The sequence below is a fragment of the Kitasatospora purpeofusca genome, from assembly GCF_042691725.1.
GTDB lineage: Bacteria > Actinomycetota > Actinomycetes > Streptomycetales > Streptomycetaceae > Kitasatospora > Kitasatospora purpeofusca_B.
Map to the genome: position 1 here is coordinate 5998231 of NZ_CP170483.1, position 57671 is coordinate 6055901.

At 72.4% G+C, this 57671-nt stretch carries 49 protein-coding genes and 3 rRNA genes (2 of these 52 only partly in view); 41 read left to right on the forward strand and 11 right to left on the reverse strand.

The window, feature by feature from the left end:
• From ACFCLZ_RS25850 to ACFCLZ_RS25890, 9 genes are all read left to right on the forward strand, one after another.
• Positions 1-270: the 3' portion of an SRPBCC family protein gene (locus ACFCLZ_RS25850; RefSeq protein WP_380279702.1), read on the forward strand. The gene continues 252 nt to the left of window position 1, outside the view; only the last 270 of its 522 coding nucleotides appear in the window; the start codon falls outside the window, past its left edge; its stop codon occupies positions 268-270.
• A 5-nt stretch (positions 271-275) separates the two neighbouring features.
• On the forward strand, positions 276-704 hold the full coding sequence (locus ACFCLZ_RS25855; RefSeq protein WP_380279704.1) for a cupin domain-containing protein: 429 nt from the start codon (positions 276-278) through the stop codon (positions 702-704).
• On the forward strand, positions 701-1987 hold the full coding sequence (locus ACFCLZ_RS25860; RefSeq protein ID WP_380279706.1) for a beta-ketoacyl-[acyl-carrier-protein] synthase family protein: 1287 nt from the start codon (positions 701-703) through the stop codon (positions 1985-1987). Before ACFCLZ_RS25855 ends, ACFCLZ_RS25860 begins: the two co-directional genes overlap by 4 nt.
• On the forward strand, positions 1984-3219 hold the full coding sequence (locus tag ACFCLZ_RS25865; RefSeq protein WP_380279708.1) for a beta-ketoacyl synthase N-terminal-like domain-containing protein: 1236 nt from the start codon (positions 1984-1986) through the stop codon (positions 3217-3219). Before ACFCLZ_RS25860 ends, ACFCLZ_RS25865 begins: the two co-directional genes overlap by 4 nt.
• Before the next feature lie 34 nt (positions 3220-3253).
• Positions 3254-3619, forward strand: coding sequence for an antibiotic biosynthesis monooxygenase family protein (locus tag ACFCLZ_RS25870; protein WP_380279709.1), 366 nt, complete (start codon positions 3254-3256; stop codon positions 3617-3619).
• 4 nt (positions 3620-3623) lie between these two features.
• Positions 3624-5051: an FAD-dependent oxidoreductase gene (locus ACFCLZ_RS25875; protein ID WP_380279711.1), complete on the forward strand. Its 1428-nt coding sequence runs from the start codon at positions 3624-3626 to the stop codon at positions 5049-5051.
• 60 nt (positions 5052-5111) lie between these two features.
• The gene (locus ACFCLZ_RS25880; RefSeq protein WP_380279713.1) at positions 5112-5510 is read left to right on the forward strand and encodes a nuclear transport factor 2 family protein; all 399 of its coding nucleotides are present in this window, start codon (positions 5112-5114) and stop codon (positions 5508-5510) included.
• A gap of 32 nt (positions 5511-5542) precedes the next feature.
• On the forward strand, positions 5543-6721 hold the full coding sequence (locus tag ACFCLZ_RS25885) for an RCC1 domain-containing protein (RefSeq protein ID WP_380279715.1): 1179 nt from the start codon (positions 5543-5545) through the stop codon (positions 6719-6721).
• A gap of 151 nt (positions 6722-6872) precedes the next feature.
• Positions 6873-7922, forward strand: a complete 1050-nt coding sequence (locus tag ACFCLZ_RS25890; protein WP_380279717.1) for an ArsR family transcriptional regulator — start codon at positions 6873-6875, stop codon at positions 7920-7922.
• A gap of 131 nt (positions 7923-8053) precedes the next feature.
• On the opposite strand, the gene ACFCLZ_RS25895 is transcribed toward ACFCLZ_RS25890, so the two are convergent.
• Both ACFCLZ_RS25895 and ACFCLZ_RS25900 read right to left on the reverse strand, forming a co-directional pair.
• A complete protein-coding gene (locus ACFCLZ_RS25895; RefSeq protein ID WP_380279719.1) occupies positions 8054-8746 on the reverse strand; it encodes a GNAT family N-acetyltransferase in 693 nt (230 codons plus the stop codon).
• Between the two features lie 230 nt (positions 8747-8976).
• Positions 8977-9789: an SDR family NAD(P)-dependent oxidoreductase gene (locus ACFCLZ_RS25900; RefSeq protein WP_380279721.1), complete on the reverse strand. Its 813-nt coding sequence runs from the start codon at positions 9787-9789 to the stop codon at positions 8977-8979.
• A gap of 219 nt (positions 9790-10008) precedes the next feature.
• Between ACFCLZ_RS25900 and ACFCLZ_RS25905 the strand changes: the two genes are divergently transcribed.
• The 11 genes from ACFCLZ_RS25905 (at position 10009) to ACFCLZ_RS25955 (ending at position 22802) form a co-directional block, all read left to right on the forward strand.
• The gene (locus ACFCLZ_RS25905) at positions 10009-11637 is read left to right on the forward strand and encodes an MDR family MFS transporter (protein WP_380279723.1); all 1629 of its coding nucleotides are present in this window, start codon (positions 10009-10011) and stop codon (positions 11635-11637) included.
• A gap of 307 nt (positions 11638-11944) precedes the next feature.
• Positions 11945-12919 carry an NAD(P)-dependent oxidoreductase gene (locus tag ACFCLZ_RS25910; protein WP_380279725.1) on the forward strand — a complete coding sequence of 325 codons (975 nt, stop codon included), beginning with the start codon at positions 11945-11947 and terminating at the stop codon, positions 12917-12919.
• 31 nt (positions 12920-12950) lie between these two features.
• Positions 12951-14582, forward strand: a complete 1632-nt coding sequence (locus ACFCLZ_RS25915; RefSeq protein WP_380279727.1) for a PQQ-binding-like beta-propeller repeat protein — start codon at positions 12951-12953, stop codon at positions 14580-14582.
• A 77-nt stretch (positions 14583-14659) separates the two neighbouring features.
• Complete coding sequence (locus ACFCLZ_RS25920) at positions 14660-15289, forward strand: NAD(P)-dependent oxidoreductase (RefSeq protein WP_380279729.1); 630 nt, start codon at positions 14660-14662, stop codon at positions 15287-15289.
• 111 nt (positions 15290-15400) lie between these two features.
• A complete protein-coding gene (locus ACFCLZ_RS25925; protein ID WP_380279731.1) occupies positions 15401-16039 on the forward strand; it encodes an NAD(P)-dependent oxidoreductase in 639 nt (212 codons plus the stop codon).
• A gap of 247 nt (positions 16040-16286) precedes the next feature.
• Entirely contained in the window at positions 16287-16958 is a 672-nt protein-coding gene (locus ACFCLZ_RS25930; RefSeq protein WP_380279733.1) for a DUF2269 domain-containing protein, read from the forward strand.
• A 13-nt stretch (positions 16959-16971) separates the two neighbouring features.
• Positions 16972-18180, forward strand: coding sequence for a sensor histidine kinase (locus tag ACFCLZ_RS25935; protein ID WP_380279735.1), 1209 nt, complete (start codon positions 16972-16974; stop codon positions 18178-18180).
• Positions 18177-18842: a response regulator gene (locus ACFCLZ_RS25940; protein ID WP_380279737.1), complete on the forward strand. Its 666-nt coding sequence runs from the start codon at positions 18177-18179 to the stop codon at positions 18840-18842. Before ACFCLZ_RS25935 ends, ACFCLZ_RS25940 begins: the two co-directional genes overlap by 4 nt.
• A gap of 221 nt (positions 18843-19063) precedes the next feature.
• Complete coding sequence (locus ACFCLZ_RS25945) at positions 19064-19453, forward strand: SHOCT domain-containing protein (protein WP_380279739.1); 390 nt, start codon at positions 19064-19066, stop codon at positions 19451-19453.
• 38 nt (positions 19454-19491) lie between these two features.
• A complete protein-coding gene (locus ACFCLZ_RS25950) occupies positions 19492-20244 on the forward strand; it encodes an ABC transporter ATP-binding protein (protein WP_380286287.1) in 753 nt (250 codons plus the stop codon).
• Positions 20241-22802, forward strand: coding sequence for an ABC transporter permease (locus tag ACFCLZ_RS25955; protein WP_380279741.1), 2562 nt, complete (start codon positions 20241-20243; stop codon positions 22800-22802). The genes ACFCLZ_RS25950 and ACFCLZ_RS25955 overlap by 4 nt, the downstream gene beginning before the upstream one ends.
• A 73-nt stretch (positions 22803-22875) precedes the next feature.
• Here ACFCLZ_RS25955 and ACFCLZ_RS25960 read toward each other — a convergent pair whose 3' ends face one another.
• Positions 22876-23157 carry an HPr family phosphocarrier protein gene (locus ACFCLZ_RS25960; protein WP_380279743.1) on the reverse strand — a complete coding sequence of 94 codons (282 nt, stop codon included), beginning with the start codon at positions 23155-23157 and terminating at the stop codon, positions 22876-22878.
• A gap of 248 nt (positions 23158-23405) precedes the next feature.
• Here ACFCLZ_RS25960 and ACFCLZ_RS25965 point away from each other — a divergent pair, with 248 nt between their 5' ends.
• The 4 genes from ACFCLZ_RS25965 (at position 23406) to ACFCLZ_RS25980 (ending at position 28950) form a co-directional block, all read left to right on the forward strand.
• Entirely contained in the window at positions 23406-26201 is a 2796-nt protein-coding gene (locus ACFCLZ_RS25965) for a GNAT family N-acetyltransferase (protein ID WP_380279744.1), read from the forward strand.
• Positions 26202-26294: 93 nt separating this feature from the next.
• Positions 26295-26894, forward strand: coding sequence for a DUF5998 family protein (locus ACFCLZ_RS25970; RefSeq protein WP_380279746.1), 600 nt, complete (start codon positions 26295-26297; stop codon positions 26892-26894).
• Positions 26895-27075: 181 nt separating this feature from the next.
• Positions 27076-28260 (forward strand): alkaline phosphatase family protein, encoded by a 1185-nt coding sequence (locus tag ACFCLZ_RS25975; RefSeq protein WP_380279748.1) that lies wholly within the window; start codon positions 27076-27078, stop codon positions 28258-28260.
• Between the two features lie 33 nt (positions 28261-28293).
• Positions 28294-28950, forward strand: coding sequence for a thymidine kinase (locus tag ACFCLZ_RS25980; protein ID WP_380279750.1), 657 nt, complete (start codon positions 28294-28296; stop codon positions 28948-28950).
• A 13-nt stretch (positions 28951-28963) separates the two neighbouring features.
• Here ACFCLZ_RS25980 and ACFCLZ_RS25985 read toward each other — a convergent pair whose 3' ends face one another.
• Positions 28964-29713: a VOC family protein gene (locus tag ACFCLZ_RS25985; protein WP_380279752.1), complete on the reverse strand. Its 750-nt coding sequence runs from the start codon at positions 29711-29713 to the stop codon at positions 28964-28966.
• 155 nt (positions 29714-29868) lie between these two features.
• Between ACFCLZ_RS25985 and ACFCLZ_RS25990 the strand changes: the two genes are divergently transcribed.
• Complete coding sequence (locus tag ACFCLZ_RS25990; RefSeq protein ID WP_380279754.1) at positions 29869-30729, forward strand: sulfurtransferase; 861 nt, start codon at positions 29869-29871, stop codon at positions 30727-30729.
• A 60-nt stretch (positions 30730-30789) separates the two neighbouring features.
• Here the strand turns inward: ACFCLZ_RS25990 and sepH are convergent, their stop codons facing one another.
• Positions 30790-31866, reverse strand: coding sequence for a septation protein SepH (sepH, locus tag ACFCLZ_RS25995; RefSeq protein WP_380279756.1), 1077 nt, complete (start codon positions 31864-31866; stop codon positions 30790-30792).
• Between the two features lie 580 nt (positions 31867-32446).
• Here sepH and ACFCLZ_RS26000 point away from each other — a divergent pair.
• The gene (locus tag ACFCLZ_RS26000) at positions 32447-33289 is read left to right on the forward strand and encodes a hypothetical protein (protein WP_380279758.1); all 843 of its coding nucleotides are present in this window, start codon (positions 32447-32449) and stop codon (positions 33287-33289) included.
• Positions 33290-33294: 5 nt separating this feature from the next.
• Here ACFCLZ_RS26000 and ACFCLZ_RS26005 read toward each other — a convergent pair whose 3' ends face one another.
• Together ACFCLZ_RS26005 and ACFCLZ_RS26010 are read right to left on the reverse strand one after the other, a co-directional pair.
• Positions 33295-34617 carry a D-arabinono-1,4-lactone oxidase gene (locus ACFCLZ_RS26005; RefSeq protein WP_380279760.1) on the reverse strand — a complete coding sequence of 441 codons (1323 nt, stop codon included), beginning with the start codon at positions 34615-34617 and terminating at the stop codon, positions 33295-33297.
• A 92-nt stretch (positions 34618-34709) separates the two neighbouring features.
• Positions 34710-35966: an MFS transporter gene (locus ACFCLZ_RS26010; RefSeq protein ID WP_380279762.1), complete on the reverse strand. Its 1257-nt coding sequence runs from the start codon at positions 35964-35966 to the stop codon at positions 34710-34712.
• 130 nt (positions 35967-36096) lie between these two features.
• Between ACFCLZ_RS26010 and ACFCLZ_RS26015 the strand changes: the two genes are divergently transcribed.
• A complete protein-coding gene (locus ACFCLZ_RS26015; RefSeq protein ID WP_380279764.1) occupies positions 36097-37239 on the forward strand; it encodes a ferrochelatase in 1143 nt (380 codons plus the stop codon).
• 42 nt (positions 37240-37281) lie between these two features.
• Entirely contained in the window at positions 37282-38085 is an 804-nt protein-coding gene (locus tag ACFCLZ_RS26020; RefSeq protein WP_380286288.1) for an inositol monophosphatase family protein, read from the forward strand.
• A 207-nt stretch (positions 38086-38292) separates the two neighbouring features.
• Here ACFCLZ_RS26020 and ACFCLZ_RS26025 read toward each other — a convergent pair whose 3' ends face one another.
• Positions 38293-38481: a hypothetical protein gene (locus ACFCLZ_RS26025; RefSeq protein WP_380279765.1), complete on the reverse strand. Its 189-nt coding sequence runs from the start codon at positions 38479-38481 to the stop codon at positions 38293-38295.
• Positions 38482-38935: 454 nt separating this feature from the next.
• Between ACFCLZ_RS26025 and ACFCLZ_RS26030 the strand changes: the two genes are divergently transcribed.
• The 4 genes from ACFCLZ_RS26030 (at position 38936) to ACFCLZ_RS26045 (ending at position 43050) form a co-directional block, all read left to right on the forward strand.
• Positions 38936-39589, forward strand: coding sequence for a response regulator transcription factor (locus tag ACFCLZ_RS26030; RefSeq protein ID WP_148642660.1), 654 nt, complete (start codon positions 38936-38938; stop codon positions 39587-39589).
• Between the two features lie 94 nt (positions 39590-39683).
• Entirely contained in the window at positions 39684-40994 is a 1311-nt protein-coding gene (locus ACFCLZ_RS26035; RefSeq protein WP_380279767.1) for a sensor histidine kinase, read from the forward strand.
• 321 nt (positions 40995-41315) lie between these two features.
• On the forward strand, positions 41316-42296 hold the full coding sequence (locus tag ACFCLZ_RS26040) for an acyl-ACP desaturase (protein WP_380279769.1): 981 nt from the start codon (positions 41316-41318) through the stop codon (positions 42294-42296).
• 454 nt (positions 42297-42750) lie between these two features.
• Positions 42751-43050: a DUF4193 domain-containing protein gene (locus ACFCLZ_RS26045; protein ID WP_327681335.1), complete on the forward strand. Its 300-nt coding sequence runs from the start codon at positions 42751-42753 to the stop codon at positions 43048-43050.
• A gap of 238 nt (positions 43051-43288) precedes the next feature.
• On the opposite strand, the gene ACFCLZ_RS26050 is transcribed toward ACFCLZ_RS26045, so the two are convergent.
• Positions 43289-43738, reverse strand: coding sequence for a DUF3093 domain-containing protein (locus ACFCLZ_RS26050; RefSeq protein ID WP_380279771.1), 450 nt, complete (start codon positions 43736-43738; stop codon positions 43289-43291).
• A gap of 85 nt (positions 43739-43823) precedes the next feature.
• Here ACFCLZ_RS26050 and ACFCLZ_RS26055 point away from each other — a divergent pair, with 85 nt between their 5' ends.
• The 6 genes from ACFCLZ_RS26055 to rrf all read left to right on the forward strand — a co-directional run bounded on the left by ACFCLZ_RS26055 (position 43824) and on the right by rrf (position 51321).
• Positions 43824-44435, forward strand: a complete 612-nt coding sequence (locus tag ACFCLZ_RS26055; protein ID WP_380279772.1) for a PaaI family thioesterase — start codon at positions 43824-43826, stop codon at positions 44433-44435.
• A complete protein-coding gene (gene dut / locus ACFCLZ_RS26060; protein WP_380279774.1) occupies positions 44432-44899 on the forward strand; it encodes a dUTP diphosphatase in 468 nt (155 codons plus the stop codon). Before ACFCLZ_RS26055 ends, dut begins: the two co-directional genes overlap by 4 nt.
• A 69-nt stretch (positions 44900-44968) precedes the next feature.
• Complete coding sequence (locus ACFCLZ_RS26065; RefSeq protein ID WP_380279776.1) at positions 44969-45772, forward strand: DUF3710 domain-containing protein; 804 nt, start codon at positions 44969-44971, stop codon at positions 45770-45772.
• Positions 45773-46220: 448 nt separating this feature from the next.
• A 16S ribosomal RNA gene (locus tag ACFCLZ_RS26070) occupies positions 46221-47743 on the forward strand.
• Positions 47744-47998: 255 nt separating this feature from the next.
• Positions 47999-51117: ribosomal RNA gene (locus ACFCLZ_RS26075) — 23S ribosomal RNA — on the forward strand.
• Between the two features lie 87 nt (positions 51118-51204).
• A 5S ribosomal RNA gene (rrf, locus tag ACFCLZ_RS26080) occupies positions 51205-51321 on the forward strand.
• The 16S, 23S and 5S rRNA genes sit together here, the layout of an rRNA operon.
• 61 nt (positions 51322-51382) lie before the next feature.
• Here the strand turns inward: rrf and ACFCLZ_RS26085 are convergent.
• Positions 51383-51835, reverse strand: coding sequence for a GNAT family N-acetyltransferase (locus tag ACFCLZ_RS26085; protein ID WP_380279777.1), 453 nt, complete (start codon positions 51833-51835; stop codon positions 51383-51385).
• 48 nt (positions 51836-51883) lie between these two features.
• Entirely contained in the window at positions 51884-52675 is a 792-nt protein-coding gene (locus tag ACFCLZ_RS26090; protein WP_380279778.1) for a VOC family protein, read from the reverse strand.
• A 142-nt stretch (positions 52676-52817) separates the two neighbouring features.
• Here ACFCLZ_RS26090 and ACFCLZ_RS26095 point away from each other — a divergent pair, with 142 nt between their 5' ends.
• The 3 genes from ACFCLZ_RS26095 to ACFCLZ_RS26105 form a co-directional block, all read left to right on the forward strand.
• Positions 52818-55076, forward strand: a complete 2259-nt coding sequence (locus tag ACFCLZ_RS26095) for an ATP-dependent RecD-like DNA helicase (RefSeq protein ID WP_380279780.1) — start codon at positions 52818-52820, stop codon at positions 55074-55076.
• Between the two features lie 224 nt (positions 55077-55300).
• Positions 55301-56590 (forward strand): citrate synthase, encoded by a 1290-nt coding sequence (locus tag ACFCLZ_RS26100; RefSeq protein ID WP_380279782.1) that lies wholly within the window; start codon positions 55301-55303, stop codon positions 56588-56590.
• 541 nt (positions 56591-57131) lie between these two features.
• Positions 57132-57671: the 5' portion of an SDR family NAD(P)-dependent oxidoreductase gene (locus tag ACFCLZ_RS26105; protein ID WP_380279784.1), read on the forward strand. The gene runs 180 nt beyond the window's last position; the window shows 540 of its 720 coding nt (coding positions 1-540); it begins with the start codon at positions 57132-57134; its stop codon lies beyond the right edge, outside the window.

The window sequence follows — 57671 nt, forward strand, 5'->3', positions numbered from 1 at the left end:
ACCGGCCCGTTCGCCTACATGCAGATCCACTGGCGCTACGAGGAGCTGCCCGGGGGCGGCACCCGGATGACCTGGATCCAGGACTTCGCGATGAAGCCCACCGCCCCGGTCGACGACCGGGGCATGACCGACCGGCTGAACACCAACTCGCCCGTGCAGCTGGAGGTCATCAAGGCCAAGGTCGAGGCCCTCGCCGCCGGCCCCGACACCGCCGGGCCCGACACGGTCGACCGCAGCACCGTCGACCGCAGCACCGCCGAGAAGGAGTGAGCGCCGTGGCCGCCAGGAACATCCGCATCATCGCCGTCGACGACGTCCCCGCCAACCGCAAGCGCGGCGGCGAGACCCGCGCGGTGCTCTCGCCCGGCACCGTCGGCTCGACCTCCGGCTTCATGGGGATCGCCCGGCTCCAGCCGGGCGAGCGGATCAGCGAGCACTACCACCCGTACAGCGAGGAGTTCCTGCTGCTCATCCGCGGCGAGCTGACCCTCGACCTCGACGACAAGCCCTTCGAGCTGTTCGCCGGCCAGGGCCTGGTCATCCCCAAGGAGATCCGGCACCGGCTGCGCAACACCGGCTCCGAGGAGGCCTTCGCGGTCTTCCACCTCGGCCCGCTGGCGCCGTCCCCCGAGCTCGGCCACGTCGACACCGAGGACGGCCCGGGGACCACGGCGGACGCCCACATCGTGCTGGGGGAGCGATGACCGCGTTCCCCGCCACGGGCGGCCGTCGGGTGGTGGTCACCGGGATCGGCGTGGTGGCGCCCGGCGGCACCACCCGGGAGACCTTCTGGGACCTCATCACCTCGGGCCGCACCGCGACCCGCCGGATCTCCGCCTTCGACGCCTCGGCGTTCCGCTCGCAGATCGCCGCCGAGGCCGACTTCGACGGCGCCGCCGCCGGGCTCACCCCGCTGGAGCTGCGCCGCGCCGACCGCTACGTGCAGTTCGCGCTCGCCGCCTCCCAGGAGGCGGTGCTGGACGCCGGCCTGGAGCTCGACGAGCGCACCCGGGAGGCCACCGGCGTGGTGCTCGGCTCGGCGGTCGGCGGCACCATCGTCCTGGAGGACGAGTTCGTCGTCGCCAGCGACTGCGGCCGCAACTGGCTGGTCGACCCGGACGTCACCGGCCCGTTCCTCTACCAGGGCCTGATCCCCAGCAGCCTGGCCGCCGACGTGGCGGTGCGGCACGGGGCGCACGGCCCGGCGGTGGTCGTCTCCACCGGCTGCACCTCCGGCATCGACGCCATCGGCCACGCCTACCAGCTGCTGGTGGACGGCGAGGCCGAGGTGATGATCACCGGGGCCTCGGACTCGCCGATCTCCCCGGTCACCGTCGCCTCCTTCGACGCCATCAAGGCCACCACCCCGGACAACGACGACCCGGAGCACGCCTCCCGGCCGTTCGACCGGGACCGGCACGGCTTCGTGCTCGGCGAGGGCTGCGCGGTGCTCGTCCTGGAGGAGCTGGCGCACGCCCGCCGACGCGGCGCCCGGATCTACTGCGAGGTGGTCGGCTACGCCAACCGCGGCAACGCCTTCCACATGACGGGTCTGCGCCCGGACGGCCTGGAGATGTCCGAGGCGATCACCGAGACCCTGCGGCAGTCCCGGCTCAACCCCGAGGACATCGGCTACATCAGCGCCCACGGCTCGGGGACCCGGCAGAACGACCGACACGAGACCGGCGCCTTCAAGCGCTCGCTCGGCCACGCCGCCTACGGGGTGCCGATCAGCTCGATCAAGTCGATGGTCGGCCACTCGCTGGGCGCGATCGGCGCGATCGAGATGGCCGCCTGCGCGCTGGCCGTCGAGCGCGGGGTCGTCCCGCCGACCGCCAACTGGCAGAACCGCGACCCGGAGTGCGACCTCGACTACACGCCCAACACCGCGCGCGAGGTGTCGGTGGGGGCGGCGCTCTCGGTCGGCAGCGGCTTCGGCGGCTTCCAGTCCGCGATGCTCTTCGCCAAGCTGGGGAGGGGCCGATGAGCGCACGACGCGCCGTCGTCACCGGCATCGGCGTGGTCGCGCCGAGCGGCATCGGCAGCGAGGCGCACTGGAAGACGGTCTGCGGCGGCGAGAGCCGGATCGGCCCGGTCACGCTCTTCGACGCGAGCCCGTACGAGACCACGCTGGCCGGGGAGGTCCCCGACTTCGACGTCAACCGGTACGTCGAGCGCCGGCTCCAGGTGCAGACCGACCGGTGGACCCACCTCGCCTACGCGGCGGCCGAACTGGCCCTCGGCGAGGCCGAGCTGGACCCGTCCACGGTCGAGCCGTACAAGCTCTCGGTGGCCCTGGCCAGCTCCTCCGGCGGCAACCAGTTCGGCCAGCGCGAGCTCCAGCGGCTCTGGCAGCCGGACACCTCGCGCACCGTCGGCGCCTACCAGTCGATCGCCTGGTTCTACGCCGCGACGGTCGGGCAGCTGGCCATCCGGCACCAGGCCAAGGGCCCGTCCAGCGTCCTCGTCTCGGAGGGCGCCGGCGGCCTGGACTCGCTGGCGCACGCCGCCCGGCTGGTCCGCCGGGGCGCCGACGTGGTGCTCGCCGGCGGCACCGAGGCGCCGCTCGGCCCGTACGCGCTCGCCTGCCAGCAGCGCAGCGGCCGGCTGTACACCGGCACCGACCCGGCCGCCGCCTACCTGCCGTTCGACCAGCGGGCCGGCGGCTACGTGCCCGGCGAGGGCGGCGCGGTGTTCGTCGTCGAGGACCTGGAGCACGCGCTGGCCCGCGGCGCCCGGATCCGCGCCGAGATCGCCGGCTGGGCCGCCACCCAGGACGCCGTCGCCGCCGGCCGGACCGCCACCGGCTCGGTGCGCCAGTACGCCCGGGCGCTCGCCGCCGCGGTCGAACGGGCCGGCCTCACCCCCGGGGACGTCGACGTGACCTTCCCCGACGCGGTGGGCGTGCCCGGCTACGACCGCACCGAGGCGCAGGCGCTGCGCGCGGTCTTCGGCGAGGGTGGCCCGGCCGCCGTCACCACCCAGAAGCCGCTCACCGGCCGCCTCTACCAGGGCGGCAGCGCCCTGGACGCGGCCACCGCGGTGCTCGCCATGGACTACGGCCTGATCCCGCCCTCGGCGGGCCCGGCCCGTCCGGCGGACGGCTGCGACCTGCCCTTCGTCCGCGAGGAGCAGGCCGCCGAGGTGCGCACCGCGCTGATCGGCGCCCGCGGCTTCGACGGCTTCAACAGCGCCGTCCTGCTGCGCGCGCACGCCTGACCCCGACCACCCACCGACCCGGAAGGAGACCGCCATGCCGGTCGACGAGGGCGCGGCACAGGGCCGCGTGCTCTTCCTGATCACCGTCGAGGAGGAGCGCCGGGAGGACTTCCTCACGGCGTACGAGCAGATCCGCCACCTGGTCGCCGGGGGCGTCCCCGGACACCTGCGCGACCAGGTCTGCCAGTCCTCCACCGACCCGGAGCAGTGGCTGATCACCAGCGAGTGGCGCTCGCTGGAGGACTTCGTCGCCTGGGAGCGGACCGAGGAGCACCGGGACCTGGTGCGCCCGATGCGCGAGTGCTTCAGCGACGCCCGGTCCATCCGCTTCCACATCAAGGCCGAGACCTCGCGGGACACCCCGCGGGCGGGCCTTTCCACTCCTACCACCGCGGGGTGAGGTCATGACACGGACAGTGATCATCGGCGGCAGCGTCGCCGGCCTGGTGGCCGCGCTGGCGTTCGCCGACCTGGGACACGACATCACGGTGCTGGAACGGGACGGCAACGAGGCGCCGGACACCGTCGACGACGCGCACGGCGACTGGCAGCGGCCGACCGTGCCGCAGCTGCACCACTCGCACGCGTTCGGCTCGCTCGGCACCAACCTGCTGCGCGACCGGCTGCCGTCCGTCCACCACGCGCTGGTCGCGGCCGGCGTCCGGGAGATCGAGCTGGGCAAGGCCATGCCGCCGACCCTGGCCGACCGGACGCCGCACCCGGCCGACGCCGAGCTGCGCATGCTCGGCAGCCGGCGGACCACCTTCGAGCTGATCCTGCGCCAGGAGGCGCTGCGCAAGCCCGGCATCTCGCTGCGCCGGGGCGAGACGGTGCGCGGCCTGACCGTGGCCGACCGCGGCCCGGCCCGGGTGACCGGCGTGGTCACCAAGGACGGCCGCACCGTCGGGGCCGACCTGGTGATCGACGCCAGTGGCCGTCGCTCGCAGGGCCACGAGTGGCTGCGCGAGCACGGCCTGGCCGAGCCCGAACCGGTCGCGCACAGCGCCGACATCACCTACTACACCCGCTACTACCGGGCGCTCGGCCCGCGTCCGGTGGGCCCGCTCAACCGCGGCTTCGGCGCCGGCGGGCTGTGGGACCACTACACCGGCGTGATGTTCCTCGGCGACAACAACACCTTCGCCATCTCCTTCGGCATCCTGCCGGACGACGCCGAGCTGAAGCGGATGCGCGCCGAGGACGTCTTCACCGCGGTGGTCCGGGCCACCCCGCTGCTCGCCCCCTGGGAATCGCCGGAGGCCTCCGTGCCGATCTCGCCGGTGCATGCGATGGGCGGCCTGGACAACTCGCTGAAGCTGTACGGCCAGGACGCGCAGCCGGTGCCCGGCTTCCTGCCGGTCGCCGACGCGGTCTGCACCACCAACCCCGCGTTCGGCCGCGGCGTCTCGCTGGCCATCGCGCACGTGCTCGGGCTGGCCGACCTGGTGCGCGAGCACCCGGAGCCGGACGCCGAGCAGGCCGCGCTGGCGGCCGGCCTGGCCGGGCGGACCTTCCGCCCGTGGTTCGAGGACGCCGTCCGCAACGACGCGGGCCGCGCCCGGCTCTGGCGGGCCACCGTGGCCGGCCGGCAGCTGCCGCCGCTGCCGCCGGACGTGCTCACCTTCGGGACGGTCGCCGAGGCGGCCGCCACCGACGAGGTGGTCTGGCGCCGGCTGGTCCGCACCATGATGTCGCTCGACAACCCGGCCGGCCTGTACGAGGACGAGGAGATCCGGCTGCGGGTCAAGCAGGCGGTCGCGGGCTCGCCGCCGCCGTTCCCCGCCCCGGACCGGGCCACCCTGGTCGACATCGTCCGCCGCGCCGCCGTCTGACGCATCGTCATATTCCTTTCGGGCAAAGCCCCGCCCCGCACCAGCCACAGGAGGAGAGTCATGAAGGTCGTCGACCACCCGAACGCCAAGCTCATGGAAGCGGTCTACGCCGCGTTCACCGTGGGCGACGTGCAGAAGGCGGCCAGCTACTGGACCGAGGACTGCGTGCACTACTACCCGGGCACCAGCGAGCTGTCCGGGGCGCACGAGGGCATCGAGTCCGCCCTGGCCTTCGCCGGCCGGATGTTCGAGATCTGCCAGGGCCGCATCCGGATGGAGATCCACGAGATCGGCGCCAGCGACTCGTTCGCCTTCGCCACCGTGTTCACCCGCTACGAGCGTGAGGGCAGGAGCCTGGAGATGCCCTTCGTCAACGTGGCGCGCATCCAGGACGGTCTGATCGCCGAGTTCTGGACCTACCCCGAGGACCAGTACGCCGTCGACCGGTTCTGGGCCTGACCGCCCCCCGACGATCGAGAGGTCGCATCACCATGGCAGGCATCATCAGCAGTTGGGGTGACAACACCAACGGCCAGCTCGGCGACGGCGGCACCGTCAGCCGGAGCACCACCCAGGAGATCAAGGGCCTGGAGAACGTCGTCCGGGTCGCGGCCGGCAGCGGCCACGCGCTGGCCGTCACCGGCGACGGCGAGCTCTGGGGCTTCGGCCGCAACGCCTTCGGCCAGCTCGGCGACGGCTCCACCGAGAACCGGGCGGCCCCGGTGCGCACCGTCGGCCTGCCCGGCCGGGTCCGCACGGCCGGCGCCGGCGGCGGCCACAGCGCCGCCCTGCTGGAGGACGGCACCGTCTGGGCCTGGGGCGCGGGCTTCTTCTGCGCGCTCGGCGAGGCCAACTTCGGCGTGCAGCCCGTCCCGGTCCGGGTCGAGGGCCTGGAGGACGTCGTCGACCTGGCGGTCGGCGGCGCCCACAACCTGGCACTCAAGGCCGACGGCACCGTCTGGTCCTGGGGCCGCGACGACCGCGGCCAGCTCGGCGACGGCCCCGGCTCGACCCGCGAGGGCCGGATCGTCCGCTCCTACCTGACCGCCTCCTTCGACTGCCGGCCGCGCCCGGCCGTGGTCGAGGGCCTGGAGCCGGCCGTCCGGATGAGCGCCGGCGGCGGCCACAGCCTGGTCGTGCACGCCGACGGCACCGCCTCGGTCTGGGGCTTCAACGACCGCGGCCAGCTCGGCGACGGCACCACCGTCGACCGCGCCGCCCCGCAGAGGCTCGCGGGTCTGCACGCGCTCTCCCAGCTGGTCGGCGCCTACCACCACACGGTGGCGCTGCTGGCCGACGGCACCGTCTGGGCCTGGGGCCTCAACGACGGCGGCCAGCTCGGCGACGGCACCACCGTCGACCGCGCGGTGCCGGCCCCGGTGCCCGGCCTGACCGGTGTCAAGGCGATCGCGGCGGGCGGCGGCGGCACCGACGCGGCCCCCGGCAACGGCGGGCACGCGCTGGCGCTGCTGGCCGACGGCTCGGTGCAGGGCTGGGGCTGGAACAACTGGGGCCAGCTGGCCGCGGGGCAGGTCCGGATCGTCCCGACCCCGAGCCGGATCGCGCTGGCCGGTCCGGCGGTGGGCGTCGCCGCCGGCGGCGAGATCCCGCCGACCAACAAGTTCATGGCCAACCCGGGCGGCGGCTTCGGCTTCGCCCTGCTGGGCTGAGGCCCGGCCCCGTGCGAACGCCGGGCGGCCCCGGCCCGTCCAGGGCCGCCCGGCGCGGGCCCGTCCGGCCCGCCCACCCATGACCGCTGACCGCCCGGGCCCGGGGCGCCGTCCGTCCCCCGGCCCGGTCCCCGCAGGGAGGCCTCCCCCCATGACCGCCGTTCCCCAGACCGCCCCTGCCTCGGCCGGCGCGGTGTTCCTCTCCGAATTGATGTTCCCCTCCACCCCGCGCTGCCTGGCCCTGGCCGCCGAGTTCAGGATCGCCGAGCTGCTCATCGAGGGGCCGCTGCCGGCCGCCGAACTCGCCGAGCGCGCCGGGGTGGCCGCGGGACCGCTGGCCAAGGTGCTCGCGCTGCTCGCCGAGGACGGCGTCTTCGAGGAGACCGAGCCCGGCGTCTTCGCCAACACCGAGCTGTCCGAGCTGCTCCGCCCCGGCGTGCCCGGGTCGATGGACGCGATGGCCCGGATGGTCGGCGCCGAGTGGCTCTGGTCCTCCTGGGGCGCGCTGGACCACAGCCTGGAAACCGGCAGGCCCGGCTTCGAGAAGGTGCACGGCACCGCCCTGTGGCCCTGGCTGCAGCGCAACCCGGCCGCCGCCGCGACCTTCAACCAGGCGATGACCGACTTCACCGACGCGCTCGCCGACGCCCTGGTCGCCGCGTACCCCGACTTCGCCCGGGCCGGTACGGTCTGCGACCTCGGCGGCGGGCAGGGCACCTACCTGGCCGCGATCCTGAACGCCTACGAGGCCGTCGGCCGCGGCGTGCTGGCCGACCTGCCGAGCGTGATCGAGCAGGCCCGGACCCAGCCGGACGTCGCCAAGCTGGCCGAGCAGGGCCGGCTGGAGTTCCAGCCGGTCGACTTCTTCGCCGGGGTCCCGGCCGGGATCGGCGCCTACGTCACCAAGCAGGTCTGGCACTCCTGGCCGGACGAGGCGCTGGTCCGGCTGCTGCGCCGGTGCCGCGAGGCCTCGCCGGGCGCCCGCTTCGTCGCGGCCGAGCTGGTGCACCGGGCGGGCGTGCCGCGGTTCGTGAAGAACTTCGACCTGGTCATGCTGGTCACCATGAGCGGTGAGGTGCGCACCGAGGCGCAGTTCGCCGAGGTCTTCCGGCGCGGCGGCTACCGGCTGAACCGGGTGGTGCCGACCGGGACGGCCTTCTCGCTGCTGGAGGCCGTGCCGGACCCCGACCCGCTGGGCTGAGCGACGCGGGAAACCGGCCCGGCCCCCGGAATTCCCCCGGGGGCCGGGCCGGTTCTTCCACACGCCGCGGAAAAGGGCCCGGACCGCTTGCGGTCCGGGCCGGTGGGCGTTTTTCCGGGAAATCCCCGGGGTCAGTCGAAGCGGTATTCCGAAAGGCCGCCGACGCGCCGGAATCCGAGCGACTCGAAGAGTCCCCGGACGGCCGTGTTGGCCTCCCCGACCACCGCCAGGCCGATCAGCCCGTCCGCGCGCAGCTCGGCCACCGCCTCGGCGAGCAGGGCCCGGACGTAGCCGCCGCGCCGGGCCTCGGGCCGCGAGTACGCCGGGTTGTACCGCACCACCCCGGCGACGGCGGCGGTCCGGCCGACCACGGCGAGGGGCTGCCCGCCGTCCTCCCAGACCCGCAGCAGTCCGCCGGCGATCTGGCCCTGGACCGACCGTCGGGCGATCTCCCGGCTGAGCCGGGCGCCGTGCGCGGCCTCCAGGCACCAGTCGGTGAGCAGCTCCGACTCCTCGGCCCGGGCCGCCCGGGACCGCCCGGACGGGGCCGGCCGCGCGTTCGGCACGGCCGGACCGTCCAGGCGGAGCACGTGCTCGCGCCGGTCCGCCCGGGCCGGGCGGCCGGTGGCCCGGGACCAGGCCCCGGCGAACGCGGCGGACGCCGGGTCCGAGCCGATCACGCCGGGCAGCGGGTCGGGGCCGGCGCCCAGTTCGGCGCCGAGGGCGGCCGCGGCGGCCTGCGGCATGCCGCTGAGCACGACCAGGTGCGGGGGAGTGAAGGCCGCCGCGCCGACCACCGGCTCCCCGTCGGACGCGGGGTCCACGACGCGGCTCCAGTGGGTCGGCGGGGCGGTCGGCGGCCGGAATTTAGCCCCGGCCAGCATGGTCAGCAGGATGGAATTCTCGACCGGGTTGCCAGCAATCCACTCACCGGTTTCGGATATGAACTCTTCGGTGTTCCGTGTGGTTTTCACGAGCATATCGAGAAAGTACTCGGAGGGTGGATTGCTGGCAATGGGCGGTACGGCGGGGACCGCCCGTGGACGGTGTCCGGTCAGTTCGCGCCCGGGCGCCCGCCCCCCGGACCGCCCTGGCCCGGGGCGCCGCCGCCGGGCCGTCCCATCGTCCCGGCCGTGACGCCGGCCGTCATGCCGCCCTCCAGCCCGAACAGCGAGCCGGTGACGAAGCTCGCCGCGTCGCTGCCGAGGAAGACCACCGCGTTGGCGACCTCCTCCTCGGTGGCGATCCGCCCCAGCGCGGTGGCCGCCCCGGCCCGCTCCAGCGCGCCCGGCTGCCCGCCGACCCGCCGGCGGAAGTCCTCGGTGTCGACCGGCCCGGTGATCAGCGCGTTCACCCGGATCCCGGCCGGGCCGGCCTCCAGCGCGGTGGCCCGGGTCAGGCCGACCACCCCGTGCTTGGCCGCGGTGTACGCGCCCAGGCCGAAGGCGGTGCCCTGGACGCCGGCGGTGGAGGCGTTGTTGATGATGCTGCCGCCGCCGTTCGCCCGCATCACGGCGATCTCGTGCTTGAGCGAGTGGTAGGTGCCGATCAGGTTGACGGCGATCACCTGGGCGAAGGCCTCGGCCGGGACCCGGTCCAGCGGGCCGAAGGCCCCGCCGCCGCCCGCGTTGTTGAAGGCGATGTCCAGCCGGCCGTGTCGCTCGACCGTGGTACCCACCAGACGGGCGACGTCGTCCTCGACGGTGACGTCGGCGGCGACGAACTCCGCCTGCCCGCCCTTCTCGCGGATCCGTTCCACGACGGCGTTGCCCAGCTCGGCGCGGCGGCCGGAGACCACCACGTGCGCCCCGGCGGCGGCGAGCGCGGCCGCCGCGGCCGCTCCGATGCCCGAGGTGGAACCGGTCACGAGGGCAATCTTTCCCTGGAGTTGACTCATCGTCAGCTGCTCCTCCGGGTGGCCGGTGGCCACCCTTGACGTTGGCTCTTGACGGCTAATTTTGATTGTATAGTCTATACGAATTCAAGCTCGGAGCAAGGACCCCGAGCCGGCGAGCGCCTCCTCAAGGAGTACCCAATGAGCGCCCCGTACGCTGCACCAGCCCCGGAAGTGCCACGTAAAACCTTCTTGACGATCTTCGCCGCCCTGGTGCTCGCCATGTTCCTGGCGGCTCTGGACCAGACGATCGTGGCGACGGCCCTGCCGACCATCGCCGGTGACCTCGGCGGCGTGACCCACCTGTCCTGGGTCGTCACCGCCTACATGCTGGCCGCCACCGCGGCCACGCCGCTCTGGGGCAAGCTGGGCGACCTCTACGGCCGCAAGCTGATGTTCCAGTCGGCCATCACGATCTTCCTGCTCGGCTCCGCGCTGTCCGGGATCTCCGGCAACATCGGCCAGCTGATCGGCTTCCGCACCCTCCAGGGGCTCGGTGCGGGCGGTCTGATGGCGCTGGCGATGGCCCTCATCGCGGAGCTGGTGCCGCCGCGCGAGCGCGGCAAGTGGCAGGGCTACGCGCAGTCCTGCTTCGTGCTCGCCGGCGTGGTCGGCCCGCTGGTCGGCGGCGCCTTCGTGGACCACCTGTCCTGGCCGTGGATCTTCTACATCAACCTGCCGATCGGCGTGGTCGCGCTGCTGATCGTCAGCTCGGTGCTGAAGCTGCCGGTCAACAAGCAGCAGAAGAAGCTGGACTACCTGGGCTCGGCGCTGCTCAGCGGAGCCATCGTCTCGGTGCTGCTGGTCTCGGTCTGGGCCGGTGACCAGTACTCCTGGGGCTCGGTGCAGATCATCGGCCTGCTGGTGCTCGCCGCGGCGCTGCTCGCCGCCTTCGTCCGGCAGGAGAACCGGGCCAGTGAGCCGGTCGTGCCGTTGGCGCTGTTCAAGGACCCGGTGGTCCTGGTGGCCACCCTCGGCCTCTTCCTCACCTCGGTCTCGCTCTTCGTGGCGACCGTCTACACCCCGCTGTTCCTCCAGGTCGCCAACGGGGACAGCGCCACCGAGTCCGGCCTGCTGCTGGTCCCGATGATGCTCGCCACCGTGGCCAGCCTGACGCTCTCCGGCAAGGTCGTCGAGAAGACCGGGAAGTACAAGCTGTTCCCGATCGTGGGCCTGCTGATCATGGCGGTCGGCCTCTACCTGATGTCGACGCTCAAGGCGGACTCCTCGCAGGTCTCGGCCGGCGTCTTCCTGGCGGTCTTCGGCATCGGCTTCGGCCTGGTCACCCAGGTGCTCATCGTGGCGGTGCAGAACTCCGTCGAGATGCGGCAGCTGGGCGTGGCGACGGCGGCGGCGAACTTCTTCCGCTCGCTCGGCGGCGCGATGGGCGTCACCATCTTCGGCGCCATCCTCAACTCGCAGCTGCGCGACTGGCTGCCCAAGAAGGTGCCGGCCGACGACCTGGCGCGGCTCGGTGCGGACGGCCTGCTGACCGCTCCGGCCAAGGTCCGGGCGCAGGCGCCGCCGGTGCGCGACGGTGTCGCCGCCGCGCTGGCCGAGTCGCTGCACGTGGTCTACCTGAGCGGCATGGTCATCGCGCTGGTCGGCGCCCTGGTGGTGGTCTTCCTCCAGGAGCGGCCGATGCGGGCGCCGATGGGCGCGCCCGGCGGCAAGGGCCCCGGCGGCCAGGGCGGCCCCGGTGGTCCCGGCGGTCAGCACCAGGGCCAGGGCGCCCCGGCGGGCCAGGCCGGCCAGCAGGGTGGTCCGGGCGCCCAGCCCGGCTCCGCGGCCGGTGGCCGGCCGGAGACCGCGGCCGGCTGACGGTCGTCGCCGGACCGCGCCGGTCGTCCGGAGCGGCGCCCGTCCCCGTGGGTCATCCTCCCCCATCGTTACCCCCGGCGGTGGGGGAGGGGGCTGCCCGGAACGGGAATTGACGGAGCCTCAGGTAGCGGTACGGCTCGAAGCGGGTGTCGGAAGCCATCGCGGAGTGAGTGTTCACCCGCTAGGCTGGACGGGTAGTCGGCACCCCGGCCGCGGTGGGGCGGGGTGTCTGGCACGGCCTTCCCCGCCGCACTCCGAGCGCCGGGATCCCCGGCGCGACCAGCCCACCAGGAAGCGGGTCGACTCCATGGCCGACATACCCAGCCGGCGGCGTGCACTCTCCCGGGACCTCCCGCCCGCCGCCACCCCCGGCATACCCCCGGTGACCAGGATCGGCGTCATCGGTCTCGGTGTGATGGGCGGCGGGATGGCCTCCCGGCTGCTCGACCGGGGCCACCGGATCGTGGTCCACAATCGCACCCCCGAGCGCGCCGCCCCGTTCGCCGCCCGCGGCGCGCAGGTCGCCGCCACCGCGGCCGAACTGGCCGCGCGGGTGGACGTGGTGCTGCTCAGCCTCGCCTCGGAGGCGGCCGTCGAGGAGCAGCTGTTCGGCGCCGGCGGGGTGCTGGAGACCCTGCCCGCGCACGGCATCGTGATGGACACCAGCACCGTCTCCCCGGACTTCGCCCGCGCGGTGGCCGAACGGGTCGCCGGGCGCGGCCGCAGCTCCGTCGACGCCTGCATCATCGGCAACGGCCGGCACGCCGAGGACGGCGAACTGCGCTTCATGGTCGGCGGGTCCGCCGAGACCTTCGAGCGGCTGGGCACCGTGCTGGAGCCGCTCGCCAAGGAGGTCCGCCACCTCGGCCCGAGCGGCCTCGGCGCCACCGCCAAGGTCATGCTCAACGTGCTGATGGGCGTCGAGATGCAGGCGCTCGCCGAGTCCGTGACGCTGGCCCAGCGGGCCGGCATCGACCGCGAGCTCGCCCTGTCGATGATCAGCGACAGCGGCTTCAGCTCGCCGGTGATGCGCTACAAGGCCGGTGTGATGCGCCGCCGGGCCTACGGCGAGCCGCAGTTCCGGCTCGACCTCATGCGCAAGGACCTCCGGCTGGCCACCGCCGAGGCCGGCCGCCTGGGCGTCGCCACCCCCGTCTGCGACGCCACCCACGACACGCTCGTCGCCGCCGCCGAGGCCGGCCTCGGCGAGCTGGACTGCGCCGCCGTGCTCTCCCACGCGGAGGCCGCCGCCGGCCTGGCCGGCACCCCGGACCGTACGTGAACCACTCGACCTCATCGAGGAGTTGATCCACGTGTCCCAACCCGGACGGCCCCGGGCGGCCGGATTCGGCACCGGCCTGGTGGCCCTGCTGACCGCCCTCGTCCTGCTCGCCGCCACCAACGGCGCCGGCGCCGAGGACACCGAGGCGCGCCCGCGCCCCGGCGCCTGGACCAGCTGGCAGTTCGACCCGGCCGGCAGCCGGTTCAACGGCCAGGAGTCGCGGATCACCCCGGCCACCGTCGGCAACCTGGATCTCAAGTGGGCCTTCGGCCACCCCAAGGTCCCGGGTGTCTACCTCGGCAGCCAGCCCGCCGTGGTGGACGGCACCCTGTACGTCGGCGGCGCCGAGGGCACCTTCCACGCCCTGGACGCCCGGACCGGCGCGGCCCGTTGGACCTTCGACGTCGCCCCGGTGGCCGGCGCCCACTCCACCGCCGACCCCGACCCGGTGCGCAGCAGCCCGGCCGTCGAGGGCGACACCGTCTACTTCGGCGACAACCGCGGCTACCTGTACGCGCTCGACCGCCGGACCGGCGCGCTGCGTTGGTCGCTGAAGCTCGACACCCACCCGCAGGCCCAGATCACCAGCTCGCCGCTGGTCCACAACGGCCAGGTCTACATCGGTGTGTCCAGCAGGGAGTCCGGTGCCACCTTCGACCTGACCTACCCCTGCTGCACCTTCCGCGGCTCGGTCGTCGCCGTCAACGCGTCCACCGGGCAGCTCACCTGGCGGCACTGGACCACCCCGGAACCGCAGCCGGTCGGCACCTGGCCGAACGGCGCCAACCGCTACGAGCCCTCCGGCGTCGCCGTCTGGAGCACGCCGGTGATCGACCGGGAGAGCGGCACCGTCTACGTCGGCACCGGCCAGAACTACACCGGGGCGGCCGGTGACACCGACTCGGTGCTCGCCCTGGACGCCGCCACCGGCGCCGTCCGCTGGCGCGCCCAGGAGGTCTTCCCGGACACCTTCACCGTCGCCTGCGGCATCGCCGGCGCCGACGCCTACTGCCCCGGCAAGGCCGACGGCACCGACCACGACTGGGACTTCGGCGCCGGCGCCAACGTCTTCAGCATCGGCAACCGCCGGGTGGTCGGCATCGGCCAGAAGAACGGCGTCTACCACGTCTACGACGCGCTGACCGGCGCCAAGGTGTGGGACCGCGCGGTGGTCGCCGACCCCAACACCAAGGGCGGCAGCTCGGGCATCCAGTGGGGCACCAGCTTCGACGGGACCCGGCTCTACGTCGCCACCTGGTTCGCCGACCCCGGCACCCTGTACGCGCTCGACCCGGCGACCGGCGCGATCCTCTGGCAGACCGAGAGCCCGGCCGACGGCTGCCAGTGGGGCGGCGCGGCCGCCGATCCTGAGCTCTGCCGGCGCGCCTTCACCCCGGCGGTGAGCACCAGCCGCGGCCTGGTCTACGAGGGCGGCGCGGACGGCAAGATGCGGGTCTTCTCGGCGAGCACCGGCGCGGTGCTCTGGCAGTACGACGTGGTCCGCGACTTCGCCACGGTCAACGGCGTCCCGGCGCACGGCACGGCGCTCTCCGGCGGCGGCGGCGCGGTGGTGGCCGACGGCATGCTCTACGTCCAGGCGGCGTACTACCCGCAGTACCCGAGCGCCTCGGGCGGCGCTCTGCTCGCCTTTTCCCTACGGTAGGACCCGTCGGCCCAGGAGAAGGTCAACTCACGGCCGGCGGCGCGCAGTTGCCGCCGGCCCCGGCAAGGAGGAAAGTCATGGAGATCGTCGTGGTGGGAGGGGCCGGCCGGACCGGTCGGCTGCTGGTCGAGAAGGCCCTGGCGAACAAGCACGGCGTCACCGCCCTGCTGCGCGACCCGGCCAAGCTGCCCTTGGAGCACGAGCGGCTGACCAAGGTGCGCGGTGACGTGTTCGACGCCGGCTCGCTGACCGGCCCGCTGGAGGGCAAGGACGCCGTGGTGGTGGCGCTGGGCGTGACCAGCCGCACCACCACGACGGTGTTCTCCGAGGGCGTGCGCAACGTCATCGCGGCCGCCCGGACGGGCGGGGTGCGCCGGCTGGTCACGATGTCCTCGGCGGGCCTGGAGACCAAGCACCTGCCGGCGATGCAGCGCTTCGTCGCCGAGTTCGTGGTGGACCGGGTCTACCGCAACATCCACCTCGACCTCGGCCGGATGGAGGACGAGATCGAGGCCAGCCCGCTGGAGTGGACGATCGTCCGGGTGCCGATGCTCACCGACGGCCCGGCCACGCCCAACTACCAGGCGGTGGTGGGCGGTCACATCCCCAAGGCCTCGCGCGTCGCCCGGGCGAACGTCGCCGACTACATCGTCACCCATCTGGATGACCCGGCCACCTACGGCCGGCGCGTCGAGGTGGCCAACTGATGACCCCCGGCGGAGGCCGGCCCGCCCGCGGTACGTTCGCGGCGCGGGCCGGCCGCGCGCCGGAAGGCCTCCGCCGCCGCTGATCGCACCCGATCGAGGGGGAAACGCACCGTGAACATCGTCGTCTTCGGCGCGACCGGCGGCACCGGCCGCCACTTCCTGGAGCTGGCCGCCGCGGCCGGGCACTCCACCGTCGCCTTCGCCCGCGACCCGCTGGCCCTGGTCGACGCCCGGCCGACCACCATCCGGCAGGGCGACGTGCTCGACCCGGCGGCGGTGGCCCGGGCCGTCGAGGGCGCGGACGCGGTGGTCTCCGCACTCGGCATCGGCTACAGCCGGGCCGCCATCACCGTCTACTCGGCCGGCACCGGCCACATCCTCAAGGCCATGCACGCGGCCGGGGTGGCCCGGGTGCTGTGCGTCTCCACCACCAGCATGAGCCCGGTGCCCTGGAGCGCCGCCCCGGTGCGGCGCGCGCTCACCTCCGGGGTGCTGCACCCGATGCTCCGCCGGCCGTACGCCGACATGGCGCGGATGGAGCGGCTGCTGCTGGCGGACACCGACCTGGACTGGACGCTGGTCCGGGCCGCCCGGCTCACCGGCGGCCGGGCCCGCGGCCGCTACCGCACGGCCGCCGGGGGGCGGCTGCCCGGGGCCTGGTCGATATCCCGGGCCGACCTCGCGCACTACCTGCTCGGCGCGCTCGGCGACCCGGACGCCCGCCGCGCGGTCGTCGAGATCGCGTACTGACCGCTCGTCCACCGACCGCCCGCCACCGACCGGCCGCCGACCCGTGGCCACGCCGCCGCCGTTCGTACTCAACGGGTGGTACGGCCGGCTACTCCCGCGGTGCGATGCCCGGCCCCCGCGGACCGGGCAGAGTGGGGAGTGATCCCGCGGATCACCCGAGCCGTGGGCCCGGCGGCCGCACACCCGTCCACCCCGGTGGCCGCCGGCCCGTGGCCCGCGTCGCCCCTCGCCCTCCGGAGCACAGCCGATGCCCACACCTCCTGGTCCGCCCGCCGCCGACACCCCCGCGCCCCCGTCCGGGCCCGCCGCGGGGGAGCCGCCCGCGGCCCCGACGGCTCCCGACGGGCCCCCGGCCGACCGCGCCGGGCGCCTGCGGCTGCCCCGGCACGCCCGCCGGGTCTGGCTGGTCGTGCACGTCGCCTGCTCGGTCGGCTGGCTCGGCCTGACCGCGGGGGTGCTCGCGCTCGGCATCGCCGGCCGCTTCTCCGACGACCCCGACACCGTGCGCGCCGCCTACCTGGCCCAGCGGATCTTCGCCGACTGGCTGCTGATCCCGGTCAGCCTGCTCTCACTGCTCTCCGGCGTGCTGCTGTCCCTCGGCACCACCTGGGGCCTGCTGCGCCACCGATGGGTCGCCATCAAGTTCTGGCTCACCCTGGCCGCCACCCTGGCCTCGATCTTCGCGCTGCGCGCCTTCATCCACGACGCGGCCGGCCAGGTCGCCGCCGGCACCGTCCCACCGGACGGCCGCGCCCCGCACGTCCTGGTCATCGCGCCCTCGGTGGCCCTGACCATCTACCTGTTCGCCACCGTGCTCTCCGTGGTCAAGCCCTGGGGGATGACCAAGCGCGGCCGGCGGCTCGCCGCCGAGGCCCGCGCCGCGCGCACCGGCCGCCCCGCCGCGGCGCCGGGGCGGTGACCCTCCCCTGTCCATGAGCACCGATCACGACCCGTACGGCGGACCGCCCTGGACCAGGCCGGCCTGGACGCGCTTGTCCGCGCTCCTGGTCGCCCTGGTCCAGGTGGTCGGCTCCACCGCCGCCGCCCACCAACAGCCGGACCGAGCCGCGCTGGACGCCGGCGGGTACGCCCTGCTGCTGCTCGGCCCGGCCCTGCTGCTGCTGCGCGACCGCCACCCCGGCCCGGTGGTGGCCGCCGTCACCGCCGTCACCACCGGCTACCTGCTGGCCGGCTACCCCTACGGCCCGGTGTTCTTCAGCCTCGGCGTCGCCGTCTACGGCGCGCTCGCCCGCGGCCGCCGCCGGTGGGCCTGGATCTCCCTCGGCGCCGGCTACCTGGTCCACCTGGCCAGCTCCCACCTGCTGCCGCACGACTGGCAGCGCGCGCCCGGGCCCGGCCCCAACTGGTGGCAGGAGGCCGGGGCGGCGGCCTGGATGCTGCTGGTCCTGGCCGGCGCCGAGATCATGCGCACCCGCGGCGAGCAGCTGGCCGCACGCCGGCTGGCCCGGCGGCAGGCGGAGGAGAACCGGGCCGCCGAGGAACGGCTGCGGATGGCCCGCGAACTGCACGACATCCTGGCCCACTCGATCTCGGTGATCCACCTCCAGGCCGGGGTCGCCCTGGAGCTCATCGACGAGCACCCCGAGCAGGTCCGTGCCGCGCTGACCGTCATCAAGGCGACCAGCAAGGAGGCGCTGGGCGAGGTCCGCCAGGTGCTCGGCACCCTGCGCGGCCCGGACGGCCAGGCCCCGCGCACCCCCGCCCCCGGCCTCGCCCGGCTGCCCGAACTGGTCACCCAGGCCGGCCACGCCGGGCTCACCGTCACGGTCGGGACGACGGGCCCGGCCCGGCCGCTGTCCGCCCAGGTGGAGCTGGCCGCGTTCCGGATCGTCCAGGAGGCGCTCACCAACGTCATCCGCCATTCGGCCGCGCGCACCGCCACCGTTCTGATGGACTGGTCGTCCCCGGACGGGCTGCTGCTCCGGGTGGACGACCCGGGCCCGGCCGCCGGCGGCGACGGCGGCGGCTCCGGCAACGGCCTGATCGGCATGCGCGAGCGGGCCGCGGCCTTCGCCGGCGAGCTGACCGCCGGACCGCGCGGCGCCGGCTTCCGGGTGCGGGCCTGGCTGCCCGACCCGGCGGGGTCGGGCGCGGCGAGCGAGAAGGGGTGGTCGGGATGATCCGAGTACTGCTGGCGGACGACCAGGTCCTGGTGCGGGCGGGCTTCCGGGCACTGCTCGACGTCCAGCCCGACATCGAGGTGGTCGGCGAGGCCGACGACGGCGAGGCGGCCGTCCGGCTGGCGGAGGAGCTGCGGCCGGACGTCGTGCTGATGGACATCCGGATGCCCGGCACCGACGGCCTGGAGGCCACCCGGCGGATCTGCGCCCGGTCCGAGCTGGCCGCCGTCCGGGTGGTCGTGCTGACCACCTTCGAACTGGACGAGTACATCTTCGAGGCGCTGCGGCTGGGCGCGGCCGGCTTCCTGGCCAAGGACACCGAACCGGCCGACCTGCTGCGGGCCGTCCGGGTCGCCGCCGTCGGCGACTCGCTGCTCTCCCCGGGCGTCACCCGCCGGCTGGTCGACGAGTTCGCCAGCCGTTCCCGGGAGCCCGCCGCGAGCGGGCGACTGCTCGCCGCGCTCACCGACCGGGAGCGCGAGGTGCTCACCCTGGTCGGGATGGGCCTGAGCAACGACGACATCGCCCGCCGCCTGGTGGTCAGCCCGCTCACCGCGAAGACGCACGTCAGCCGCGCCATGGTGAAGCTCGGCGTCCGCGACCGCGCCCAACTGGTCGTCCTCGCCTACGAGTCCGGCCTGGTCCGCCCCGGCTGGCTCTGACCCGCCCGCTCGCCTCCGGCGCGCCCCTTCGGCTCGGGGCGGGGCCGCCGGAGCAGTGCCACCCCCGGCCCGTACTCCCTGCGTCGTACCCCCGGTGCCGCTCCCCGGAGGACGCGCCGGCCCCCTCCTCGGCGGGACCCTCGTGGTGGCCTCGGGAACAGTCCGCGGCCGGCGCCGGGCCCCCGTCCGAACCCGCGGGGCTCACCGAGGAGTTGACCGACATGCAGAGCACCGCGCTGCTCGCCGAGACGATCTGCCGGGACGGCTGGGGCCCGTGGAACGGGGGCGGCCCGGGCCCGTGGTTCCTGCTCTTCCCGCTGTTCTGGCTGCTCGTCCTGATCACCCTGTTCACCGTGCTGCGCCGCCGCGGCTGGGGCTGGCGCGGACCGTGGGGCCCGCCGTGGGCCGGCCAGTGGGGCGGCCCGTGGGGCGGCGGACCGGGCTGGCGCGGCGGCTGGCCGGGCGGTCCCGAGGGCCCGCTGGCGAGCCTGGCCCGCCGGTACGCCGACGGTGAGATCGGCGAGGAGGAGTACCGCACCCGCCGGGACACCCTGATCGAGCACCTCCAGGGCCCGGGCGACACCAAGCCGGGCCAGGGCGGTGCCAAGTGACCGCCTTCCCGGTCCTCGATGCGGTCGACACCGACCGGATGGCCGCCCGGGTCACCGAGGCGGTCAAGGTCTACGGGGTGGGCCGTACCGAGGTGCGCGCCCTGGACCACGTGACCGTCGGCTTCCCGGCCGGCCGGCTCACCGCGATCATGGGGCCGTCCGGCTCCGGCAAGTCCACCCTGCTGCACTGCGCGGCCGGACTGGACCGGCTGACCGCCGGCACGGCGATGATCGGTGACACCGAGCTGGAGAACCTCAGCGACCGCCGGCTGACCCTGCTGCGCCGGGAGCGGATCGGCTTCGTCTTCCAGTCCTTCAACCTGGTGCCGGTGCTCACCGCCCGGGAGAACATCACGCTGCCGGTCGACCTGGCCGGCGGCGAGGTGGACCGGCAGTGGGTGGAGACCCTGATCGACGCGGTCGGGCTGCGCGAGCGGCTCGACCACCGGCCGAGCGAGCTCTCCGGCGGCCAGCAGCAGCGGGTCGCGCTGGCCCGGGCGCTGGCCGGCCGCCCCGAGGTGGTCTTCGCGGACGAGCCGACCGGCAACCTGGACTCCCGCACCGGCTCCGAGGTGCTGGAGCTGATGCGCCGCGCGGTGGACGAGATGGGCCAGACGGTGGTGATGGTCACCCACGACCCGACCGCCGCCGGCTACGCGGACGAGGTGCTCTTCCTCGCCGACGGCCGCTTGGTGGACCGCATGGAGCGGCCCACCCCGGCCGGGGTGCTGGACCGGATGAAGGCCTTCGACCACGCCCCCGCGGCCGGCCGGGGAGGCGTCCGGTCATGAGCAGCAGCACCACCGCCACCCTGCGGATCAGCCTGCGCTCGCTGGCCGCGCACAAGCGGCGGCTGGCCGGGACGTTCACCGCGATCCTGCTCGGGGTGGCCTTCCTGTCCGGCACGCTGGTGCTCGGCGACACCCTGCGCGGCAGCTTCGACACCTTGTTCGCCGACGCCAACCGCGGCACCGACGCCGTGGTGCGCAGCGCCGACGTGATGGACACCGAGAACACCTTCGGCGGCGTCCGGGCCCCGGTGGACCTGGCGCTGGCCGACCAGCTGCGCCAGGTGTCCGGGGTGGCGGCCGCCGAGCCGGCGATCCAGGGCTCCGGGCAGCTGATCGGCAAGAACGGCAAGGCGGTGGGCGGCCAGGGTCCGCCCACGCTGGCCGGCTACTGGCAGCCGGACGGCGGGCTCAACCCGTACCGGCTGGCCGAGGGCCGGGCGCCGCAGCGGCCGGGCGAGGCGGTGATCAACCGGGGCGCGGCCAAGGCCGGTGACCTGAAGCTGGGCGACACGACCGTCCTGCGCGCCCCCGACCCGGTGACGGTGACGATCGTCGGCATCGCGACCTTCGGCGCCAAGGCCGACGGCATGGGCCAGAACACCTGGACCGGGCTGACCCTGGAGGACGCCGAGCGCTATCTGACGCCGAAGGGGCAGGGCCAGGCCACCTCGATCCAGTTCCGCGCCGAGAGCGGCGTCTCCCAGCAGGAGCTGGTGACGGCGCTGTCGGCGAAGCTGCCGGCCGGGCTGGAGGCGGTGACCGGGACGAAGATCAGCGAGGAGGCCACCCAGCAGGTGTCCAGCCGCTTCCTGACCATGTTCACCACCCTGCTGCTGGTCTTCGCGGGCATCGCCCTGCTGGTGGCGACCTTCACCATCCACAACACCTTCGCCATCGTGGTGGCCCAGCGGACCAGGGAGAACGCGCTGCTGCGGGCGCTGGGCGCGGCGCGCGGCCAGGTGCTGGCGGCGACCCTGGCGGAGGCGGTGGTGGTCGGCGTGGCCGCCTCGCTGGCCGGCCTGCTCGGCGGGATCGGGGTGGCGGCGGGCCTGAAGTCGCTGTTCAAGGTGATCGGTTTCAACCTGCCGACCGGCGGCCTGGTGATCGGCGCGGTCTCGGTGGCGCTGCCGCTGCTGGTCGGAACGGTCACGGCGGTCGCCTCGGCGGTCGCACCGGCGGTGCGGGCGGGCCGGACGGCTCCGCTGGCCGCGATGCGGGCGGTGGCGGCGGACGGCCGGGCCGGCCGGATCCGCTGGACCACCGGTGCGCTGCTGGTGGCCGCCGGGGTGGCCGGCACGGTGACCGGCGCGACCGACGGCCCGTCGGTCGGGCTGACCGCGGGCGGGGCGGTGACGACGCTGCTCGGCGTGGTGGTGCTCGGCCCGGTGTTCGCGACCTTCGTGGTGCGGCTGCTGGGCGCCCCGCTGCCGAGGCTGCGCGGCATGCCGGGTGTGCTGGCGGAGCGCAACGCGGCCCGCAACCCGAAGCGGACGGCGGCCACGGCCAGCGCGCTGATGGTCGGCGTCACGGTGGTCTCGCTGTTCACCGTCTTCGGCGCGTCGATCAAGGCGACCATGGACGACACGGTGAGCAGGACCTTCGCCGGGGACCTCGCGGTCTCCACCGGCGGCTTCCGCGGCGGCGGGCTGAGCCCCAAGCTGGCGGACGCGGTCGGCGCGCTGCCCGAGGTGAGCGGGAGCGTGGGCCTGGGCCGCGGGGTGGCCCGGGTGGACGGCCACGGCCGGACCCTGGACGTCACCGATCCGGCCCGGCTGGCCGGCATCGTCGACCTCGGCCGGGTGGACGGCTCGCTCGGGTTGGGCACCGACGGCCTGGCGGTCTCCCGGAGCGAGGCGGAGAAGCAGGGCTGGCAGGTGGGCACCGCCGTCCCGGTGCGGTTCAGCGACGGCGCCGAGGCGTCGTTCACCGTCAAGGCGCTCTACCAGGGCGGCGAGCTGGCCGGCGACTACCTGATCACCCGGGAGGCGTGGGCCCCGCACAAGGGGCAGGACACCGACTCGCTGGTGGCGGTCGCGCTGAAGGACGGGGTGTCGCTGTCGGCCGGCAAGGAGGCCGTGAAGAAGGCGGCGGAGCCGTTCGGAGCACCGGACGTGCAGACCCGTGCGGAGTACGCGAAGAGCTCGGCCTCGGTGGTCGACATCATGCTCTCGGTGGTCTACGCGCTGCTGGCGCTCGCGGTGCTGATCGCGCTGCTGGGGATCGCCAACACGCTGACCCTGGCGGTGCACGAGCGGACCAGGGAGCTGGGCCTGCTGCGCGCGGTCGGCCAGACCCGCGGCCAGCTGCGGGCGATGGTGCGCTGGGAGTCGGTGCTGGTGGCGATGTTCGGCACGATCGGCGGCCTGGGCCTGGGGTCGTTCCTGGGCTGGGCGCTGGTGCGCGCGGCCGACACCGAGGGGACGGGCAGCTTCGCCGTCCCGCCGCTGCAGCTCACCGTGGTGCTGGTGGCCGGACTGGTCGCGGGTGCGGTGGCCGGGCTGCGGCCGGCCCGCCGGGCGGCCCGGCTGGACATCCTGCGGGCCATCGCGGCCGGCTGACCCGCCGCGGACACACCGGAGCCCGGGCCCCCCGACCAACGGGGCCCGGGCTCCGGGCGGGTGCGGCGCGGACTCAGGCCGCGGCGGGCAGCTCGTCGAGGCCCTCGGCGACCAGCTTGGCCAGGCGGTCCAGGGCCTGGTCGGCGCCCTCGGCGTCGGAGGCCAGCACGACCTCGTCGCCGCCCTGCGCGCCGAGCGCGAGCAGGCCGAGCATGGAGCCGGCGTTGACCGGGTTGCCGCCGGGCTTGGTGATGGTGATCGGCACGCCGGTGGCCGCGACGGCCTTGACGAAGACGGAGGCGGGACGGGCGTGCAGGCCCTCGGCCCAACCGATGGTGACGCGGCGCTCAGCCATGAAACGTGCCTTTCCGGTAAAGCTGGTCACGGCCGTGATGGGGGAGTACGGACGTGTTGTCTAGACCAGTGTTGCACGCAGGCGACCCCCCCGAGCCGCCGCGTTCGGGACTTGTGATTGTTTCTTTCAGAGCCATAAACAGCGAATAATCCCCGTTCAGGGACCCTGCCCACCCTGCCGTGAACACACACCCGGCGCCATTCGGCTCGCCGCCGGATAACCTGACGGTCGTGGACGACTCTGCGGTAGTGCGATCCGAGCCGGAGTACCCCCAGCACTGGGAGGCGGACATCCTCCTGCGCGACGGCGGCACGGCCCGGATCCGGCCGATCACCCCCGCCGACGCCGGCCGCCTGGTCGAGTTCTACGAGCAGGTCTCCGACCAGTCCAAGTACTTCCGCTTCTTCGCGCCCTACCCCCGGCTCTCCGACAAGGACGTCCGCCGCTTCACCCACCACGACTTCGTCGACCGGGTCGGCCTCGCCGTCGTGGTCCGCGACCGCTTCATCGCCACCGTCCGCTACGACCGGATCGACCCCGACGGCCGGCCCTCCGAGACCGGCACCGACGCCGAGGTCGCCTTCCTGGTCCAGGACGCCCACCAGGGCCGCGGCGTCGCCTCCGCGCTGCTGGAGCACATCGCCGCCGTCGCCCAGGAGCGCGGCATCCGCCGCTTCCAGGCCGAGGTGCTGCCGGAGAACCGCAAGATGGTGAAGGTCTTCACCGACGCCGGCTACGTCCAGCGCCGCAGCTTCGCCGACGGCGTCGTCCACCTGGAGTTCGACCTCGAACCCACCGCCGCCTCGCTCGCCGTCATGCGGGCCCGCGAGCACCGCGCCGAGGCCCGCTCCGTCCAGCGGCTGCTCACCCCGCGCTCGGTCGCGGTGATCGGCGCCTCCCGCCGCCCGCAGACCGTCGGCCGGGCCCTGCTGCGCGACCTGCTCACCGGCTTCGCCGGCGACGACCGCCCGGTCCACGCGGTCAACCGCAGCGCGCCGCCCGGCACCGAACTGGACGGCGTCCCGGTGCACCGCTCCATCCTGGACATCCCCGGCCCGGTCGACCTCGCGGTGATCGCCGTCCCCGCCTCCGCCGTCCCCGAAGCGGTCGCCGAGTGCGGCGCGCACGGCGTCCAGGGCCTGGTCGTGGTCACCGCCGGCTACGCCGAGACCGGCCCCGAGGGCCGCGACCGCCAGCGCGCCCTGGTCCGCCAGGCCCGCGCGGCCGGGATGCGGGTGATCGGCCCCAACGCCTTCGGGCTGATCTCCACCGACCCCGAGCGGCCGCTCAACGCCTCGCTCGCCCCCGTCCTGCCCGCGCGCGGCGGCTTCGGCGTCTTCTGCCAGTCCGGCGCGATCGGCGTCGCCCTGCTGGAGGCCGCCCACCGGCGCGGCCTCGGCATCTCCTCCTTCGCCTCGGTCGGCAACCGCGCCGACGTCTCCGGCAACGACTTCCTCCAGTACTGGGCCGAGGACCCGGCCACCGACGTCGTCCTGCTCTACCTGGAGTCCTTCGGCAACCCCCGCAAGTTCACCCGGATCGCCCGCCGGCTCGCCCAGGCCAAGCCGGTCGTCGTGGTCAAGGGCGCCCGCCACACCGGCAGCCTGCCGCCCGGCCACGCCGTCCCCGCCACCGCCACCGGCCTCAAGGACGCCACCGTCGATGCCCTCTTCCAGCAGGCCGGCGTCACCCGGGTGGAGACCATCACCGAGCTGTACGACACCGGCGAACTGCTCGCCCTCCAGCCGCTGCCGCCCGGCGACCGGGTCGCCGTGATCGGCAACTCCGACTCCCTCGGCCTGCTCACCCACGACGCCTGCCTCTCCGCCGGCCTGCGCCCGCGCACCCCCGTCGACCTCACCACCGCCGCCACCGGCGAGAACTTCCGGATCGCCCTGGACACCGCGCTCGGCGACCCCGGCGTGGACGCGGTGATCGCCGTCGCCATCCCGCCGATCGGCACCTCCGCCCATGCGTTCATGGGCGGCCGGCTCACCGGCCCCGACGACCCCGAGCTCGGCTCCGACGACCCGGAGATCGCCACCGCCCTGCTCGACGCCGCCGAGCGCGCCCGCGCCGTCGGCAAGCCGCTGCTCCTCGCCCACCTGGCGCTCACCGACCTGCCCGGCCGGCTGCGCCCCGGCGGCATCCCCGCCTACCCGGCGCCCGAGCGGGCCGTGCGCGCCCTCGCCCACGCCGTCCACTACGCCGACTGGCGCCACCGGATGGCCGCCGCCGAGGAGACCGCCCGGGTCCCCGAACTCGACCGGATCGACGAGGCCGGCGCCCGCGCCCTGGTCGAGGCCGCGCTCTCCACCCGCGCCGCCGTGGCCGCCCGCACCCAGCCCGGCGGCGCCCGGATCACCCTGCCCGACGCCGACACCGCCGCCCTGCTGGCCCGCTACGGCGTGGACGTCTCGCCGACCCTGCCCGCGCCCGACGAGGGGAGCGCGGTGCGCGCCGCCGCCGCCCTCGGCTACCCCGTCGCGCTCAAGGCCACCGCCCCCCACCTGCGCCACCGTCCCGACCTCGGCAGTGTCCGGCTCGACCTGACCGGCGAGCCCGGCCTGCGCCGCGCCCATCAGGAGCTGGACGCCCTGCTCGGCGGCGCCGCCCAGGCCGAACTGGTGGTCCAGCGGCTCGCCCCGCGCGGGGTGGACACCGTGATCGGCGCCACCGTCGACCCGGCGGTCGGCGCGATCCTCTCCTTCGGCCTGGCCGGCGCCCCTGCCGAGCTGCTCGGCGACGTCGCCCACCGGCTGGTTCCGGCCACCGACCAGGACGTCGCCTCGCTGGTCCGCGAGGTCCGGGCGGCGCCGCTGCTGTTCGGCTGGCGCGGCGCCGAGGCCGTCGACACCGACGCCCTGGAGGAACTGCTGCTGCGGGTGTCCCGGCTGGTCGACGACCTTCCGGAGGTCGCCTCGGTGGATCTCGAACCGGTGGTCGTGGCCCCGCACGGACTGGCGATCCTGGGGGCGCGCGTACGCATCGCACCCCTGCCGGTGCGCAGTGATCTGGGCCCGCGCGCCATGAGCACGCTGTAACCTTCCTTGGTTGCGTCCGGACCGCGGGCGCCGTTGTCCGAAGCTCGGCGCCGCGCCGCCCGCTTCGTCGGCGGACCATGCCAGGATGGAGTTATGGCGAAGACCGGTACCACCACCACGCAGGACCTGCGTTCCGCGATCGAGCGCAGCGGCTACTACCCGGCCCTGGTGTCCGAGGCGGTGGAGTCCGCGGTGGGTCCCGAGCCGATCAGCTCCTACCTGGTGCACCAGGAGACCACCTTCGACGCCAACGAGGTCCGCCGGCACGTCACCGTGCTGGTGCTGACCCCGACCCGCTTCGTGGTGAGCCACACCGACGAGCAGACCGGCGACGCCGGCGGCCCCGCCGTCCCGCTGGCCACCACCTCCACCGAGAGCGTCCGCCTGGACCGGATCAACTCCGTCGTGGTGAGCCGGATGGTCGCCAACCCGGAGACCTACACCCCGGGCACCCTGCCCCGCGAGGTGGTGCTGACCATCGGCTGGGGCGCCGTCCAGCGCCTCGACCTCGAACCGGCCGGCTGCTCCGACCCCAACTGCGAGGCGGACCACGGCTACACCGGCTCCGCCACCGCCGACGACCTGTCGCTGCGGGTCAGCGAGGCCGGCGACGGTCCCGAGACGGTCGCCCAGGCCCTGCTCTTCGCCCGCGCCCTGTCCGAGGCGACCGTCACCGACGGCCCCCGGGTCTGATCCGCACCACCGCCTCGCACCACCGCCTCGCGCCGCAGTCCCGCACCGCAGTCCCGCCCCGCCGTTCCCCGACACGTACCGCCGTCACGCTCCGCCGCCACGCATCGAAGAACCGTGCCGTCCGGACGCCGCCCCGTCCGCCCGGACCGCACCGGCCAGCCAGGAAGCCACCCCCGCCACCATGCCCTTCGCCCCCGACGGCCACGACGCCTTCGAGCTCCTCGACCCCGCCACCGCGCCCGCGCCCCCGTACGGCACCGGCTCGCTCTGCGACCTGCTGCCCTCGGTGGCCGCCGGCCTCGGCGTCCCCGGCTTCGAGGCGACCCTGCCGCTGGCGCCCGCCGACCGCGCGGTGGTCTTCCTCGTCGACGGCCTCGGCTGGGAACTGCTGCTGCGCCACCCCGAGTACGCGCCGTTCCTCTCCTCGCTGACGGCCGGCTCGCTCGGCGGCACCGGCCGCCCGCTGACCGCCGGTTTCCCGTCCACCACCGCCACCTCGCTGGCCTCGGTCGGCACCGGCACCCCGCCGGGCCTGCACGGCCTGGCCGGCTACACGGTGGCGGTGCCCGGCGCCGGCCACCTGATGAACCAGCTCCGCTGGCAGCCGCACACCGACCCGGGCACCTGGCAGCCGTACCCGACCGTCTTCGAGCGGGTCGACGCCGCCGGGGTGGCCACCGCCCAGGTCTCCTCCCCGCTGTTCGCCCAGACCCCGCTGACCCGGGTGGCGCTCTCCGGCGGCACCTTCCTCGGCCGCACCACCGGCGAGGAGCGGATGGACCGGGCCGCCGCCTGGCTGGCCGAGCACGACCGCGCGCTGGTCTACACCTACGTGAGCGAACTGGACGGCGCGGGCCACCGCTTCGGCGTGGACTCCGACGACTGGCGGATGACCCTGGACGCGGTCGACCGGCTGGCCCGCCGGCTCGCCGAGCAGCTGCCCCCGCGCTCGGTGATGTACGTCACCGCCGACCACGGCATGATCGACATCGCCCCCGAGGACCGGATCGACTTCGACGAGGACTGGGAGCTCGGCGCCGGCGTCGCCCTGCTCGGCGGCGAGGGCCGGGCCCGCCACGTCTACGCCGTCCCCGGCGCCGCCGCCGACGTCCACGCGGTGTGGAGCGAGGTGCTCGGCGACCGGATGTGGGTGGCCACCCGCGACCAGGCGATCGGGGCCGGCTGGTTCGGCCCCGCCGTGGACGACCGGGTCTACCACCGGATCGGCGACGTGGTCGCCGCCGCCCGCGACGACATCGCGATCACCGCCTCCCGCAACGAGCCCGGCGAGTCCGCGATGATCGGCCTGCACGGTTCGATGACCCCGGTCGAGCAGTACGTGCCGCTGCTCGAATTCCGCCGCTGAACTTCCTTGATGTGAAAGGCCTTTGCACCACCCATGGCTGAACTGGTGTTCTTCTCCGGCACGATGGACTGCGGGAAGTCGACGCTCGCGCTCCAGATGGACCACAACCACGCCGCCCGCGGCCGGCAGGGCATCATCCTCACCCGCAACGACCGGGCGGGCGCGGCCACCATCTCCAGCCGCCTCGGCCTGCGCGCCGACGCGGTCGAGGTGGGCGACGACTTCGACTTCCACGCCCATGTGGTGCACCGGCTCTCGGCCGGCGGCCGGGTCGACTACCTGATCTGCGACGAGGCCCAGTTCTTCACCCCCGGCCAGATCGACCAGCTCGCCCGGATCGTCGACGAGCTCGACATCGACGTCTACACCTTCGGCATCACCACCGACTTCCGCACCCGGCTCTTCCCCGGCTCGCAGCGCCTGATCGAACTCGCCGACCGGGTCGAGGTGCTCCAGGTCGAGGCGCTCTGCTGGTGCGGCGCCCGGGCCACCCACAACGCCCGCACCGTCGGCGGGGTGATGGTGGTCGAGGGCGCGCAGGTGGTGATCGGCGACATCTCGGTCCGCGAGGACGAGGTCGGCTACGAGGTGCTCTGCCGCCGCCACCACCGCCGGCGCCTCACCGCCGCCACCGCCCGCGCCGCCGTCCTCTCCCCGGACGTCCTCCCCTTCGAGGAGCAGCAGGCCTGAGGCGGGCCGGGGCTCAGACCGTCTCCAGCACCGAGAAGTGCCCGCCGCGCGGGTCGGCCAGCCGGGCCGCGCGGCCGCGCGGCGTCGGGTGCGGCTCCACCAGCACCCGGCCGCCCAGCTCCACCGCCCGGCGCGCCGTCAGTTCCGCGTCGGTGACGGCGAAGTGGGTGCGCCAGCGCGGCGGGTGGCCGCGCAGCTCGGCCCTGCGCCGGATCCCGGCCACCGGCCGGCCGCCGACCAGCAGCGCCGACCCGCCCTCGGCCTGCGCCACCGGCACCCCGAGCACCGCGCGGTAGAAGACCGCCGCGCCGTCCGGGTCCGGGGTGAGCAGCTCCGCCCAGGCCGGCCCGCCGGGCTCCGGCCCGGCCTCCCGGCCGAGGTGCTCCGCGCCCTGCCAGAGCCCGAAGACCGCCCCCGAGACGTCCGCCGCGATCGCCAGCCGCCCGGCCCGCTCCGCCTGCAATGGGCCGACCGCGACCGTCCCTCCGCACTCCCGCACCAGCTGGGCCGAGCGGTCCGCGCTGTCCACCGCGAAGTAGGTGGTCCACTGCACCGGGAAGCCGGTCACCGAGGACACCCCGAGTCCGGCCACCGGCTCCTCGCCGAGCCGGGCCCGTACGTACGCGCCGAGCTGCGCCGGTCCCGCGGTGAACGTCCAGCCGAGCAGTTGGCCGTAGAACGCCCGGGCACCGGGCAGGTCGTCGGTCATCAGACTCACCCAGCACGGGGTGCCCTGGGCGAGCCGGAGTGTCAGCGCGGACATGACAGGTCTCCTAGGAGCGCGGACGGCGCACGAAACGGCGCAGTGAGGGTGATGGTTCCACCGTGGCGCGCATCGAACCCTCGGGCCGCGCGGAAAGTCCGGCAAAGACCGCACAAAGAGCACCGGTGCGATCGCCCTGCGCCAGAATGACCGCCATGACCACCACTCACGATGACTCCCCGCTGGTGTCGGTGACCGGGCTGCGCGAGGAGCTCGCGTCCGAGCGCCCGCCGGTCCTGCTCGACGTGCGCTGGCAGCTCGGCGGCCCGCCCGGAATCGAGGACTACACCGCCGGCCACCTGCCCGGCGCCCATTTCGTCTCCCTCGACACCGACCTCGCCGCCCCCGCCGGCCCGCCCGGCCGCGGCGGCCGCCACCCGCTGCCCGACCCGGAGGAGTTCGGCGCCGCGCTGCGCCGCTTCGGCGTGACGGCCGACCGTCCGGTGGTGGTCTACGACGGTGCCACCGCGATGGCCGCCGCCCGCGCCTGGTGGTTGCTGCGCTGGGCCGGCCACCCGGACGTCCGGGTGCTGGACGGCGGTTTCGCCGCCTGGCAGGAGGCCGGACTTCCGGTCACCACCGCGCTGCCGCCCACCGGGGACGGCGACTTCGAGCCGGTGCCGGGGCAGCTGCCGGTGATCGACGCGGACGGCGCCGCGGCCTGGGCCCGCGAGGCACTGCTGCTGGACGCCCGGGCGGGGGAGCGGTACCGGGGCGAGACCGAGCCGATCGATCCGCGGGCCGGCCACATTCCGGGCGCCCGCTCCGCGCCGACCACCGGGAATGTCGGCCCGGACGGCCGCTTCCGGCCCGCCGCCGAACTCGCGGCCCGCTTCCGGGCCCTGGGCGCGGGCGAGCGGGACACCGCCGTCTACTGCGGTTCCGGGGTGACGGCCGCGCACCAGATCCTGGCCCTCGCGGTGGCCGGCCTGCCGGCCACCCTCTACCCGGGCTCCTGGAGCGAGTGGTCCGGCGACGGGGCCCGCCCGGTCGCCGTCACCGATCAGCCGGGCTGAACACGCACACCGAAGGGGCGGACGGCCGCAGCCGTCCGCCCCCGAAGCCCGTCCGTCCTGCTATTCCTGCTTCTTGCGCCGGCTGCCGAAGACGATCTCGTCCCAGCTCGGCACGGTGGCCCGGCGCCCGGGCCGGACGCCGTCCGCCTCGGCCTGCCGGTCGGTGGTGCCGACCAGTCGGTCCCGGTGCGGCGCGACCGCGCGCGGCATCAGGATGTCCGCGTACGCCGAGCCCGCTCCGACCGCCGGGGCGGCCGCCGCCGGCTCCTCCGCCTCCTCGGCCACCTCGGCGGGGACCGGTTCGATCGGCGGCGGGGCGCCGACCGCGAGGTCGCCGCGGAAGGCGGGCACCACGTCCAGCAGGCTGGTCAGCGAGTCGCGGGACTCGGCCGTCGCCTCGCGGGACTCCCGCACCTCGCGGGCGGACATGATCCGGTCGGCCGAGGGCCGGTCGATCATCGGGCGCGGCGGCCGCTCCTGGGGGAGCCGGGCGATCCGCGGGATGAACGGGAAGACCGACTCCTCCTCGCGCTCGACCGTTTCCCCGATCAGCGCACGGGCCTCGTCGTCGTTCGGCTGGACCAGCCGCCGGGGCGGGTCGTACGTCCATGCCGCGCTGCGGCCCTCGCCGTCGGCCCGGTAGGAGAGGATGACCTCCCAGGTGCCGTCGTCGCGCCGCCAGGAGTCCCAGCGCTCGGTCTCCTTCTCCGCGCCGCGCAGCGCCAGCCGCTCGGCCACGGCCTCGCCCAACTGGGGGCCGGGGGCCTCGCCGTGCCGGCGGATCGCGGTCTTGCGGGCCCGCTCGGCCATGAAGGCGCGCTCGGCCAGCACCGGACCCTCGAAGCGGCGGACCCGGTCGACGGAGATGCCGGCCGCCTGCGCGACCTCCTCGGCGGAGGCACCGGCTCGTATCCGCGCCTGGATGTCACGGGGGCGGAGGTGGCTCTCGACCTCGATCTCGATCTGGCCGAGGCGCGGACGGTCACCACGGATGGCGGCGCGCAGCCGCTCATCGATGGGAAGGGTGTACTCCGTGCTGTCGGCAGCCTTGAGCACCAGCCGTGTGCCGTCGTTGCTGACGGCCACAACCCGCAGTTCGGGCACGGTTACCTCCCGGGTGGTGCCTGCCGACGTCACCTGCGTCGCTGCTCCCGTACTGAGTGTGGCCTGCCCACTCGCGACTGGCCACAACCTTGCTGAGTTCCCCGGCGTGTCGGGCTTACGCCCGTTCACGCCGCTGTGGCACGGTTGCCTTTTTGCCACGCCATCCGTCGGCGTCGCGCCTGGGTGTCCCGGCCGTCCTCGCACGAGCAGTGACGCGACGATCCGGGACGGGCGTCGCCGTGCGTGCCTGCGCCACAGCTCTTCGTCGAGCTGCCGGTTGATGGGCAGTCGACAAGTCGACCCGGGCCTCAGGCTTTACGAACAGTACTCCATTCGTGGCATCCAAAGGGGCGGCTCGCCGCTCAAGTCTCCCGCGATTCACGGGAATCTCAAGAGCACGCGACCCCAATGGCCGAGGACCGACCGATGAACGGTGATCATCTTCACATATATCTTCCGCGGAGAACCGCATTTTCGACCCTTGTGTCCTTTTTTAGGCAAGATGGAGTGACTTGTTCGAAGGACAGTCGTACTGACGCGAGGGACGTTGATGCCGCAGGTGAAGCCCGACCAGGACGGAGCCGAGGAAGGTCGCAGGCGAATTGATCTGAGTGTGGCTCAGGTCGCCGCCAGCGCACTGGCCACCGTGGTGGGGGCGGTGCTCGCGTCCGAACTCGGCGTGTACGGCACCATTCTCGGCGCGGCGGTGGTGAGCATCGGCGCGACCACCGGCAGTGCGGTGTTCCAGCACCTCTTCAAGCGCACCGGCGAACAGCTGCGCGGCGCCGTGGACCGGCCGGCCGGGGCGGGTCAGTTGGCGAACGGGCTGCGGCAGGCGCCGGAGCCGGTCCCCGCGGCGGACCCGCCGGTCCCGGCGCAGTGGAACACCCCGCAGGTGCTCCGGGCGCGCCGCCGGTGGACCTGGAAGTCCTTCGCGGCGGTCTCGGTGCTGGTGTTCACCCTCGCGATGGTGCCGATCCTCGCCTTCGAGCTGGCGACCGGGCAGCCGGTGTCGGCGACGGTCAAGGGCGAGTCGGGCACCGGCACCTCGATCGGCGGCCGGGTCGACCGGAAACCGACCGTCCCTCCGGGTGACGCGCCCTCCTCCGGGCCTTCCTCGGTGCCCTCGCCGTCGGCCGGCCGGGACGGCGGCGCCTCCGGGCGGCCGAGCCCCGACGCCCGCCCGGGCACGGAGGGCGGCGAGCCGTCGGCCTCCCCGTCGGCGGGTTCGGGTGCGGGGTCGGGCACCGCGCCCTCCACGGCGCCCTCCGCGCCCCCCACCGGCGAGCCGTCCGCGCCCTCGGCGCCCTCGGCGTCCGCCAAGCCCTCCGCGCCGGCCGGCGACGGGGCCGCCTCCGCGAAGCCGTCCGGCGCCGCGACCCCGAAGCCCCCGGCCCCGAGCACCGCCGTCGAACCGCCCGCGGCCCCGGCCGCCCCCGGCGGTGCGGAGGGCTGACCCGGCTAGGCGCCCAGGACCCGGCGCAGGTAGTCGTTGCCGAAGCGCCGGTCCGGGTCCAGCTCGTCGCGCAGCGCGGTGAAGTCCGCGAAGCGCGGGTAGACCCCGGCGAGGTACTCGGCGTCCCGGGTGTGCAGCTTGCCCCAGTGCGGGCGGCCCCCGTGCCCGGTCATCAGCCGCTCGACCGCGGTGAAGTACCCCTGCTCGGCGGTGCCCCGGTAGAGGTGGACGGCGATGTAGGCGGTGTCCCGGCCGTGCGCGGTGGAGAGCCAGACCTCGTCGGACGGCGCGAACCGCACCTCGACCGGGAAGCTGATCCGCCAGTTCGACCGCTCGACCATCGCCCGCAGCTCGCGCAGCACCTCGCCGGCCGCCGCGCGCGGCACCGCGTACTCCATCTCGATGAAGCGCACCTTGCGGGGGCTGGTGAACACCTTGTACGCGGTGTCGGTGTAGCTGCGGTCCGACCAGGCGCGGCTGGCCAGCGACGCGATGGTCGGCACCGAGCCGGGGAAGCGGCGGCCGACCCGGCAGGCGCCCTCCCAGACCGTGTTGGAGAGGAAGTCGTCCTCCAGCCACTCCTTGAACCGGGGCAGCGGCGCGGCCGGGCCCTGGCTGCGGTTGTTCCGCTTGGTCGAGCAGCGGTCGGTGTGCGGGAACCAGTAGAACTCGAAGTGCTCGTTGACGGCGGTGAGGTCGTCCAGCCGGTCCAGCACCTCGTCGAAGCCCATCGGCTGCTCGTGCGCGGTGAGCAGGAAGGCGGGCTCGACGGCGAGGGTGAGCGCGGTGATCACGCCGAGCGCGCCGAGGCCGAGCCGGGCGGCCTCGAAGAGCCGCGGGTCCTCGGTGGGGGAGCAGCGCCGGATGCCGCCGTCGGCGAGCACGATCTCCAGGCCGCGGATCCCGGCGGCGAGCGAGCCGGAGTCCCGGCCGGTGCCGTGGGTGCCGGTGCTGGTGGCGCCGGCCACGGTCTGCACCTCGATGTCGCCCATGTTGGTGAGCGAGAGGCCGGCGGCGGCGAGCAGCCGGTTGAGCCGGTGCAGCGGCATCCCGGCCTCGACGGTGACCGTGCTGTTCTCCCGGTCGATCTCGCGCAGGGCGGTCAGCGCGTGCGGCCGGACGAGCACGCCGTCCCCGGCGGAGGCGATCGCGGTGAAGGAATGGCCGGAACCGATCGCCTTGACGATCCGGCCCTGGTCGCCGGCCCGCAGGATCTCCTTGGCCAGCTCCTCCGCGGTGCCGGGGGTGACCACCCGGGCGGGCACGGTGCTCTGGTTGCCCGCCCAGTTGGTCCAGCGGGTGCGGGTCGCGGTACTGGCCTGGGGCATTGCGGCGCCTCCTGCTCCGTGGCCGAACGGCGTCGGCTCACCTCGGTCCCTACCCGCGGGTAGGCCGCGGGTAGGGAGGAGGGTAAGTCAGGTCACCGTTCGAGGTCCACGGTTTCGGCCGGGGGCAGGGCGCTCTCCTCGCCGGTCAGTCCGGCCCGGAGCCGGCCGAGCCCGGCGAGGGCGGCCAGCACGCCGAAGACCCCGGCGGCCACCGGCACCCAGTAGCCCGCCGCGGCGCCGGCCGCGTCGATCACCCAGCCGCCGGCCGAGGAGCCGGCCGCCACGCCGAGCGCGAGGCCGGTGGTCGTCCAGGTCATGCCCTCGGTCAGCTGGGCGGCCGGGACCAGCCGCTCGACCAGGGCCATCGCGGTGATCAGGGTGGGGGAGATGGCGATGCCCGCGATCAGCAGCGCGCCGCCGACCGCCACCAGGCCGCCGACGCCGTTCACCGACTCGGCGATCAGCAGCAGCGGGAGCATGCTGACCGCCATGAACACCACGCCGCCGAGGAAGCGGACCGCCATCGACCCGGTCAGCTTGAGCGTGCCGAAGACCACGCCGGCCAGGCAGGAGCCGAGCGCCCAGAGCGCCAGGATCAGGCCGGAGGCCGCGTCGTGGTGCTGGGCCTTGGCGTAGGCGACGGTGACCACCTCGACCGAGCCGAAGATCGCGCCGGTGGCCACGAAGGTCAGGATGAGCACCTGGAGCCCCCGGTTGAGGATCACCTGGCTGCCGACGTGCCGGGCGGCCGGATGGACCGGCGGCTCGGTGGAGCGCTGGGCGGCGAACAGGGCCACGCCCACCGCCAGGAAGACGCCGGCGAGCAGCACGCCCGCCTCCGGGAACACCGCGGTGGCCAGCGTCACCGAGAGGATCGGGCCGACGATGAAGCAGGCCTCGTCGACCACCGCCTCGAAGGAGTAGGCGGTGTGCAGCTTCGGCCCCTCCTCCCGGTACAGGTGCGCCCAGCGGGCGCGCACCATGGCGCCGGTGCTCGGCATGACGCCCATCCCGGCCGCGAACACGAAGAGCGTCCAGTCCGGCGCCTCGAGCCGGGCGCACAGCAGCAGGCCGACGGCGGCGGCCACGGCGAGCGCGGTGGCCGGCAGGACGACCCGGCGCTGCCCGTGCCGGTCCACCTGCCGGGAGACCTGGGGGCCCAGGATCGCCGCGGACACCGCCATCGTCGCCGACACCAGACCGGCGACGCCGAAGGAGCCGCGCAGTTGGGAGAGCATCGTGACGATGCCGATCCCCGTCATGGAGATCGGCAGCCGGGATATGAACCCGGTGGACGAGAAGGCCAGGGTGCCGGGGGCGGCGAAGATCTGGCGGTAGCTGGACAGCACGAGGGCTCCGCAGGGGGGTAAGGAACGTTGCTGGCAAAGACAGCTTACGAACCTTGGCAAACGGTATTTTCCGGGCACGGGACGCGGCCCAGGCCCCGACCCTCCTGTGCACAGTGGCAGGATCGGTGCCATGTCCGACGCGCGCAACACCTCCCGCACCGGCGCCGCCCCGTACGACGCCCTGCTGCTGCTCTCCTTCGGCGGGCCCGAGGCCCCGGAGGACGTCGTCCCGTTCCTGGAGAACGTGACCCGCGGCCGGGGCATCCCGAAGGAACGGCTCCAGGAGGTCGGCAAGCACTACTTCCTGTTCGGCGGCGTCAGCCCGATCAACGGGCAGAACCGGGCGCTGCTGGCCGCGCTGCGCGAGGACTTCGCCGGGCACGGGCTCGACCTGCCGGTGTACTGGGGCAACCGGAACTGGGCGCCCTACCTGGTCGACACCCTGCGCGAGATCGCCGCCGACGGGCACCGCCGGATCGCCGTGCTGGCCACCAGCGCCTACGCCGGCTACTCCGGCTGCCGCCAGTACCGGGAGAACCTCGCCGACGCGCTGGCCGCGCTGGCCGCCGAGGGCGTGCCGGAGCTGCGGGTCGACAAGCTGCGCCACTTCCACAACCACCCCGGCTTCGTCGGGCCGATGATCGACGCCACCACGGCCGCCCTGGAGCGGCTGCCCGAGGAGGTCCGGGCCGGCGCCCGGCTGGCGTTCACCACCCACTCGATCCCGCAGACCATGGCCGAGACCTCCGGCGCCCCCGACGACCCGGCCTGCGGCCGCCCCGGCGGCGCCTACGTCGCGCAGCACCTGGACGTGGCCCGGCTGGTCGCCGCCGCCGTCGCCGAGCGCACCGCCGTCGCCGACCGCCCCTGGGAGCTGGTCTACCAGAGCCGCAGCGGCGCCCCGCACATCCCCTGGCTGGAGCCCGACATCTGCGACCACCTGGAGGCCCAGCACGCCGACGGCGCCCCGGCCGTGGTGATGGTCCCGATCGGCTTCGTCTCCGACCACATGGAGGTCGTGTACGACCTGGACACCGAGGCGGTGGCCAAGGCGGCCGAACTCGGCCTGCCGGTCGCCCGGGCCGCCACCGTCGGCGCCGACCCCCGGTTCACCGCCGCCGTCCGCGAGCTCGTGCTGGAGCGGGCCGCCGCCGAGCGCGGCGAGCCGGTGACCCGCTGCGCCCTGGGCGCGCTCGGCCCCGGCCACGACGTCTGCGCGGTGGCCTGCTGCCCCAACCCGCGCGCCCCCCGCCCGGCCGCCGCCGAGCGCTGACCCGTTTCCGCCTCCGGAGGAGAACCCGTGTCCAGCCCCGCCGTGCCCGATCCCGCCCTGCTCGACGAGCTGCTCGACGTCGCCCTGGACGCCGCCCGCCGGGCCGGCACCCTGCTGCTGGAGGGCCGGCCCGCCGACCTGGGGGTCGCCGGCACCAAGAGCAGCCCGGTCGACGTGGTGACCGAGATGGACCTGGCCTCCGAGAAGCTCGTCCTGGAGCTGATCACCGCCCGCCGGCCCGAGGACGGCTACCTGGGCGAGGAGGGCGCCGAGCGGTCCGGCGTCAGCGGGGTGCGGTGGGTCGTCGACCCGCTCGACGGTACGGTCAACTACCTGTACGGGCTGCCCTCCTGGGCGGTCAGCGTGGCCGCCGAGCTGGACGGGCGCGCGGTGGTCGGCGTCGTGTACGCCCCGGCGCGCGGTGAGCTGTTCCACGCAGTGCTCGGCCGCGGCGCCCGGCGGGACGGCCGGCCGGTCGCCGTCCGCCCGGCCCCGCCGTGGGGCCAGGCGCTGATCGGCACCGGCTTCGCCTACGTCCGCGAGGTGCGGGTCCGGCAGGCCGAGGTGGTGCTCGGGCTGATGCCCGAGGTGCGCGACATCCGCCGGGGCGGCGCCGCCGCGGTGGACCTCTGCGACGTCGCCGCCGGCCGGCTGGACGGCTACTACGAGCGCGGGCTGGCGCCCTGGGACCGGGCGGCCGGCTGCCTGATCGCGGCCGAGGCCGGTGCCGTGGTCGGTGGCCGCCCCGGGCGGGGCGCGGACGGCGAGCTCACCGTGGCCGCCGCCCCCGGCGTCTACGAGCCGCTCCAGGAGCGGCTGACCGCCCTGAACGCCTGGGCCGACTGAACGCCCGGGCCGCCCTGAACGCCCGGGCGGACCGAGCAACGCGGGAGGGCCCGCTCCCCGGCCGCCGGTGCGGTCGGGAAGCGGGCCCTCGGGCCGTTTGCGGGCGACGAAGAGCCCTGACATACGGGGGATGCCAGGGCCTGGGTTTCGCACGGCCCCCACAGGGCCGCTGGTGCCGGAGATCCGGCGACGGGTCGGGCTTGGGGATCAGGCGGCGGCGGTGCGGTGGCGCTCCAGCACCGTGTCCACGCCGTGCTCGGCGGCGAGACGGCGCAGATCGTCCAGCTCGGACTGTTCCACCTCGGCGAGGAACTCGTCCCCGGCCTCGATCGCGCGGTGCAGGTCCTGCTCGGCGTTGGCGATGCGCTGCAGGATTCCGGCGGTGAAGGCGTCCATACGGGCCCCCTTACTGTGTCGGACGTGCACGGTCGTGCGCTCCCCGCCCCGGGGTGACGGTGGCCAGCGGAAGCGTCCGATCCGGGCGGTGAAGAGCTCCGGTCGGGCGCGGAGACGGCCCTCGGCCGCTCCCGGTGACGCCCCAGCCCCAGGGCCGGCGCGGATGAACGCACGGCGGGTGGGTGCGATCGGCTCAGAAACCGGATCGCGGGTGTGCGGATGTCCTCCCCGCCCCGGGGGGCGGGAAACCTCCCGGCGGCAGAAAGTTGCCTGCGTCACAGTCCAACCGGACTGCTCCCGCCACGAACGGCGGCCCTCCGCGCCCGGCGCCGGCCCGCGGCGGCCCGCCCCCGGGGCAGCTTATCGCTGCCTTACCGCAGGACCAGGCAGGATGGAGGCAGCGTCGGAGCCGTGCGTCCGCTTCCCGGGCCGGCTTGAAGAAGGGACAACCACCGTGCGGGTTCTCGTCGTCGAGGACGAGCAGTTGCTCGCCGAGGCAGTGGCCACCGGTCTGCGCCGCGAGGCGATGGCGGTGGACGTGGTCTACGACGGGGAGGCCGCGCTCCAGCGCATCGCGGTCAACGACTACGACGTGGTCGTGCTCGACCGCGACCTGCCGCTGGTCCACGGCGACGACGTCTGCCGCAGCGTGGTCGACCAGGGCCTGGCCACCCGGGTGATCATGCTGACCGCCTCCGGCGACATCAGCGACCGGGTCGAGGGCCTGGAGATCGGGGCGGACGACTACCTTCCGAAGCCGTTCGCCTTCAGCGAACTCGTCGCCCGGGTGCGCGCCCTGGGCCGCCGCGCGACCGTCCCGCTGCCCCCCGTCCTGGAACGGGCCGGCATCTCGCTCGACCCCGGCCGCCGCGAGGTGATCCGCGACGGCCGCCCCGTCCAGCTCGCGCCCAAGGAGTTCGCCGTCCTGGAGGTGCTGATGCGGGCCGGCGGCGCCGTCGTCTCCGCCGAGCAGCTGCTGGAGAAGGCCTGGGACGAGCACACCGACCCGTTCACCAACGTCGTGCGCGTCACCGTGATGACGCTGCGCCGCAAGCTCGGCGACCCGCCGGTGATCGTCACCGTCCCGGGTTCCGGCTACCGGATCTGACCGGACCCCGCGGCTCCGAGCGGAGCCCGCGGCTCCGTCCGGAACCCGGCCCCCACCCCGCGCCCGCCCCGGCGGACGCCCCGAGAGGACCATCATGACCACCCCGCCCCCGGCCGGCGGGCCCTCCGGCGCGCCCACCGGCGGGCGCGCCGTGCCCAACCGGCCCGTACCGCCCAAGCCGGCCCACCCGCCGCGCGCCCCCCGCCTGCACTCCTCGCACGACACCTACGTGCCCGGCGACGGCATGCTCGCCTGGCTGCCGTTCCGCCCCACCATCCGGATCCGGCTCACCCTGCTCTACGGCGGGATGTTCCTGATGGCCGGCGTGGTGCTGCTCCTGCTGATGTACGTCTTCGTCAAGCAGGCCCTGCGCGACGTCCAGCCGCCGCCCTTCGACTTCGGGCCGACCGGCGCCCGGGTGAACGGCGTCTGGATGAGCACCGACCAGTTCAACCAGTACCTGGCCAACAGCCACACCGCGAAGTCCGACACCGCGCTCAACACGCTGCTGCGCAAGTCGCTCACCATGCTGGTCTGCCTCGCCGTGATCGCCTTCGTGGCCGGCTACGCGATGGCCGGCCGGGTGCTGCGCCCGCTCGGCCGGATCACCCGCACGGCCCGTGAGGTGGCCTCCTCCGACCTGCACCGGCGGATCGAGCTCGACGGCCCGGACGACGAGCTCAAGGAGCTGGCCGACACCTTCGACGACATGCTGGAGCGCCTCGACCGCTCCTTCGACTCCCAGCGCCGGTTCGTCGCCAACGCCTCGCACGAGCTGCGCACCCCGCTGGCGATCAACCGGACCCTGCTGGAGGTCCAGCTCTCCGACCCGCAGGCCTCGCCCGACCTCCAGCAGCTCGGCAAGACCCTGCTGGCCACCAACGAGCGCAGCGAGCAGCTCGTCGAGGGCCTGCTGCTGCTCGCCCGCAGCGACAACGAGCTGACCGACCGCCGTCCGGTGGAGCTCTCCGAGGTGGCCACCCGGGCCCTGGAGCAGACCAGGGCGGAGGCGGCCAAGCGCGAGGTCGACCTGCGCGCCTCGCTGCACCCGGCGACGGTCTCCGGCAACGGCGTCCTGCTGGAGCGGATCGCGCTCAACCTGCTGCAGAACGCGGTCCGCTACAACGCCCCGGACGGCTGGGTGGAGATCACCACCGCCCCGGTGCCCGGCGGCGGCGAGCTGGTGGTCTCCAACACCGGCCCGGTGGTGCCCGGCTACGAGCTGGAGCACATCTTCGAACCGTTCCGCCGGGTCAAGGGCGCCGACCGGACCCGCAGCGACAAGGGGGTCGGCCTCGGCCTCTCGATCGTCCGCTCGGTGGTCCGGGCCCACAACGGCACCATCGAGGCCACCCCCCGCGCCGGCGGCGGTCTCACCATGCGGGTGCGCATCCCGGGCGGGTGACGGCCCCGGAGGCGCCGGCACCCGCCGTCCCTCCGGGCAGCCCCTCCCAGGGCCTCCACGGCCCCGTCACAGCCCTTCTCGGGGCCGGGACGGGGCCGTTGCGCCGTCCGGGTGAGCAACCTCCGTGCGCCGACCGTTCCCAGCCGCCCCCACCAGGCCCGTCAAGACGACATAAGGCCTGGCGGGGGCGGCTTGTCATTTCCGGCCCGGGCAACTTACGGTGTCGTAACCTACGCGACCGTAAGTGCCGTCCGAACGGACTCCGGCGTACCCGTCCAACGCGCCCGTCCCGCGCGTGCCCGTCCCCCAGGAGCCAGCCCCGTGACCATCGCCCCCGTGCAGCGCAGCACCTCGCTCGGTTCGAGCGCCTGGACCGACACGCGGCTGATCCTGGCCCTGGAGGAGGTCGTCGAGAAGGAGCTCAACCGCCACCTCGCCGTCGCCAAGGAGTGGATGCCGCACGAGTACGTCCCGTGGAGCCGGGGCCGCGACTTCGACGGCGTGCTGGGCGGCGAGGCCTGGGAGTCCGGGCACTCCAAGGTGACCCCGCTCGGCCGGGTCTCGCTCGTGGTCAACCTGCTCACCGAGGACAACCTCCCCAGCTACCACCACGAGATCGCGACCATGTTCGGCCGCGAGGGCGCCTGGGGGGAGTGGGTCCACCGCTGGACCGCGGAGGAGGGGCGGCACGGCATAGCGATCCGCGACTACCTGCTCACCACCCGGGCCGTCGACCCGAACGAGCTGGAGCGGGCCCGGATGGCCCACATGTCGGAAGGCTTCACGTCCGACAACGCGCACAGCATGCTGCACTCGGTCGCCTACGTGGCCTTCCAGGAGCTCGCCACCCGCATCGCGCACCGCAACACCGGCCACTCCGCCGGCTGCCCGCTGGCCGACCAGCTCCTCGCGAAGATCGCCAACGACGAGAACCTGCACATGGTCTTCTACCGGAACCTGCTGAAGGCCGCCCTGGAGATCGCCCCGGACCAGGCCATGAGCGCGGTCGCCGAGGTGGTCACCAACTTCCGGATGCCCGGCCACGGCATCCCCGGCTTCGAGCGGGCGGCCGCCCAGATCGCCCTCGGCGGGGTCTACAACCTGCGCATCCACCACGACGACGTGCTGCAGCCGGTGCTGCGCCACCTCAAGATCATGGACCTGCAGGGGCTCGGCCCGGACGGGCTGCGGGCCCAGCAGGAGCTCGGCGTCTTCCTCGACGGGCTGGACGCGCAGGCGACCAAGTTCGACGAGCGCCAGGCGGCGCTGCTGGCCCGCCGCGCGGCCCGGAAGCAGGCGTAGGGGCTTGGGTGGATTTTCCATGGTTTGCCCGGGGTGGCGACGAACGTGACCAAGCTCACACCGTGTCGCTCCCCGAGATCGGATGATGTCGGAGGGTGATCGTTCGCTCTCCTCCTCCGATCGCCGTCCGTGAGCGGGGCGGCGATCGGTCGGGGACCGGAGGATTGGCTCCCCGCCCTGGTGGGCAAGGGAATTGGCGGGTGCATCGAGGACCTTCGCTCACGGAGCGTGTCCAGCATTCGGTCGTTCGCGCGCCGCGGCGATGGCCCTGCGTGAGGCCCCGAACGCCCGAGTGGATCACCCCAACGGACCCCTGGCTGAGTGTCGATTGAGTAACAGGGCTTGAAGTAAGGCAAAATCTCCGCCTCGGGTCGGGCACAAGACCGACCCCCCATGCGTTACGTGCGCTGGAGATACCGCACACACCGCACAACCCGGAGGGGGAGAGCGAAATATGGCTACCGACTACGACACCCCACGCAAGACCGACGATGAGCTCAACGAGGACAGCATCGAGGAGCTCAAGGCCCGCAGGAACGACAAGGGCGGCAGCTCGGTCGACGTCGACGAGTTCGAGGCCGCCGAGGGAATGGAGCTCCCCGGCGCGGACCTCTCGAACGAGGAGCTCTCCGTCCGGGTGCTGCCCCGACAGGCCGACGAGTTCACCTGCATGAGCTGCTTCCTGGTCCACCACCGCAGCCAGCTGTACAGCGAGAAGAACGGCAACCCGATCTGCCGGGACTGCGGCGCCTGAGGACCAGGGCGGTCATGACTCGAGCCTCGCGGTGTCCGCGAGACCGGTGCGACGCCCCTTCCGGCCCCGGGCAGCGGGGCCGGACGGCAGCTCCGGCGTCCGTCGTGACGGACGCACCAGTCATACGGTCGGATGGAAAGCGCTTCCCGGAAGCGCGAAGGGACGGTACCGCCTCGGCGGTACCGTCCCTTTCCGTTCGGTCGTCTCCTGCTCCGCCCGGGCCTGCCCCGGCCGGGCCTCAGGTCCGGGCGTTGCGGCGGGCCTCGTCCAGGGCCTCCGCCAGCTTCATCGGCGAGCGGGTCGAGAGATAGAGGTACGGCGTCGGGTCCGTCGGGTCGCTCACCTCGACCCGCAGTGCGGTCGGCACGTAGCTGCGCAGCAGCATGAAGGCCCGCGGGTCGGCCTTGGGCCCGCGCCAGGCGGCGGCGTCCGCCGGGCCGAGCGCCTGCGCGGCGCCGAGGGCGTCGACCGGGATCCGGGCCGGGCCGGCCACCAGGGAGCCCTGGACCACCCGGATCCGGGCCGAGCCGTAACTGCTGATCGCGGCGGCGCCGGCGGCGATGCCGACCACCAGCCCGACCAGCGCGCCCACCGCGCTGAGGCGCAGCAGGATCAGCGCGAACGTGAGGCCGATCACGACCGGGAACAGCCACCAGGAGCGCGGCACGGTGAGGCGTTCGTCGTACATGCCCCCCATTGTGGGCGCCGTGACGGCGGCGACGGGACGCAACCCCCGTCCGGGCCGCGGCTACCGCTCGGTAGGGTGGGGCGGCGTGACCGGTTCGACAGCCCCCACCGCGCCCACCGCCCCCACGACCCCGACCACGCCGCCGCCGGAGGCCGTCCTCCCGCCGCGCGCCCCCGAGGCCCCCGCCCCCGGCACCCGGCTCGGCTCCCACTACGAGCACTGCTTCGGCTGCGGCCCGCAGCACCCCGGCGGCCTGCGGATCGACGCGGTGGCCGGCGAGGGCCTCGACGTCACCGCCGAGTTCACCGTCCGCCCCGAGCACCAGGGCGGCCCCGGCCTGGCCCACGGAGGCCTGCTGACCACCGCCATGGACGAGACCCTGGGCACGCTCAACTGGCTGCTGCACGCCCCCGCCGTCACCGGCCGGCTGGAGACCGACTTCCTCTCCCCGGTGCCGGTCGGCTCCACCCTGCACCTGCGGGCCTGGGTCACCGGCGTGCACGGCCGGAAGATCTACAGCGCCGCCGAGGCGCGGATCGGCGGACCCGAGGGACCGGTCGCGGTGCGCGCGCAGGCGCTCTTCGTCCAGGTGAAGCTGGAACACTTCACCAAGCACGGTCGTCCCGAGGACATCGAGAAGGTCCTCGACGACCCCGACCTGATGAAGCGCGCCCGAGCCTTTGAGGTGAACCCTTGAGCACCACCCCCCGCGAACCCCTCGACGTCCTGATCCGGCGGATCGACCCCGAGCTGCCGCTGCCCGCGTACGCGCAGCCCGGCGACGCGGGCGCCGACCTGCGCACCACCGTCGACGCCGAGCTGGCCCCCGGCGAGCGGGCCGTCCTTCCCACCGGCATCGCCATCGCGTTGCCCGACGGCCACGCCGCGTTCGTCCACCCCCGCTCGGGTCTCGCAGCTCGTTGCGGTGTTGCTCTGGTGAACGCCCCAGGGACGGTCGATGCCGGGTACCGTGGAGAGATCAAGGTGATCGTCGTCAATCTGGACCCGCGCGAGGGCGTCAGCTTCCGCCGAGGGGACCGGATCGCCCAGCTGGTGATCCAGCAGGTCGAGAAGGCCCGTTTCCACGAGGTGGCGGAGCTGCCGGGGTCGGCACGCGCCGAGGGCGGGTTCGGGTCGACCGGCGGCCACGCTGCGGTCTAGGCTGCCCGCGGCCTCGCAGGAAGCCGAGCAGGTATTCGCATCGGTCTTGGACCGGGAAGGACAGTGACCGTGTTCCGTCGTCGCCAGAAGAGCGAGGACGCTGTCGAGCAGCTCGCCGACGACGCCATCAGCGCCGACGAGACGGCCGATGACGTCGAAGGTTCCGCCGAGAGCGAGAACGTGACCGAGCTGGACCCGACGGACCGGGTCGGCCTGCCGCCGGCCCCGCGTCCGGACGGTCCGTGGGACCACTCCGAGCTGGAGAACCCGGAGGAGGGCCGTGTGGACCTCGGGGGCCTGCTGGTTCCCGGTGTCGAGGGCATGGAACTCCGGGTGGAGGTGGCCGGGGACGCGATCGTGGCCGCCACCCTGGTCCTCGGCAACAGCGCCATCCAGCTGCAGGCCTTCGCGGCCCCCAAGTCCGAGGGCATCTGGGGAGAGGTCCGCGAGGAGATCGCCACCGGCATCACCGCGCAGGGCGGCATCGTCGAGGAGGAGGAGGGCCCGCTGGGCTGGCACCTCCGCGCCCAGGTCCCGGTGCAGCTGCCGGACGGCACGCAGGGCGTGCAGCTGGTGCGGTTCGTCGGCTGCGACGGCCCGCGCTGGTTCCTCCGCGGCGTGATCTCCGGCCAGGCCGCCGTCCAGCCCGAGGTGGGTGGGGTCCTGGAGCAGGTCTTCCGGCAGACCGTCGTCGTCCGCGGTGAGACCCCGATGGCGCCCCGCGACCCGATCGTGCTGAAGCTCCCCGAGGACGCGCAGATGGTCGCCGACGGCGGTGGCGCCGTCGCGGCCGCCGGCGAGGGCGAGAACCGCTTCGGCAGCGCCGCGCTGGACCCGTTCGCCCGCGGCCCGGAGATCACCGAGGTCCGCTGAGCGCACCTGAGCTCGCCCGAGCTCACCGTCCCAGCTCGCCGATCGCCCCCGCCCGCACCACCGGGCGGGGGCGATTTGCATGTGGCGGCCCCGTCCCCGTACAGTTCCGGAGTCGCCGCGAGAGAGCGGGGACAAGCGGAAAGCGAAGTCCGATGAATGAAACTCCGGAAAACGGAGCGGAAAACATCTGATAAGCTGGAAACACGAAAGAACGAAGCGCCCGGAGGGCCGGTGTGAAAGCCGCCTGATGGAAGCGTCCGTTCCTTGAGAACTCAACAGCGTGCCAAAAGTCAACGCCAGATATGTTGACATCCCCGGCCTCGGACTTGTTTCGGGGTTGGAGATTCCTTTTGAAATAACACTAGCGAGGACGCAGTGCGCGGGGCCGCCTAATTCCGGTGGTTGCCGTGCCGCTCAACGCGGGTGTGAACCCGATTACGGGTAATCATTCACGGAGAGTTTGATCCTGGCTCAGGACGAACGCTGGCGGCGTGCTTAACACATGCAAGTCGAACGGTGAAGCCCTTCGGGGTGGATCAGTGGCGAACGGGTGAGTAACACGTGGGCAATCTGCCCTGCACTCTGGGACAAGCCCTGGAAACGGGGTCTAATACCGGATATGACCTGGGACCGCATGGTCCTGGGTGTAAAGCTCCGGCGGTGCAGGATGAGCCCGCGGCCTATCAGCTTGTTGGTGGGGTAATGGCCTACCAAGGCGACGACGGGTAGCCGGCCTGAGAGGGCGACCGGCCACACTGGGACTGAGACACGGCCCAGACTCCTACGGGAGGCAGCAGTGGGGAATATTGCACAATGGGCGAAAGCCTGATGCAGCGACGCCGCGTGAGGGATGACGGCCTTCGGGTTGTAAACCTCTTTCAGCAGGGAAGAAGCGCAAGTGACGGTACCTGCAGAAGAAGCACCGGCTAACTACGTGCCAGCAGCCGCGGTAATACGTAGGGTGCGAGCGTTGTCCGGAATTATTGGGCGTAAAGAGCTCGTAGGCGACCTGTCGCGTCGGATGTGAAAGCCCGGGGCTTAACCCCGGGTCTGCATTCGATACGGGCAGGCTAGAGTGTGGTAGGGGAGATCGGAATTCCTGGTGTAGCGGTGAAATGCGCAGATATCAGGAGGAACACCGGTGGCGAAGGCGGATCTCTGGGCCATTACTGACGCTGAGGAGCGAAAGCGTGGGGAGCGAACAGGATTAGATACCCTGGTAGTCCACGCCGTAAACGTTGGGAACTAGGTGTTGGCGACATTCCACGTCGTCGGTGCCGCAGCTAACGCATTAAGTTCCCCGCCTGGGGAGTACGGCCGCAAGGCTAAAACTCAAAGGAATTGACGGGGACCGCACAAGCAGCGGAGCATGTGGCTTAATTCGACGCAACGCGAAGAACCTTACCAAGGCTTGACATATACCGGAAACGGCTAGAGATAGTCGCCCCCTTGTGGTCGGTATACAGGTGGTGCATGGTTGTCGTCAGCTCGTGTCGTGAGATGTTGGGTTAAGTCCCGCAACGAGCGCAACCCTTGTTCTGTGTTGCCAGCATGCCTTTCGGGGTGATGGGGACTCACAGGAGACTGCCGGGGTCAACTCGGAGGAAGGTGGGGACGACGTCAAATCATCATGCCCCTTATGTCTTGGGCTGCACACGTGCTACAATGGTCGGTACAAAGGGCTGCGATGCCGTGAGGCGGAGCGAATCCCAAAAAGCCGGCCTCAGTTCGGATTGGGGTCTGCAACTCGACCCCATGAAGTTGGAGTTGCTAGTAATCGCAGATCAGCATGCTGCGGTGAATACGTTCCCGGGCCTTGTACACACCGCCCGTCACGTCACGAAAGTCGGTAACACCCGAAGCCGGTGGCCTAACCCGTAAGGGGAGGAGCCGTCGAAGGTGGGACCAGCGATTGGGACGAAGTCGTAACAAGGTAGCCGTACCGGAAGGTGCGGCTGGATCACCTCCTTTCTAAGGAGCAATATGCCGCTTGCAGGCGAATGTCCTGCACGGTTGCTCATGGGTGGAACGTTGACTATTCGGCACACTGGGCTTGGGTCCTGTTAGTACTGCTTCGGCGTGGAAAACAGTTCACTGTCTGGTGTGTCGGGCACGTTGTTGGGTCCTGAGGGAACGGAAACGTACCTCAGTGATGCCGGTCCCATGCTTTGTGAGGTGGGTGTCTGGTCGTTGTTTGAGAACTGCACAGTGGACGCGAGCATCTGTGGCCAAGTTTTTAAGGGCGCACGGTGGATGCCTTGGCACCAGGAACCGATGAAGGACGTGGGAGGCCACGATAGTCCCCGGGGAGCCGTCAACCAGGCTTTGATCCGGGGGTTTCCGAATGGGGAAACCCGGCAGTCGTCATGGGCTGTCACCCATACCTGAACACATAGGGTATGTGGAGGGAACGCGGGGAAGTGAAACATCTCAGTACCCGCAGGAAGAGAAAACAACCGTGATTCCGGGAGTAGTGGCGAGCGAAACCGGATGAGGCTAAACCATGAGCGTGTGAGACCCGGCAGGGGTTGCGCTGATGGGGTCGTGGGATTTTTCTTGATCGGTCTGCCGGCCGGTCGGCGAGTCAGAAACCGTATGGATAGTCGAAGGACATGCGAAAGGTCCGGCGTAGAGGGTAAGACCCCCGTAGGCGAAATCTGTACGGCTCGTTTGAAGAACTCCCAAGTAGCACGGGGCCGAGAAATCCCGTGTGAATCTGGCGGGACCACCCGCTAAGCCTAAATATTCCCTGGTGACCGATAGCGGATAGTACCGTGAGGGAATGGTGAAAAGTACCGCGGGAGCGGAGTGAAATAGTACCTGAAACCGTGTGCCTACAAGCCGTGGGAGCGTCGTTGTGGTCTTCGGACCATGGCCGTGACTGCGTGCCTTTTGAAGAATGAGCCTGCGAGTTTGCGGTGTGTAGCGAGGTTAACCCGTGTGGGGTAGCCGTAGCGAAAGCGAGTCCGAATAGGGCGGTTGAGTTGCATGCCCAAGACCCGAAGCGGAGTGATCTAGCCATGGGCAGGTTGAAGCGGAGGTAAGACTTCGTGGAGGACCGAACCCACCAGGGTTGAAAACCTGGGGGATGACCTGTGGTTAGGGGTGAAAGGCCAATCAAACTCCGTGATAGCTGGTTCTCCCCGAAATGCATTTAGGTGCAGCGTCACGTGTTTCTTGCCGGAGGTAGAGCACTGGATAGGCGATGGGCCTCACCGGGTTACTGACCTTAGCCAAACTCCGAATGCCGGTAAGTGAGAGCGTGGCAGTGAGACTGTGGGGGATAAGCTCCATGGTCGAGAGGAAACAGCCCAGAACACCGACTAAGGTCCCTAAGCGTGTGCTAAGTGGGAAAGGATGTGGAGTCGCAGAGACAACCAGGAGGTTGGCTTAGAAGCAGCCACCCTTGAAAGAGTGCGTAATAGCTCACTGGTCAAGTGATTCCGCGCCGACAATGTAGCGGGGCTCAAGCACATCACCGAAGTCGTGTCATTGCAGCATGAAGGGCCAACGCCTGCTGTGATGGGTAGGGGAGCGTCGTGTGCCGGGTGAAGCGGCGGTGGAAACCAGTCGTGGACGGTATACGAGTGAGAATGCAGGCATGAGTAGCGATACAAGAGTGGGAAACTCTTGCGCCGATTGACCAAGGGTTCCTGGGTCAAGCTGATCTGCCCAGGGTAAGTCGGGACCTAAGGCGAGGCCGACAGGCGTAGTCGATGGACAACGGGTTGATATTCCCGTACCCGCTTTGAAGCGCCAACGCTGAACCGAGTGATGCTAAGCCCGTGAAACCGGCCCGGAGTCTTCGGACAAAGGGACGTGGTGGAGCCGGCGATCCAACCTCGTATTAGGTGAGCGATGGGGTGACGCAGGAAGGTAGTCCAGCCCGGGCGGTGGTTGTCCCGGGGTAAGGGTGTAGGACGTTGCGTAGGCAAATCCGCGCAACACATAGTCTGAGACCTGATGCCGAGCCGATTGTGGTGAAGTGGATGATCCTATGCTGTCGAGAAAAGCCTCTAGCGAGTTTCATGGCGGCCCGTACCCCAAACCGACTCAGGTGGTCAGGTAGAGAATACCGAGGCGTTCGGGTGAACTATGGTTAAGGAACTCGGCAAAATGCCCCCGTAACTTCGGGAGAAGGGGGGCCATTCCTGGTGACGAGTCTTGCACTCCGAGCTGGGGGTGGCCGCAGAGACCAGCGAGAAGCGACTGTTTACTAAAAACACAGGTCCGTGCGAAGCCGTAAGGCGATGTATACGGACTGACGCCTGCCCGGTGCTGGAACGTTAAGGGGACCGGTTAGCTCCATTTCGGTGGGGCGAAGCTGAGAACTTAAGCGCCAGTAAACGGCGGTGGTAACTATAACCATCCTAAGGTAGCGAAATTCCTTGTCGGGTAAGTTCCGACCTGCACGAATGGCGTAACGACTTCTCGACTGTCTCAACCATAGGCCCGGTGAAATTGCATTACGAGTAAAGATGCTCGTTTCGCGCAGCAGGACGGAAAGACCCCGGGACCTTTACTATAGCTTGATATTGGTGTTCGGTTCGGCTTGTGTAGGATAGGTGGGAGACTTTGAAGCCGTGACGCCAGTCATGGTGGAGTCGTCGTTGAAATACCACTCTGGTCGTGCTGGATGTCTAACCTGGGTCCGTGATCCGGATCAGGGACAGTGTCTGGTGGGTAGTTTAACTGGGGCGGTTGCCTCCTAAAGAGTAACGGAGGCGCCCAAAGGTTCCCTCAGCCTGGTTGGCAATCAGGTGTTGAGTGTAAGTGCACAAGGGAGCTTGACTGTGAGACTGACGGGTCGAGCAGGTACGAAAGTAGGGACTAGTGATCCGGCGGTGGCTTGTGGAAGCGCCGTCGCTCAACGGATAAAAGGTACCCCGGGGATAACAGGCTGATCTTCCCCAAGAGTCCATATCGACGGGATGGTTTGGCACCTCGATGTCGGCTCGTCGCATCCTGGGGCTGGAGTAGGTCCCAAGGGTTGGGCTGTTCGCCCATTAAAGCGGTACGCGAGCTGGGTTTAGAACGTCGTGAGACAGTTCGGTCCCTATCCGCTGTGCGCGTAGGAGTGTTGAGAAGGGCTGTCCCTAGTACGAGAGGACCGGGACGGACGAACCTCTGGTGTGCCAGTTGTTCTGCCAAGGGCATGGCTGGTTGGCTACGTTCGGGAGGGATAACCGCTGAAAGCATCTAAGCGGGAAGCCTGCTTCGAGATGAGCACTCCCACCTCCTTGAGAGGGTAAGGCTCCCAGTAGACGACTGGGTTGATAGGCCGGATATGGAAGCCCTGTGAGGGGTGGAGTTGACCGGTACTAATAGGCCGAGGGCTTGTCCTCAGTTGCTCGCGTCCACTGTGTTGTTCTGAAACAACGACCCCCACACGTCTGGTCACGGTGTGGGTGCGGTTGACAGTTTCATAGTGTTTCGGTGGTCATAGCGTGAGGGAAACGCCCGGTTACATTCCGAACCCGGAAGCTAAGCCTTACAGCGCCGATGGTACTGCAGGGGGGACCCTGTGGGAGAGTAGGACGCCGCCGAACAAATTTTGAGAAGAACCCCCGCCGGTATTCCGGCGGGGGTTCTTTGTTTTTCCCGGACGGGTCAGAGCGCGAGCTTGAAGCCGAGGTGGGAGGGGACGAAGCCGAGGCGCTCGTAGAAGCGGTGCGCGTCGGTGCGGGTGGCGTCGGAGGTGAGCTGGACGAGGTCGGCGTCGAGTTCGCGGGAGCGTTCGATCGCCCACCGGATCAGGTCGGTGCCCAGGCCGGTGCCGCGTTCGTCGGCGTGGATCCGGACGGCCTCGATGACGGTGCGGGTCGAGCCCTTCCGGGAGAGGCCCGGGATCACGGTCAGTTGCAGGGTGCCGACCGTCCGGCCGGCGCGTTCGGCGACCACGAGGTGCTGGTGCGGGTCGGTGTCGATGCGGGCGAAGGCGGCGCGGTACGGGGTGAGGTCGTCAGGGCTCTCGCGGGTCGCGCCCAGCGGGTCGTCGGCGAGCATGGCCACGATGGCCGGCAGGTCGTCGCCGGTCGCCCGGCGGATGGTCAGATCGTTCATGATCACACTCTAGGAGGCCCTGGAAGGCCCTTCTGGCGTGATCCGGCGTCATGTGCCGGGCGGTGGGCTGGTGATGACGGCGAAGACGGCTCCTTGCGGGTCCACGAGCCGGCCGAGGCGGCCGACGCCGTGGACGTCCGTGGCCGGGATCCGCACGGTGGCGCCGAGGCGTTCCGCGGTGGCGAGGCGGGCGTCGACGTCGGGGACCTCGAAGTAGGGGAGCCAGTGCGAGGAGGTGCCGGCGGCGGTCTGTTCGGGGTCGAGCTGCATGATGCCGCCGTGGGCGTCCTCGGTGCCGCCGCCGGGCGGGGTGAGGACGGTGTACAGCAGCTCGCCGATCGGGACGTCCTGTTCCTGCCAGGCGAAGACGGTGCGGTAGAAGGCCTTGGCCGCCTCGGCGTCGACGCTGTAGCACTCCGTCCAGCAGAGGCTGCCGGGCTCGGTGACGGTGTCCAGGCCGCGGACGTCGTGCGGCTGCCAGACCGCGAAGTCGGCGCCGACGGGGTCGGTGTAGCCGGCCATCCGGCCGCTGGTGAAGACGTTGAACGGGGCGAAGCGGACCCGGCCGCCGCCGTCGCGGACCAGGGCCGTGGTGCGGTCGGCGTCGAGGGTGCAGAAGTAGACCGTCCAGGCGGGGCGGGCGTGGGCTTCGGTGAACGGGCCGAGCGCGGCGACCGTCCGGCCGTCCTGCCGGAAGAAGCCGTAGCCGCCGGCCTCGGGGCCGGCCGAGGCGTAGGTCCAGTCGAACACCCCGGTGTAGAAGGAGACCGAGGCGGCGGTGTCCGGGCTGGTGAGGTCGAGCCAGTTGGGGGAGCCGGGGCGGAAGGCGGTGGTGAGCATGGTGTGCTGCCCTTCGACGACGGAGGACGGACGACGGAACCGGCCCCTCCTCGTCCTCCCAGCCTGGCACTCGGGCCCGTGGTGTCGCACCCGGACGGTACGGTGCGTAGCGGAAGTCGTCCCGCACGGTGAAGGGGGCCCGATGGCCAGGCAGACAGGGGCGCGGACCGCCGCCGCAGGCGGGACGGGTGAGGCGGCGCCCCGCCAGTTGGCTCAGGTCGAGGGCGTGCTGGAGCGGATCACGTACGCCAACGAGGAGACCGGCTACACGGTGGCCCGGGTCGACACCGGGCGGGGCAGCAACGACCTGCTGACCGTGGTGGGCGCCCTGCTCGGCGCGCAGCCGGGGGAGTCGTTGCGGCTGCACGGGCGGTGGGGCTCGCATCCGCAGTACGGGCGGCAGTTCGTGGTGGAGAACTACACGACGGTGCTGCCGGCGACCGTGCAGGGCATCCAGCGGTATCTGGGGTCGGGGCTGATCAAGGGGATCGGGCCGCGGTTCGCGGAGCGGATCGTCGAGCGGTTCGGGGTGGACACCCTGGAGGTGATCGAGAACGAGCCCGGCCGGCTGATCGAGGTGCCGGGGCTCGGTCCGAAGCGGACGAAGAAGATCGCGGCCGCGTGGGAGGAGCAGAAGGCCATCAAGGAGGTGATGGTCTTCCTGCAGGGGGTCGGGGTCTCGACCTCGCTGGCTGTACGGATCTACAAGCAGTACGAGGACGGCTCGATCGGGGTGGTGAAGAACGAGCCGTACCGGCTGGCGTCGGACGTCTGGGGCATCGGCTTCCTCACCGCGGACCGGATCGCGCAGGCCGTGGGCATCCCGCACGACAGCCCGGAGCGGGTCAAGGCGGGGCTGCAGTACGCGCTGTCGCAGAGCAGCGACCAGGGGCACTGCTACCTGCCGGAGGAGCGGCTGATCGCGGACGGCGTGAAGCTGCTCCAGGTGGACGTGGGGCTGGTGATCGACTGCCTGGCGGAGCTGGTGGCGGTGGAGGGGGTGGTGCGCGAGCAGGTGCCGGGCGAGGGCGGTGAGCCGATCACGGCGGTGTACCTGGTGCCGTTCCACCGGGCGGAGATCTCGCTGGCCAACCAGTTGCTGCGGCTGCTGAGGGCGGACACCGACCGGATGCCGTGGTGCGCGGACGTCGACTGGCCGGCGGCGCTGGGCTGGCTGGCGCGGCGGACCGGGGCGGAGCTGGCACCGGAGCAGGAGCAGTCGGTGCGGTTGGCGTTGACCGAGAAGGTCGCGGTGCTGACCGGCGGGCCGGGGTGCGGCAAGTCGTTCACGGTGAAGTCGATCGTCACGCTGGCGCTGGCGAAGCGGGCCAAGGTGGTGCTGGCGGCGCCGACCGGGCGGGCGGCGAAGCGGCTGGCGGAGCTGACCGGGGTGGAGGCCTCGACGGTGCACCGGCTGCTGGAGCTGCGGCCGGGCGGGGACGCCGCGTACGACCGGGACCGGCCGCTGGACGCGGACCTGGTGGTCGTCGACGAGGCGTCGATGCTGGACCTGATCCTGGCGAACAAGCTGGTCAAGGCGGTGGCGCCGGGGGCGCACCTGCTGTTCGTGGGGGACGTGGACCAGCTGCCGTCGGTGGGGGCGGGCGAGGTGCTGCGGGACCTGCTGGCCGAGGGCGGGCCGATCCCGTCGGTGCGGCTGACCAGGATCTTCCGCCAGGCGCAGCAGTCGGGGGTGGTGACCAACGCGCACCGGATCAACGAGGGGCTGCCGCCGCAGACCGAGGGCCTGCCGGACTTCTTCCTGTTCGCGGAGGAGGACGCGGAGCTGGCGGCGGGGCTGACGGTGGACGTGGTGGCGCGCCGGATCCCGCAGAAGTTCGGCTACGACGCCCGGCGGGACGTCCAGGTGCTGGCGCCGATGCACCGCGGCCCGGCCGGGGCGGGCAACCTCAACACCCTGCTGCAGGCGGCGGTGACGCCGGCCCGGGAGGGGCTGGCGGAGCGGCGGTTCGGCGGGCGGACGTTCCGGGTGGGGGACAAGGTCACGCAGATCCGCAACAACTACGACAAGGGGCGGAACGGGGTCTTCAACGGCACCGTCGGAGTGGTGACGGCCCTCAGCGTGGACGACCAGCGCCTGACGGTGCTGACGGACGAGGACGAGGAGGTGCCCTACGACTTCGACGAGCTGGACGAGTTGGCGCACGCCTACGCGGTGACGATCCATCGGTCGCAGGGGAGCGAGTACCCCGTGGTGGTGATTCCGGTCACCATGTCCGCGTGGACGATGCTCCAGCGAAATCTGCTCTACACAGCGGTGACCAGGGCCCGAAAACTCGTTGTGCTGGTGGGGTCACGGAAAGCGATCGGGCAGGCGGTCCGCAGTGTCAGTGCAGGTCGGAGGCATGCGGCGCTGGATCACCGGCTTGCGTCTGGATGATTCTCCAAGGGATGGTTGCCTCTATTGTTCTCTTGACGTGAAGAGATTTACGGCAGAGCCTGGTGGGGTGCCGATCTTGTCCGGTTCGTACCGGCGGCGGCGGCAGGTTTTGTAGGGGCGGGCCCTTTCGGGTCACCCCGGGTGCGCGGCTGTCCGCCGGATGGGGGATGGTAGAGACAGTCAGGGCACCTTGGAAGAGGATTCATTTCGTCGGTGAGGAAGACGTGAGCGACAACTCGGTAGTACTGCGGTACCAGGACGGCGAGTACGAGTACCCCGTCGTCGAGAGCACTGCGGGCAACGCCGGCTTCGACATCTCGAAGCTGCTCCCGCAGACCGGCCTGGTCACCCTGGACAACGGCTTCGGCAACACCGCCGCCTACAAGTCCGCGATCACCTTCGTGGACGGTGACAACGGCATCCTGCGGTACCGCGGTTACCCGATCGAGCAGCTCGCCGGCAAGGGTGACTTCATCGAGACCGCGTACCTGCTGATCAACGGCGAGCTGCCGAACTCCGAGCAGCTCGCGCAGTTCAACCGCGAGATCACCCAGCACACCCTGCTGCACGAGGACGTCAAGCGCTTCTTCCAGGGCTTCCCGCGGGACGCGCACCCGATGGCGATGCTGTCCTCGGTGGTCGGCGCGCTGTCGACGTTCTACCCGGAGAGCCACAACCCGTTCGACGCGGCCCAGCGCCACCTGTCGACGGTCCGCCTGCTCGCGAAGCTCCCGACCATCGCGGCGTACGCGTACAAGAAGGCGATCGGCCAGCCCTTCGTCTACCCGCGCAACGACCTGAGCTACGTCGAGAACTTCCTGCGGATGACCTTCGCGGTCCCGGCCGAGGACTACGAGCTCAACCCGGTCATCGTCAACGCGCTGGACAAGCTGCTGATCCTGCACGCGGACCACGAGCAGAACTGTTCGACCTCCACCGTGCGCCTGGTCGGCTCCAGCCACGCCAACCTGTTCGCCTCGATCTCGGCGGGCATCTCGGCGCTGTGGGGCCCGCTGCACGGCGGCGCCAACCAGGCCGTGCTGGAGATGCTGGAGAGCATCCAGAAGGACGGCGGCGACGTCGACGCCTTCATCACGAAGGTCAAGAACAAGGAAGCCGGCGTCAAGCTGATGGGCTTCGGCCACCGGGTCTACAAGGCGTTCGACCCGCGTGCCGCCCAGGTCAAGCTGCTCGCCCACGAGGTGCTGGGCCAGCTCGGCAAGTCCGACGAGCTGCTGGACATCGCGCTCAAGCTGGAGGAGCACGCGCTGAAGGACGACTTCTTCGTCTCGCGCAAGCTCTACCCGAACGTGGACTTCTACACCGGTCTGATCTACCGCGCCATGGGCTTCCCGACCAGCATGTTCACCGTGCTGTTCGCCCTCGGCCGGCTGCCGGGCTGGATCGCCCACTGGCACGAGATGATCAACGACCCGACCAGCCGGATCGGCCGTCCGCGCCAGATCTACACCGGCACCGCGATCCGCGACTACGTCGAGATCGACGCCCGCTGACGCCGTGCACCCGCACTGACGCCATGCGCACGCCCTGACACCGTGCCACGAGGGCCCGGCCGCACTCCTGCGGCCGGGCCCTCGTGTTCTGCGCCCGCAACGTCCGGCGCACGACTCCGGGGGCGGCTGTGGACCCGGGACGGCCGCTCAAAGCGTCCCTGGTCCCGCCACACCCCGGCGTCGTGCGCGAAGGCCGCCAACCGTCGGCGACCGACCCGGGGCCCGCCGGAGCCCCGTCGGCGGCAGCGGTGGTCACGCGTCGACGCTGTGCCGTTCGCCACGTCTCCGCCCACCGGAAAAAACTGCCGCACTACCAACCTAAGACGTATCGGCGTGTGAGAAGTTACGCCGGGGGGGTGTGAGCTGCCTCTCGCCACGCTCCGTGTGCGTGCGGTGCCGCCCCCATACCACACCTTGCGGCGGCCGCGACGTCACCCTCCCCGCAGCCACGGCAACCGAGCGTGATAGGAATCGTGGCATTCCGGTACGGACCGTCCCGCACCTCGCAGCGTGGCGGCGGAGCTGGGGAGGGAGTGCGCAGATGACCAGGAACGTGGTTGTCACCGGCGGTGGCACGGGGATCGGGTACGAGGTGGCGCGGCGGTTCGCCGAGGCGGGCGAACAGGTCGTGATCGTCGGCCGGCGGCGGGCGGTGCTGGAGGACGCCGCCGCAGCCCTCGGGCCGAACGTGACCCCGCTGGTCTGCGACCTCGCCGATCCGGACGCCGTGGAGGCCGCGCTGGCCGAGCTGCCGGAGCGGGTCGACGTGCTGGTGAACAACGCGGGCAGCCGGGAGACCGTGATCGGTGCCGGGCCGCACGCCCTGCTGGCCCGCTGGCGCGGGGACTTCGAGCGCAACGTGCTGACCGTGGTGCTGCTCACCGAGTCGATCCGCGACCGGCTGACCCCGGGCTCCGGCCGGGTGGTCACCATCAGCTCGATCGCCGCCCTGCGCGGGGCCGGCTCGTACGGGGCGTCGAAGGCCTCGCTGCACGCCTGGAACCACTTCCTCGCCGCCCAGCTCGGCACCTCGGGCATCACCGCCAACATCGTGGCGCCGGGGACGGTGGCGGGCACCGAG

What these genes read in the sequence shown, in the direction of transcription:
- ACFCLZ_RS25865 (WP_380279708.1), top strand. Translation starts at nt 1,984, where the DNA reads ATGAGCGCACGACGCGCCGTCGTCACCGGCATCGGCGTGGTCGCGCCG.
- ACFCLZ_RS26045 (WP_327681335.1), top strand. Translation starts at nt 42,751, where the DNA reads ATGGCTACCGACTACGACACCCCACGCAAGACCGACGATGAGCTCAAC.
- ACFCLZ_RS25975 (WP_380279748.1), top strand. Translation starts at nt 27,076, where the DNA reads ATGCCCTTCGCCCCCGACGGCCACGACGCCTTCGAGCTCCTCGACCCC.
- ACFCLZ_RS26025 (WP_380279765.1), bottom strand. Translation starts at nt 38,481, where the DNA reads ATGGACGCCTTCACCGCCGGAATCCTGCAGCGCATCGCCAACGCCGAG.
- ACFCLZ_RS25970 (WP_380279746.1), top strand. Translation starts at nt 26,295, where the DNA reads ATGGCGAAGACCGGTACCACCACCACGCAGGACCTGCGTTCCGCGATC.
- ACFCLZ_RS25990 (WP_380279754.1), top strand. Translation starts at nt 29,869, where the DNA reads ATGACCACCACTCACGATGACTCCCCGCTGGTGTCGGTGACCGGGCTG.
- ACFCLZ_RS25950 (WP_380286287.1), top strand. Translation starts at nt 19,492, where the DNA reads ATGGCCGCCCGGGTCACCGAGGCGGTCAAGGTCTACGGGGTGGGCCGT.
- ACFCLZ_RS25940 (WP_380279737.1), top strand. Translation starts at nt 18,177, where the DNA reads ATGATCCGAGTACTGCTGGCGGACGACCAGGTCCTGGTGCGGGCGGGC.
- ACFCLZ_RS25935 (WP_380279735.1), top strand. Translation starts at nt 16,972, where the DNA reads ATGAGCACCGATCACGACCCGTACGGCGGACCGCCCTGGACCAGGCCG.
- ACFCLZ_RS25890 (WP_380279717.1), top strand. Translation starts at nt 6,873, where the DNA reads ATGACCGCCGTTCCCCAGACCGCCCCTGCCTCGGCCGGCGCGGTGTTC.
- ACFCLZ_RS26095 (WP_380279780.1), top strand. Translation starts at nt 52,818, where the DNA reads ATGGCCAGGCAGACAGGGGCGCGGACCGCCGCCGCAGGCGGGACGGGT.
- ACFCLZ_RS25945 (WP_380279739.1), top strand. Translation starts at nt 19,064, where the DNA reads ATGCAGAGCACCGCGCTGCTCGCCGAGACGATCTGCCGGGACGGCTGG.
- ACFCLZ_RS26050 (WP_380279771.1), bottom strand. Translation starts at nt 43,738, where the DNA reads ATGTACGACGAACGCCTCACCGTGCCGCGCTCCTGGTGGCTGTTCCCG.
- ACFCLZ_RS25875 (WP_380279711.1), top strand. Translation starts at nt 3,624, where the DNA reads ATGACACGGACAGTGATCATCGGCGGCAGCGTCGCCGGCCTGGTGGCC.
- ACFCLZ_RS25985 (WP_380279752.1), bottom strand. Translation starts at nt 29,713, where the DNA reads ATGTCCGCGCTGACACTCCGGCTCGCCCAGGGCACCCCGTGCTGGGTG.
- ACFCLZ_RS26090 (WP_380279778.1), bottom strand. Translation starts at nt 52,675, where the DNA reads ATGCTCACCACCGCCTTCCGCCCCGGCTCCCCCAACTGGCTCGACCTC.
- ACFCLZ_RS25910 (WP_380279725.1), top strand. Translation starts at nt 11,945, where the DNA reads ATGGCCGACATACCCAGCCGGCGGCGTGCACTCTCCCGGGACCTCCCG.
- ACFCLZ_RS26035 (WP_380279767.1), top strand. Translation starts at nt 39,684, where the DNA reads ATGACCACCCCGCCCCCGGCCGGCGGGCCCTCCGGCGCGCCCACCGGC.
- ACFCLZ_RS25870 (WP_380279709.1), top strand. Translation starts at nt 3,254, where the DNA reads ATGCCGGTCGACGAGGGCGCGGCACAGGGCCGCGTGCTCTTCCTGATC.
- ACFCLZ_RS26005 (WP_380279760.1), bottom strand. Translation starts at nt 34,617, where the DNA reads ATGCCCCAGGCCAGTACCGCGACCCGCACCCGCTGGACCAACTGGGCG.
- ACFCLZ_RS25960 (WP_380279743.1), bottom strand. Translation starts at nt 23,157, where the DNA reads ATGGCTGAGCGCCGCGTCACCATCGGTTGGGCCGAGGGCCTGCACGCC.
- ACFCLZ_RS25880 (WP_380279713.1), top strand. Translation starts at nt 5,112, where the DNA reads ATGAAGGTCGTCGACCACCCGAACGCCAAGCTCATGGAAGCGGTCTAC.
- ACFCLZ_RS25860 (WP_380279706.1), top strand. Translation starts at nt 701, where the DNA reads ATGACCGCGTTCCCCGCCACGGGCGGCCGTCGGGTGGTGGTCACCGGG.
- ACFCLZ_RS26085 (WP_380279777.1), bottom strand. Translation starts at nt 51,835, where the DNA reads ATGAACGATCTGACCATCCGCCGGGCGACCGGCGACGACCTGCCGGCC.
- ACFCLZ_RS26015 (WP_380279764.1), top strand. Translation starts at nt 36,097, where the DNA reads ATGTCCGACGCGCGCAACACCTCCCGCACCGGCGCCGCCCCGTACGAC.
- ACFCLZ_RS25980 (WP_380279750.1), top strand. Translation starts at nt 28,294, where the DNA reads ATGGCTGAACTGGTGTTCTTCTCCGGCACGATGGACTGCGGGAAGTCG.
- ACFCLZ_RS25920 (WP_380279729.1), top strand. Translation starts at nt 14,660, where the DNA reads ATGGAGATCGTCGTGGTGGGAGGGGCCGGCCGGACCGGTCGGCTGCTG.
- ACFCLZ_RS25955 (WP_380279741.1), top strand. Translation starts at nt 20,241, where the DNA reads ATGAGCAGCAGCACCACCGCCACCCTGCGGATCAGCCTGCGCTCGCTG.
- ACFCLZ_RS25930 (WP_380279733.1), top strand. Translation starts at nt 16,287, where the DNA reads ATGCCCACACCTCCTGGTCCGCCCGCCGCCGACACCCCCGCGCCCCCG.
- ACFCLZ_RS25885 (WP_380279715.1), top strand. Translation starts at nt 5,543, where the DNA reads ATGGCAGGCATCATCAGCAGTTGGGGTGACAACACCAACGGCCAGCTC.